Genomic DNA, 55,530 nt, shown 5'->3' with positions numbered 1-55,530 from the left:
TCGCCGTGGACACCTCCCAGCTGCTGTACGCAGCCCTCGTCGTCGCGGTCGGCCTCGAGCGCGTGGCGGAGCTCGTCGTCTCCCGCCGGCACGCCGACTGGGCGTTCCGCCGCGGCGGGGTGGAGTTCGGGCGCGGCCACTTCCCCGCGATGGTGGCGCTGCACACGGCCCTGCTCGTGGGCGCGCTCGTCGAGGTCGTGGTCGCGGACCGGCCGTTCGTGCCGGCCCTGGGCTGGCCCATGCTCGTCCTCGCCCTGGCGTCGCAGGCCCTGCGCTGGTGGTGCATCGCCACCCTCGGGTCGCAGTGGAACACCCGGGTCATCGTGGTGCCCGGCCTGCCGCTCGTCAGCGGCGGCCCCTACCGGGTCCTGCGCCACCCGAACTACGTGGCGGTCGTCGTCGAGGGGTTCGCCCTCCCCCTGGTGCACAGCGCCTGGGTGACGGCCGTGGCGTTCACGGTGCTGAACGCGGCACTGCTGACGGTGCGCATCCGCGTGGAGGAGCGGGCGTTGCACCCGCAGCAGGCCCCCGCATGAGCGGCAGCGGGCCGGTGGACGTGCTCGTCGTGGGCGGCGGGCCGGTGGGCCTCGGCTGTGCACTGTATGCCGCGCGGAACGGCCTTGCGGTGCAGGTCCTGGAACCGCGCAGCGGCCCCGTCGACAAGGCCTGCGGGGAGGGCTTGATGCCCGGTGGGGTGTCGGCCCTGGCCGACCTGGGCGTCGCGCCGGACGGACACCCGTTCCGTGGCATCCGCTACCTCGGCCCGACGGCGAGCGCCGTCGCCGACTTCCGCGCCGGCACCGGTCTCGGGGTCCGGCGCACCGAGCTGCACGACCGCCTCTCGGCGCAGGTCGCCCGCGCAGGGGTCGAGGTGCTGCCCCTCGCCGTCGACCGCCTCGAGCAGTACGCCGACCGCGTCGAGGTGCGCACCCACGGCCCCCACGGCGTCGCGGGGCCGGCCCTCACCGCCCGCCACGTCCTCGCCGCCGACGGCCTGCACTCCCCGACCCGGCGCCTGCTCGGGCTCGACCACCCGGCGGGCGGGCGGCCGCGGTTCGGGCAGCGGCAGCACTTCCGGGTCGCGCCGTGGTCCGACCACGTGGACGTCCTTTGGGGCGCCCACGCCGAGGCGTACGTGACGCCGGTCGCCGACGACGTGGTGGGCGTCGCGGTGCTGAGCGACCGCCGGGCGACGTTCGCCGAGCACCTCGCCGGCTTTCCGCCCCTGATCGAGCGGCTCGCCGGACGTGAGGCCGTCTCCCCCGTCGCCGGCGCCGGGCCGCTGCGGCAGCGCAGCCGCCGCCGCACGGCCGGCCGGGTGCTGCTCGTGGGCGACGCCGCCGGCTACGTCGACGCCCTCACCGGCGAGGGCATCTCCCTCGGCCTCGCCCAGGCCCGCGCCGCGGTGGCCGCGCTCGTGTCCGGACACCCCGCGCAGTACGAGCGCGGGTGGCTCGCGGCCACGTGGCGCTGCTCGGTGCTGACCGGGGCGCTGCGCCAGGCGACCCGTCCGCGCGTGGCCCGCCGGGTGCTGGTCCCGGCCGCCGCGGCCGCGCCGTGGGTGTTCTCGGCCGCCGTCAACGAGCTCGGGCGGGCGGCGTGACCGAGCTCGTGGTCCTGCTCGACGAGCGCGGGAATGCCGTCGGCACGATGCCCAAGGCGGCCGTGCACCACGGCTCGACGCCCCGGCACCTGGCGTTCTCGGCATACCTCTTCGACTCCACGGGGGCCCTGCTCGTCACCCGTCGCGCCCTCGGGAAGGCGACCTTCCCGGGCCTGTGGACCAACACCGTCTGCGGGCACCCCGCCCCCGGCGAACCGCTGCCCCAGGCGGTGGTGCGGCGGGCGCGCGACGAGCTGGGCACCGAGCCGGTGTCCCTGCGCCTGGTCCTCCCCCGGTTCACCTACCGCGCGGAGATGGACGGCGTCGTCGAGGACGAGTGGTGCCCCGTGTATGCCGGTGAGCTCGCCGACCGGTCGCTGGCGCCACTGGCCGACGAGGTCGCCGACACCGAGTGGGTGCCGTGGCGGGTGTTCGCCGACGACGTCCTGACCGGCCGGCGTGAGGTGTCGGTGTGGTGCCGCGAGCAGGTGCGCGAGCTGGGCCGCCTCGGACCCGACCCGGCGGCATGGCCCGAGGCCGACGCCGTGCAGCTGCCTCCAGCCGCGCAGCTGCCCCCGGCCGCGCAGCTGCCCCCGGCCGCGCGGGCCTGACTGCCGTCGCGGCAGCCCCTCGCGGAGGGCGGCAGAGACACTTCCCCGGATAGATCTGTCTGTGACAGACTGACCTCGTGGCAGCAGCGTGGCGACGGTTCCGCAGGCGTCTGGGCACGGAGGTGGCCCGACCCGACTGGGTCCGCGAGCACCCGCGGGCCCCGTGGGCGGCCGTGCTGGCGGTCTGCCTCGGCGCGTTCATGGGCCAGCTCGACGCCAGCATCGTCGCCCTCGCCTTCCCCCGGATGGGGGCGGACTTCGGCGCGCCCCTGGCGCAGGTCCAGTGGGTGTCGCTGGCCTACCTCGGGGTGCTGGCGGTGGCGCTCGTCCCGGTGGGCCGGTGGTCCGACGCCCGGGGCCGCAAGCTGCTGTACGTCTACGGCTTCGGCCTGTTCACCCTGGCCTCGGCCGCCTGCGGTTTCGCCCCGACCCTGGGGTGGCTGGTCGCCGCCCGGGCGGTCCAGGGCCTGGCCGCTGCGCTGCTGCAGGCCAACAGCGTCGCCCTGGTGGTGCGCAGCGTCGACCGCAGCCGCGTCCGCGCCGCCCTGAGCGTGCAGGCCGCCGCCCAGGCCCTGGGGCTCGCCGCCGGCCCGGCCCTCGGCGGTGTGCTCATCGAGGGCCTCGGCTGGCGGTGGGTGTTCTGGGTCAACGTGCCCATCGGCGCCGTGGCCATCGTCACCGGCCTGCTGCTGCTGCCGCGCAGCCGCGACCTGAGCCGGCGGGAGCGCGGCGACCTCAAGGGCGCAGCCCTGCTCGGGGCGAGCACGGTGCTGGCGCTGTGGGTGCTCGCCCAGCTCGCCGAGCCCCACCCGTTGTGGCTCGCCGTGGGCGTCGCCGCCGTGGCGGCCGTCGCGACCACGACCGCGTTCTGGCAGGTGGAGCAGCGGGTGGAGGCACCTCTCGTCTCCCCCACGCGGGTTCGCGAGTCCGGGATCGGTGCCGGGCTCGTCGGCGCCCTCCTCGGCTATCTCGCGCTCTTCGCCCCCCTGGTCCTGTACCCGCAGGTGTTCCACGAATGGGGCACGGGCGTGGGCCGCGGCGGGCTCGTCCTGACCTGCCTGCCCGTCGGCTTCGCCCTGACCGCCCTCTTCGGGGCGCGCGTCGGCCGGGCGATGGACAACGCGACGCGTGTGCGCCTCGGGGCGCTCGTCGCCGCGGCGAGCGCGGTGCTGCAGTGCCTCACCTGGTCCTCCCCCGCGCTCGTCGCCGCCCTGCTGGTCCTGAGCGGGGCGAGCCTGGGCCTGGTCCTCCCGGCCAACAACGCCATGGTCATGACCGCGATCCCGCCCGAGGCGTCGGCCGTGACGGGCGGCATGATCAACGTCGCCCGCGCGCTGGGGACCTCGGTGGGGGTCGCGCTCGCCGCGCTGGGGGTCCGGATCGGCGAGGCGCGCGGATGGCCCGGGGCGCCACTGGCCCTGGGAGCCCTGGCCGCTGTCTGCCTGCTCCTCGCGCTGACGGCCGGGTCCCGGCACCCGGGCACGTCGCCCGGAGCGCCGGACGGCGTGGGAGCCTGACGCCATGACTGCAGCGGGCCCGGACCTGACCGCGACCTTCGCGGACCTCGTGGCCCGCCTGCGCCGCGCCATGCGCCGTGCCGCCCGCGCGAAGCTCCCGACACTGCCGCTCAGCGTCGCCCAGCTCGAGCTGCTCAGCGTGGTGGAGGAGCGCCCCGGGTCGCGGCCCGGTGAGCTCGCGCTGGCGCTGCGCCTGGCCCCGAACTCGGTGAGCACCCTGGCCAACACGCTGGCCACGGCGGGCATGCTGCAGCGCGCCGCCAGCACGGCGGACAAGCGCGCGGTGGAGTACTCGCTCACGCCTGCCGGCGCGGCCCACGTGGCCTCCTGGCGGCAGGTCAACGGCACGGCACTCGCGGCCGCCGTCGAGGCGCTGCCCGTCGCGGACCAGGAGGTCCTGGGGCGCGCCCTGCCGGTGCTCGACCGGCTCGTGGACCTGCTCGAGGAGCAGACCGACCGCACGGACGACCACCGGGACGGGTGACGCGGGCGCCGGGCGTCCGCGACGATACGGGCATGGGGCCGCAGCGTGTGCTCGTCGTGGACGACGAGCCGGGGATCCGGAAGGTGCTGCGCGCCTACCTCGAGCGTGAGGGGTTCCTCGTCGACGAGGCGTCGGACGGCACGTCGGCCCTGACCTTCTTCGAGCACGGTCCGGGCGCCGCCACCGTCGCCGCCACCCCCGTCGCCGTGCTGCTGGACATCGGGCTCCCCGACCTCGACGGGCTCGAGGTGCTGCGCCGCCTACGGGCGGCCGGCGACGTCTACGTCCTGCTGGTGACCGCACGCGCGGAGGAGGTGGACCGGCTGGTCGGGCTCGGGCTCGGTGCCGACGACTACGTCACCAAGCCCTTCAGCCCGCGCGAGGTCGTCGCCAGGGTCCGTGCCGTCCTGCGTCGACCGCGGCTCCCGGCGGACGAGCCCGCCGTCCTGGCGTTCGACGGGCTCACGGTGGACGAGCAGCGCCGGGAGGTGGTGCGGGACGGCGCGCAGGTCCGGCTGTCGGCCCTGGAGTTCGACCTGCTGCTCCTGTTGGCACGGCACCCCCGGCAGGTGTTCTCCCGCAGGCAGGTGCTGGAGCAGGTGTGGGGCCCGGGCCACGTCGGGGACGAGCGTGTCGTCGACGTGCACGTCCGGAGCCTGCGGCACCGCCTCGGTGACGACGCCGACGACCCGCGCTACATCGGCACGGTGCGCGGTGTCGGCTACCGCTTCCTCGGAGGTGCGTCGTGAGGAGCCTGTCCAGCCGGCTGTTCCTGTCCTACGCCGTCGTGGCCCTGGCAGGGGCGGCCACGACCTTCGTCGTCGTCCGCCTCACGGCCTCCGCCCTCTTCGAGAACCGGGTCGCCGGCATGCAGGGCATGGCGCGCGGCTCGGCCCGGGGCGAGCTGCTGAGCAGCTTCGTCTCGGCCGTGGACCTCGCCATGGTGGTGGGGGCGGTGGCCAGCCTCGTGGTCGCGGCAGTGGCGGCCGCGGTGATCGGCAGGCGCCTGCTGCGGCCGGTCGAGCACGTCCGCGACGCCACCCGGCGGATCGCCCGGGGCGACTACGACCACCGCGTGCCGGAACCGTCCGAGCCCGACCTCGTCCCGCTCGCCCGGGACGTCAACGCGCTCGGTGCGGCCCTCGCCGAGACCGAGGCCCGTCGTGTCCGACTGCTCGGGGACATCGCGCACGAGCTGCGCACGCCCCTCACGGTCATGGAGGGCCAGCTGGAGGGGCTCTCCGACGGCGTCTTCACACCGGGCCCGGAGGTGTACGCCGAGCTCGAGGCCGAGGTGGCGCGGATGCGCCGCCTGGCGGCGGACCTCGGCGAGCTGTCGCGCGTGCAGGAGGGGCGCCTCGAGGTGCGTCGGGAGCCCCTCGACCTGCGGTCGGTGGTCGAGGCGGTCACCTCCCGGCTGGAGCAGTCCCTCGCCGCCGCGGACGTCACCGTGTCGACGAACCTGCCCGCAGCGGCGATGGTGGTGCGCGGGGACGAGCAGCGCCTCGTGCAGGTCCTCACCAACCTCGTGGACAACGCGGTGCGTGCCATGCCGGGTGGCGGCTCGCTGCGGATCGAGGCCGCCGAGAGCGGCGGCCGGGCCCTGCTCACGGTCACGGACACCGGCCGGGGCCTGGCGCCCGAGGAGCTCGAGCGCGTCTTCGAGCGGTTCTGGCGCGGCGGTGCCGGGTCCCCGCGCCGCGACGGTGGCACCGGCATCGGGCTGACGATCAGCCGCGGCATCGCCCGGGCCCTGGACGGCGACCTCACGGCCGCCTCGCCCGGGCCCGGGCGTGGCGCCACCTTCACCCTGTCCCTGCCGGCGCCGTCACCGGCACCAGCCGTGGGTCAGCCTGACCAGCGCATGCCCTGACCGCGGCCACCGTTGCCGTTGGCACCGGGGCCGGGGCCCATGGGGGTCCCGTCGGTGGCGCAGGACCCGTCGCGGGCCATGGTCCCTTGGCCCCTCGCCTGCATTCGGCCGTAACCCGCTGCCCCGGTGGGCAGCTGGCCGTTCACCGCCTTGGTGAACGCCGTCAGGTGGTGCTCGGAACCGGCCAGCAGGGCGCTGACCACCCGGTAGGCGCTGTCGCCGGTGGGCACGGCCAGGGACCGCAGGTCGGCGATGTCCCGCTTCTCCAGCTCCACCCCGACCGCGTATGCCGCCTGGTCCGACGCGGTGCCCCGCGCCAGCCACCGGTCGTAGGCGGCCTGGAGGGCCGGCACGGCATACGTTCCGGCGCTCGTGCCCGCCGCAGCCGGGTCCATCCCGCGCCCGCGCATCAGGGCCTCGACGCTGTCGAGGTGCCGCTGCTCGGCGGTCGCGATGCGGACGAACAGCTGCTCGCCGGAGCTGCTCGCGAGCCGGGTGTACAGGTCCCGGGCCATGCGTTCCTCCTCGCGGAGCTGGGTGAGCTGGCCGGCCGACAGGCCGGTCGTGCCGGCCGACTGGCTGGTCGTGCCGGCACCCGCCGCCTGCGCGGTGGTGGAGTGGGTGAACCCGAGGACGGCCGTCCCGGCGAGGGCGACCGAGAGGGCGGTGGTGGTGATCCTGCGGAGCGTCATTGCGCTCGCCTCCTTCGTTCGGTACCTCCAGTGCACCGAACGCGTGTGTGGCATGAAGGAGGTCGTCCGTGAAGTCTTCGTGAAGGGGCGCGTCAGCCGACGCCGGGTCGGGCGCCGCCGATGGAGGGCGCCATCCGGAACCTGGCCACGACGCCGGACGCGGCGGTGAGGACCGCGACGGCAAGGACGGCCGCCCGGATCCCCCACAGGTCCGCGAGCACGCCCGCGAGCAGCGCCCCCACGGCGAAGCCGCCGTCCCGCCACAGCCGGTAGACGCCGACCGACCGCGCCCGCCAGGCCGGGTGGGCGACGTCGCCGATCACGGCCAGCAGCGTGGGGTAGACCATCGCGGTCCCGGCCCCGAGCAGCGCCGTGGCCAGGAGCCACCAGCCGAAGCTGTCGGCCGCCGCCACCAGTCCGAGGGCCAGCGCCTGCACGAGCATGCCGGCCACGATGAAGCCGCGTCGGCCCCAGCGGTCCGACAGCGCCCCGGTGGCGACCTGGCCGAGGCCCCACACGGCCGGGTACGTCGCGGCCAGCCAGCCGATCCGGCCGACCGACAGCCCTGGCCCGGCGAACAGCACGGGGAACAGCCCCCACGCGAGCCCGTCGTTGAGGTTGTTGACCAGCCCGGCCTGGCTCGCCGCGGACAGCGTCCGGTCGTGCCAGCTGGTCCGGGCGAGGACCTCGCGGTCGGAGAGGTACCCGTCGGACGAAGCCCCCTCGGACGTCCTCTGGCCGGGCCGTGCTCCGCCGTCCGCCACGGCAGAGGAGGCCAGCGCCTCGTGCCGGGCGTGGTGGTGCGTCTCGCGCACGGTCAGGCTGGACAGCCCGAGGCCGAGGGCGGCGAAGGCGATGCCCAGGAGGAACGGCTCGGGGCGCAGGCCGGCGTGGGCCGCGATCCAGCCGGTGGCCAGGGCGGTCACAGCCACCGCGCCGTACCCGGCGGCCTCGTTCAGCCCCATGGCCAGCCCGCGGCGGCCGGGGCCGGCGAGGTCGATCTTCATGACGACGGTGGTCGACCACGTCAGGCCCTGGCTGATGCCGAGCAGGACGTTGGCCGCGACCACCCACCACCAGGTGGGGGCCCAGATCAGCAGCAGCGGCACCGGCACGGCCACGAGCCAGCCCGCGACGAGCACGGGCTTGCGGCCGTGGCGGTCGGACCACGCACCGGCGGCGTAGTTGGCCCCGGCCTTGGACAGGCCGAAGGCGACGATGAACGTGAGGGCCGCGGTGTGGGCGTGCAGGCCGAAGACCTGACCGGCCAGGAGCGGCAGCACCGTGCGCTCCTGGCCGAGCATGCCGCCCACGAGGGCGTTGACGGCGACCAGCAGGGTGAACTGGGCCGCGTTGGCGCGCAGCCCGAGCCTGGGTGCCCGCGGCCCGTCCTGCGCTGCCTCGAGGGCGGCGGGGGACGTCACCGGGTCAGGCGAGGGTGAGGAAGAGCTTCTCCATCGTCGCCTGGTCCTCGGCGTTGATGCCGTCGGGCGACGTCAGGCACTCGCGCATGCCCGAGGAGACGATCGCGAAGCCGGCCCGGTCCAGGGCCCGGTTCACGGCAGCCAGCTGCGTGACGACGTCCTTGCAGTCGCGGCCCTCCTCGATGAGGCGGATGACGCCGCCGATCTGGCCCTGCGCGCGGCGCAGGCGGTTGATGACGGGGGTCATGTCGTCGCTGTTGAGCGTGACCATGGTGGGTCTCCTGGGTTGGTGCGGGGGATTCAGTCGGTGAGGGAGGCCAGCGCTGCGGTGAGCCTCTGGCGCGCGTCGTCGGCGACACCGCCGAGCTCGGCATTGTCGGTGAGGGTGACCATGACCTCAGGGTCCATGGCCTCGACGAGGGTGGTCTCGTCGTCGACCGACCGGACGACGACGTTGCACGGCAGCAGCAGGCCGATGGACGGCTCCGCCGAGAGCGCGGCGTGGGCCAGCGGGGGCCGGCACGCGCCGAGGATGACCTGCGGGGCGATGTCGACGTCGATCTTGGCCTTGAGGGTCGCGGCGAGGTCGATCTCGGTCAGCACGCCGAAACCCTGGTCCGCCAGCGCAGCCCGGGTGGCCTCGAGGGTCGGGGCGAAGGCCTGCGTGACGGTTGCGCTCAGTGCGTAGCCCATGTCGGTGCTCCTTGTCGTCGTCGTTCGGTCTGTGGGGCGAGCCGGTCGCGTCAGGCGGTCTGCTGGGCGGCGACCTGGGCGCGGACGTCGTCCATGTCCAGGCCTCGCACGCCGGCGATCACCTGGTCCAGCGCGGACGCGGGCAGGGCGCCGGGCTGGGCGAAGACCAGGATGCCGTCCCGGAAGGCCATCAGGGTGGGGATCGACGTGATGCTCGCCGCGGCGGCGAGGGCCTGCTCGGCCTCGGTGTCGACCTTGCCGAAGACGATGTCGGGGTTCTGCTCCGAGGCGGCCTCGAAGACGGGCGCGAACTGGCGGCACGGGCCACACCAGGCGGCCCAGAAGTCCACGAGGACGATGTCGTTCCCGGTGATGGTGGTCTCGAAGTTGGCACCGGTGAGGGTCTGGGTGCTCATGTCTCTCTCTCCTGTGTCGGAAGTGTGTGGCCGATACCGGCTGGGGTATGTAACCGAGGTCCACGGGAGAACATTCCCGCTCCTCCAGCTCCTTGCGACCCACCGCGTCCGAGGCATTCGACACGCCGGTCTCGATTTGACTGGAATACCCCCGAGGGTACTACGGTTGCGTCTCGTCGGATACCCCACTAGGTATCTTCCCCCTCACCTGAAGGAGTTCTCCGATGTCCGAGGTCGCCCTCGACAACTTCGCCGCCGCGCACGCGGACGGCGCCACCGTCATCGACGTCCGCGAGCCGGGCGAGTACGTCGGGGGCCACGTCCCCGGTGCCGTCCTCGTGCCGATGGGGCAGCTCCCGTCGCGCGTCTCGGAGCTGGACCGCAGCCGGCCGCTGTACGTCATCTGCGCCAGCGGCAACCGCAGCGGCGCCATGACCGACTACCTGCGCCGTGCCGGGTTCGACGCCTGGTCCGTCGCCGGCGGCACCTCCGCCTGGGCCCGCTCGGGGCGCCCCGTCGTCATGGGCACCCGGCCGCAGGTCGCCTGAGACCCAGGCCCCGACCTCCCGACCCTGAACCTCCACACCCCGAAGGACATCCCATGAACACGGACACGACCGTGAGCACCCCGGTCATCGTGCCGATCGACACCCCGACCCTCGGCGACCGCTCCTACCTCGCGCACGACGGCTCGGTGGGCGTCGTCGTGGACCCCCAGCGCGACATCGACCGGGTCCTCGCCCTCGCAGCGGAGGCGGGCGTCACGATCACGCACGTCTTCGAGACGCACATCCACAACGACTACGTCACCGGCGGACTCGCCCTCGCCAGGGCGACTGGCGCGGCATACCACGTCAACGCGGCCGACGACGTCAGCTACGACCGCACGCCCATCAGCGACGGCGACCTCGTCGAGGTCTCCCCCACCCTGCGCGTACGGGCCATCGCCACCCCGGGCCACACCTACACGCACCTGTCCTACGCGCTGGAGTCCGCGCCCGCGCCGGGCGAGGACTTCGACCCGGTCGGGGTGTTCACCGGCGGTTCGCTCCTCTTCGGCGCCACGGGCCGGCCGGACCTGCTCGGCCACGACCACACCGACGCACTGGTCCACCACCAGTTCGCCTCGGCCCACCGGCTCGCGGACGAGCTCCCCGAGCACACCCACGTGCTGCCGACCCACGGCTTCGGCTCGTTCTGCTCGGCCGGCTCCACCGGGGACACGACCGCGTCGACCATCGGCGCCGAGAAGCGGCAGAACCCTGCCCTGACCCAGGCCGAGGAGAAGTGGGTCGCGGACACCCTCGCCGGGCTCGACGCGTACCCCGCCTACTACGTGCACATGGGACCGGCCAACAGCAGCGGCCCCGGCGCACCCGACCTCGACGCGCCTGCGACCGCCGACAAGGAGACCCTCGCGGCCCGCATCCGGGCCGGCGAGTGGGTCGTGGACCTGCGGACGCGCACCGCGTTCGCCGCCGGGCACGTGACGGGGACGCTCAACTTCGGCCTCGACGGCCAGTTCGCGACCTACCTCGGCTGGCTCATCCCCTGGGGCACCTCCCTGACCCTGCTGGGCGACTCGCCCGAGCAGGTCGCCGAGGCCCAGCGGGAGCTGGTGCGCATCGGCATCGACCGGCTCGAGGGTGCGGCCACCGGCGCCCCTGAGGACTGGACCGACGAGGAGCTCGGAAGCTTCGAGCGCGCCGTGTTCGCCGACCTGGCACAGGTCCGCCACCACCGACGCGTCCAGGTCCTCGACGTCCGCCGCGTCAACGAGTTCGACGAGGGCCACATCGAGGGCGCCGTGAACATCCCCCTGCACCAGCTGCTGGAGCGCCTCGACGAGGTCCCTGCCGGCGAGGTGTGGGTGCACTGCGCCGGCGGCTACCGCGCGTCCATCGCAGCCTCCGTGCTCGCGGCCCGCTCGGTGCCGGTGGTCGCCGTGGACGACAGCTTCGGCGAGAACGCCGCGGCCGCAGGCCTCCCGATGGCCTCGGCCGCCTGACCGGGCACCACGCCCCACCACCACTCGTCCCCACCCACGAACCCTCACCACCACCACCCTCGAAGGAGAACCACCATGTGCCGTCCCGTCAACTGCAAGGTCTGCGGCAAGACCACCTGGGCCGGCTGCGGCCAGCACGTCGACCAGGTCATGGCCGGCGTCCCCCGCGCCGACCGCTGCGCCGGACACAGCGACGCCGAGAAGGCCGCCGCGTCCGGCGGCGGCTTCCTGTCCCGCCTGTTCAGCCGCTGACCGCGCTGCGGGGCCGCCCGGCCCCGCAGCCGCTCGGCAGCCCGTACCACCGGGCAGGGCAACCCCCCTCCGCCGCGCCCGGTCGTGCCCACCCGGCTCCCCCCGGCCGGACCCGTGGGCGCACCACGCCGGGGACAGGGGACATCCCCCCACCCCTGTCCCCGGCACCACCACCAAGGAGTCCTGACATGTCACCGCTCGTCCTGCCCGTCGGGCTGCTCATCGGCCTGTCCCTGGGCGCACTGGGTGGCGGCGGCTCGATCCTCACGGTCCCCGCCCTCGTGTACCTGCTGGGACAGGACCCCAGGCAGGCCACCACCAGCTCGCTGCTGATCGTCGGCATCACCTCGCTGATCGCGCTTCTGCCCCACGCCCGCCGCGGCAACGTCAGGTTCGGGCAGGGGCTGGCCTTCGGCGCCCTAGGCACGGCCGGCTCGGTCGCCGGCTCGGCACTGGCGACCCACGTGCGTCCGGCCGTGCTCCTGTCGGCGTTCGCCGTCCTCATGCTGGTCGTCGCGACCCTCATGCTCCGACGGTCACTGCGTCGGAACGCGTTCGACGACGCCGTCGAGGACGCGACGACCGAGCCCATGCTGACCCTGCGCCCCCTCACGTGCGCCTGCCCGCGCGTCGCCAAGGTCGTCGTGACGGCGACGGCCGTCGGCCTGCTCACCGGCTTCTTCGGCGTGGGCGGCGGCTTCGCCCTCGTCCCGGCCCTCGTGCTCGCCCTGGCCTTCCCCATGCCCGTCGCCGTGGGGACCTCGCTGCTCGTCATCGCCGTCAACAGCGCCACGGCGCTCGGTGCCCGTGCCGGCAGCGGGATGTCGCTGGACTGGGGCGTGATCCTCGCCTTCACCGCGGCTGCGGTCGCCGGCAGCCTCGTGGGCGGCCGTGTCGCGGCCCGGGTCGCGCCGCGGCACCTCACCCGCGCGTTCGCCGTGCTCCTGGTCGCCGTCGCGCTGTACACGGCGGCCCGCAGCGTCCCCAGCCTGTTCTGAGCCGGCGGGCCGCCGTCAGGCGCGGGCGCCCTCCACCCCTGCGGCGCGCCCATCCATCCGGCGCCCCACCCATCCCCCGGCTTCCCCATTCCCCGCTGCCATCCAGCCCGCGCTCCCCCCATCCCCCGCTGCCATCCACCCGACCCGACCACCCTTAAGAACCCGACCCCGCGAAGGACCCATGACCTCCACCACGCCGACCACCACCCCCACCTCCGGCCGCCCGACGGCCCTGGACGCCCCCGCGCTGCGCGAGTGGCTCGAGGGCGACGACGCTCCTCGCCTGCTCGACGTGCGCACGCCGGCCGAGTTCACGACGGCCCACATCCCGGGCTCCTACAACGTCCCGCTGGACCTGCTCCGCGAGCACCGTGAGGAGCTGCGACGCCACCTCGACGAGGACGTGGTCCTCATCTGCCGTTCGGGCGCGAGGGCCGGCCAGGCCGAGGGCCTGCTCACCGCGGCCGGGCCCGGCAACGTGCACGTCCTCACGGGCGGCGTCACGGCCTGGGAGTCCGCCGGCGGCCCGCTGACCCGGGGCGCCCGGACGTGGGAGCTCGAGCGACAGGTGCGGCTCGTGGCCGGCGGCATCGTGCTGACCGGCGTCCTCGCCAGCGTCGTGGCGCCCTGGGCCAAGTGGGTCTCGGCCGCGGTCGGCGGCGGACTGGTCGGCGCAGCGCTCACGGACAGCTGCCTGATGGGCATGGCCCTGTCCCGGCTGCCGTACAACCGCCGCAACAGCCCCGACCTGGCCACCGTGCTCGACGCGCTGCGCGACTGAGGTCGTGACGGTGCCCACCACCACCCTGGCCACGGCTAGTGGTGGTGGGCGCCGTCCTCCTGCCCGTCCCCGGAGCCGTTCATCTGCGAGAGCATCGGGACACCGCCCGTGCGCACGAACCGGATCACCAGCACCGCCGCCAGCGCGAGGAAGACGAGGTTGAGCCACGTCGTGTAGTTCCACGAGAACGCCGCCTCGGCCACCGTCGCCGAGCGCTGGTCGGGCACCAGGCCGAGCGCCTGGAACAGGAGCTCCACGGCATACCCGGTGAGGACCATCGCCAGGTAGAACACTCCGGTGATGCGCAGCGCCGCGGCCGTGCCGTAGTAGCGCCGGTAGATGATCAGGATCGGGATGATGATCAGGTCCGCGAAGATGAAGCTGACCACGCCCCCGAAGCTGATGCCGCCGTTCCACAGGACCGCCGCCAGCGGGACGTTCCCGACGGAGCAGACGAAGCTGACCACCGCCACGAGGGGCCCGGCGACGGGACCCCACAGCGACGCCAGGAGCGGGTTGTCGGTGAGGAAGAACGCCTGCAGCCACGAGACGGGTACCCAGGCGGCCACGACCCCTGCCACGAGCAGGCCCAGGACGATGTCACGGATGACGGAGGCCCAGTCCATGACGAAGTAGTGCGACACGGCCGTGAGACCGTCACGGGAGGTCAGCCGGCGCCACCAGGACCCCTCCCCCTGGACGGACATGTCCATGCCCGCGTGGCCCTCCATCGCACCGGCCCGGCCACGCTCGGCCTCCTCACGGGCCCGGTCCACGATGCGGCCCCGCAGCCACAGCCGGAAGCCGACCGCGACCAGGACGATCATGAGCGGGCCACCGACGAACTCGGCCAGGGTGAACTGCCAGCCCATGAACAGCGCGAGGATGATGCCGAGCTCGAGGACGAGGTTCGTGGAGGCGATCTCGAAGGCCATCGCCGACGCCAGCGACGCACCCTTGACGAACAGGGAGCGGGCCAGGGCGACGGCGGCATACGAGCACGAGGACGAGGCGGCGCCGAGTCCCGTCGCCCAGGCGAGGTTGCGGGGCGAGTCGCCCTCCAGGTACCTGCGCACCACCTCACGGCGAACCACCGCCTGCACCACCCCGGACAGGGTGAAGCCCAGGATGAGCGGCCACAGGATCTGCCAGCCCATGCGGGCCGCCATCACCACGGGTTCCACGATCGTGGCGAGGATCCCGCCGTTGCCGCTCATCGTCGCCGTCCTTCACCGTCGTCCAACAGCTCCACGGGTGGGACCGGCGCGCGCGACCGGAGGGGCGTCTGCGCCCAACCTTTTGATCCCTACCCTCACGTAAGGGTAGGGTGCAGTGCATGGGTCCGCACGCCGACGTCGCTCTGCTGCAGATCGGCGACGTGGCCGAGCGGACCGGCCTGAGCCTTCGGACCATCCGTCACTACGAGGAGGTCGGCCTGCTGCCGGGCACGCAGCGTTCGGCGGGCGGTTTCCGGCTCTACACCGAGGAAGCCGTGGCCCGGCTGCTGCTCATCAAGCGGATGAAGCCGCTGGACTTCTCGCTCGAGGAGATGCGCGACCTCATCGAGCTGCGTGACCGCCTGGCCTCGCCGCGCCTGTCCGCCCGGACGCGCGCGGCGCTGCTCGACCGGCTCGCCGCCTACGAGACGCTCGTGACGCACCAGCTGGGTGTCCTGCGCGAGCGGGTCGACAACGCGGAGGCCTTTGCCGCCCAGCTGCGCGCGGAGCTCCGGGCACCGCACGACACCCCGCGTCAGCGCTGACGCCCCACCCCGCCGACGTCCCCTACGTCTCCGAAGTCCCCGACGTCCTCGACGTGCTGGACGTCCACCCCGGACCGACGACGTTCCGCCTCTTCCCCGCCTCTCCGCACACCTCTGGAGCACCTCCGTGCCTGCCACACCCCCCACCCCCGTCCCGGCCCCTGACGACGCACCCCACGTCGTGGCCGAGCCCGTCTTCGCGCACGAGCGGGAGGTCACGTCCGTGCGCGCCGCCCTGCGCTCCCCCGCCCGGCTGCGCACCGAGGTGCTCGGCGGACTGGTCGTCGCCCTGGCCCTCATCCCCGAGGCGATCTCGTTCTCGATCATCGCGGGGGTCGACCCGCGGGTCGGGCTGTTCGCCTCGTTCACGATGGCGGTCTCCATCGCGTTCCTCGGCGGCCGTCCCGCGATGATCTCCGCGGCCACGGGCGCGGTGGCCCTGGTGATCGCGCCGGTGGTGCGGGAGCACGGGCTCGACTACCTGGTGGCGACCGTGCTCCTCGCCGGCGTCATCCAAGTCGCGCTCGGGCTGCTCGGCGTCGCGCGCCTCATGCGCTTCGTGCCGCGCTCGGTGATGGTGGGCTTCGTCAACGCGCTGGCCATCCTCATCTTCCTCGCCCAGCTGCCGCACCTCGTGGGGGTGCCGTGGGCCGTTTATCCGCTGGTCGTGGTGGGCATCGCCGTGATGGTCCTGCTGCCCCGCCTGACGACGGTCGTCCCGGCACCGCTCGTGGCGATCCTGGCCCTCACGGCATTCACGGTCGGCACCTCGCTGGCGGTCCCCACGGTCGGCGACGAGGGTCGGCTCCCCGACAGCCTGCCGAGCCTGGCGCTTCCGCACGTGCCCCTGAACCTGCACACCCTGTCCGTCATCGGTCCGTACGCCCTCGGCATGGCCCTCGTCGGTCTCATGGAGTCGCTCATGACCGCCAAGCTCGTCGACGACGTCACCGACACCCACTCCTCCAAGACCCGTGAGGCCTGGGGACAGGGCGCCGCCAACATCGTCACGGGCTTCTTCGGCGGCATGGGCGGCTGCGCGATGATCGGCCAGACGATGATCAACGTGAAGGGGTCCGGCGCGCGGACGCGGATCTCCACCTTCCTCGCGGGCGCCTTCCTCCTCGTGCTCGTCGTCGGTCTCGGCGACCTCGTGGGCACCATCCCGATGGCGGCCCTGGTCGCCGTGATGGTCATGGTCTCGGTGGGGACGTTCGACTGGCACAGCATCCGGCCGGCCACCCTGCGCCGTATGCCGCGCAGCGAGACCGCGGTCATGGTGTCGACCGTCGTGGTCGTGGTCCTCACCCACAACCTGGCGATCGGGGTGGTCGTCGGCGTCCTCGTGGCGATGGTCCTGTTCGCCCGCCGGGTCGCGCACTTCACCTCGGTCGTCGAGGTCGCGCACCCGGACCCGCAGACCAAGGTGTATGCCGTGGTGGGCGAGCTCTTCTTCGCCTCGAGCAACGACCTGGTCACCCAGTTCGACTACGTCGGCGACCCGGACAACGTCGTGATCGACCTGTCCCGCTCGCACGTGTGGGACGCCTCCTCGGTGGCCACCCTCGACGCCGTCACGAGCAAGTACCGCAGCAAGGGCAAGGACGTCACCATCACCGGTCTGAACGCCTCCAGCCAGGAGCGGCACGACCGCCTCGCGGGCCACGTCGCCGGCGCCCACTGACCCGAGCAGGGCTTCCCTCGCAGCCCCGCGGCCTCCCTTGGCCGCACCACGGCCCCCGCCGGCGTCGTGCCGGCGGGGGCCGTGGCGGTCGGGTTCGCCCCGGTCCGCTCCCGCGGAGTGCGGGAGACGGGAGCCTGGAGGCGGGAGTCGGGAGTCGGTCAGGCGAGCGGCTTGGCCGCCTGGACGAACTCGTTGGTGTAGGTCTTGGACAGGTCGATGGTCTTGCCCTTGACCTTGGGGTTGAACTCGCCCAGGACGGCCAGGCAGGTGGACGGTCCGTCGGCCGGCATCAGCCCGGTGGGGTTGAAGATGCCCTTCTCGCTGTCCAGCGCCTTGACGTACGCGTCCTTGCCGACGCCCTTGTAGTAGTCGGCCGGCATCTGGTCGGCGATCTCGGCGGCCGAGTGACCCTGGATCCAGGCCAGCGTCGAGACGTAGGCGTTGACGAGCTTCTGGACGGTGTCCTTGTGGGCGTCCACCCAGCTCGTCTGCATGTAGAGCGAGGTCGCCGGGTAGGTGCCGCCGAGGGCCGCCTTGGAGCCCTCTGCCGTGCGCATGTCCAGCAGGATGAATGCCGTGCCGTCGCCGACCGCCTGGGACACCGTCGGCTCGGTGGTCATGCCGCAGTCGATCGCCTTCTGCTTCATGGCCGCGATGAAGGTCTGGCCGGCGCCCACGCCGCGACGGGTCTCCTGGCTCGGGTCGACCCCGTTCTTCTTGCTGAGGTACTGGGTCAGGAAGTCGGTCGAGGAGCCGGTGTCGGTGATGCCGAGCTGGCGGCCCTTGAAGTCGGCCGGGCTCTTGACCTTGCCCTTGAGATCGCTGCGGCACAGCTCGACCTCGCCGGGGATCTGCAGCATGGAGACGACGGCCTCGGACGACTTGCCCTGCGCCTGCAGGGCGATGTTGTGGTCGTAGAAGCCACCGACGCCCTGCACCTGGCCGGCGAGCATGTTCTCGGTGGCGTCGCCGCCGGCGGGCTCGTCGACGAGGTTCACGTTGACGCCGGCCTTGTCGTAGTAGCCGAGCTGCTTGGCGAGCATGAACGGCAGGTAGATCTGCTTGCTCATGCCGCCGACCATGATGGTGACGGTCGGTGCCGAGGCGTCCTTGGCGCCTCCTGCCGAGCTGCTGGACGAGCCGGCGGAGCCGCCGGACGTGCTGCCCGAGGCGTTGTTGGCGCAGGCCGCCAGCGAGACGCTGGCCAGGGCTGCCGTGGCGACGGCAGCGAGACGCTTGGTGTTCATGCACTCTCCTTTGAGTTGCAGTACGTGGGTGGTTCGCAGTGATGACGTGGTGCGGTGATGCGTTCGTCGAGGTGTGCCGGCCCTCCCGGCGGCGTCGTCACTCGATGGCCGCTCCCCCGTGCGCCTGCGGCGGGCGCCAGCGCAGCAGCCGGCGCTCGAGGACGGTGATCAGCCCCTCGGCGGTCAGCGCGATGACGGCGACGAGGACCATGCCGGCGAGGACGCCGTTCATGTCGAAGTTGTTCTGCGAGGAGCGGATCAGCAGGCCCAGTCCCTTGTTGGCGCCGAGGATCTCGCCGACGAGGGCGCCGATGAGGGCGAAGCCGAAGCTGATGTGCAGGCTCGCGAGGATCCAGGTGAACGCCGACGGCAGGACGACGTCCCTGGCCACCTGCCAGCGGGTCGCGCCGAGCAGGCGTGCGTTGGCGATGAGGTTGCGGTCGACCTCGCGGGCGCCCTGGAAGGCGTTGAAGAAGACGCCGAAGAACACCAGGACCACGGCCAGGATCACCTTGGACTGGATGCCGAAGCCGAAGGCCACGGTGAAGATCGAGCCGAGGATGATGCGCGGGATCGAGTTGGCCGCCTTGAGGAACGGCGCGAACAGCTCGGAGAGCAGCTGCACCCGACCCAGGGCGATCCCCAGGACGATGCCGAGCACCGAGCCGATGACGAAACCGAGCACCGCCTCCTCAAGGGTCGTCACGACCTGCTCGCCGAGTGAGCCCTGGCTCGTCCCGACGGTCACCCAGTCGCGCAGGTCGGCCCAGACCCCGGACGGCTCGCCCCAGAAGAAGGGGTCGACGACCTTGGCGTGCACGAGCAGCTGCCAGGCGGTGAGCGCGACGACGACGATGGCCGTCCGCGCCCCGGCCAGCACCAGGCGGCGGCGTCGCGCCGCCTGCCGCGGGGACGAGGCGGTCCGCACGGCGGCGTCGGCTGCGGGGGTCCGGGCCTGGTCCGCCCGAAGCGTCTGGGAGAGTGCGCTGTCCGCCGCGCCGGCGCTGTCGTGGGCCGTGTCGATCATGACGCCACCGCCACCGCGCGCGTGGTGCGGGCGTACGCCTCTTCGACCTCGGCCCGCAGCGCCTCCCAGATCTGCTCGTACAGCCGCACGAACCTCGTGTCGAACCGGATCTCCTGCACGACCCGCGGGCGCGGCAGGTCGATCTCGAACTCGGCCTTGACCGTGCCGGGGCCGGCGGTGAGGACGACGACCTTGTCCGCGAGGGCGATCGCCTCCTCCAGGTCGTGCGTGACGAAGACGACGGCCGGGCGGGTCTGGTCCCAGAGCTGGAGCAGCTCGGTCGACATGATCGCCCGCGTCTGCACATCGAGGGCCGAGAACGGCTCGTCCATGAGCAGGATCCGCGGCTGGTTGATGAGCGTCTGCGCGAGGGCCACGCGCTTGCGCATGCCCCCGGAGAGCTGGTGCGGGTACCGGTCCTCGAACCCGCTGAGGCCCACGCGGCGCAGCCAGTCCCGCGACTGGCCGAGCGCCTCCGACCTCGACACCCCGCGGTAGACGGGACCGGCGCTGACGTTGTCCAGCACCGTCCGCCAGGGGAACACCGCGTCCTGCTGGAAGACGAACCCGGTGCCGACGCCGATCCCGCGGACCGGCTCGCCGTGGACGAACGCCTCCCCCCTCGACGGACGCTCGAGGCCGGAGACCAGGGTGAGGGTGGTCGACTTGCCGCAGCCGGTGGGTCCGACGACGGCGCAGAACTGGCCGTCCTCGACCGTCAGCGACAGGTCCTGCAGGGCGGTGTACGTCCCGCCGTCCGATGTCGCGAACTTCTTGGTGACGTTCCGCAGCTCGATGGCCGCCATGGGGAGATCCCTTCTCGTCGTTGAGTTGCGTCACCGTAGGAAGGGGGCCGTGGCAGCCGGAAGCGTTGTGAACGTTGCGACCGATACCCGCGATAGCAATGGTTTTGTGCAATCTGCTCAGCCATGCTGGTCCCGGCGCCACCGAGGACGCCGGGCGCCACCGTCGGCGCCACCGCGAGGACGGGAGAGGTATGCCGCGACTGGGCCGGACGTTGGCGGCGCGCATCCTCGCCGCGGTCCTCGGCATCGTCGTGGTGACCCTGGCCGTGGGCTTCGCCCTGTTCTCCCGCCTCGCTGCGAACCAGGCCGACGCGCAGGCGCGCGAGCAGGCTGCGGGCATCGCCGAGGCCGTGGGCCGCTCCCCCGAGGTCGCCCGGGCGCTGGCCGACGGCGACCCCGGCAACTCGATCCCCGCGCTGGCCGAACGCGTCCGCTCGAGCACCCACGCCTCATACGTCGTGGTCATCGACCGCGCCGGCACCCGCCACTCCCACCCGAACCCCGCCCTCATCGGGCAGCGCGTCGAGGAGCCGGTCGTCGCCCTCGACGGCAGGGTGCACACCGGGATGAACGAGGGCAGCCTCGGCCGGTCGGCGAACGCCAAGGCGCCGGTGGTCGCCGCCGACGGCAGCGTCGTCGGCGAGGTGTCGGTGGGCATCCTCGAGACGCAGGTGAGCGGTCGTCTGCACGCCGAGCTCGCTGACATCGCGCTCTACTGCGCGGTGGCCCTGGCGCTCGGCGTCGGCGCCTCCCTCCTGCTGGCACGCGCCATCAAGCGGGTCACCTTCGGGCTGGAGCCGGCCGAGATCGTCGGGCTCGTCCAAGAGCGCGAGGCGATGCTGCACGGCATCCGCGAGGGTGTGCTCGGCGTGGACGCGGCCGGCGGCATCAACGTCCTCAACGACGAGGCCAGGCGGCTGCTGGGGCTGCAGCACGCGCGCCTGGGGCAACGGGTCGAGGAGCTCCTGCCCGAGGGTCGCGTGCGACGGGTCGTCACCGGTGAGGTCACGGGCTCGGACCTCGTCGCCGTCACCGACGAGCACCTCCTGGTCCTCAACCGCCGGCCGGTCACCGTCGCCGGCCGCGACGCCGGGTCGGTCGTCACCATCAGGGACCGCACCGAGATGGAGGCCCTGCTGCGCCAGCTCGACTCGATGGAGGGACTGTCGACGGCACTGCGGGCGCAGGAGCACGAGTTCTCCAACCGGCTGCACGTGCTCGCGGTGCTCCTCGAGCTCGGGGAGGTCGAGGAGGCGACGCGCTACAGCAGCCAGCTGCAGAGCGAGACGACGTATGCCAGCGAGGAGGTCCGCACCCGCATCGGCTCCCCCGTGGTCGCCGCCCTGCTGCTCGCGAAGGCGACCGTGGCGGCCGAGCGGGACGTCGCCGTGCGCCTCGCCCCCGAGAGCCTGCTGCGAGCCGACCAGGTCGGCGACCTGCCGCTGGTCTCCGTGCTGGGCAACCTCGTCGACAACGCGGTCGACGCGATCGCCGACGACCCCGCGAGCGCCGGCCGCAGTCCGCGGGGGACGGTCACGGTGACGCTGACGACCGACCCGGCCCCCGACGCAGGGGCGGGCGCCGGCGCGCAGCTGCGCCTCGTCGTCGAGGACACCGGCCCCGGCATACCGCCCGAGCAGCTGCGCGAGGTGTTCGTCGACGGGTTCACGACCAAGGACCCGCGCGGCGCCATGCGTCGCGGCGTCGGGCTCGCCCTCGTGCACCGGTTGGTGACCCGCGCGGGCGGCACCATCTTCGCCAGCTCCCCCGCTGGTGCGCGCTTCGAGGTCGTGCTCCCGCTGCGGGTCGCCGAGGTGGCCTCGTGATCCGGGTGCTGGTGGTCGACGACGACTACCACGTGGCGCACGCCCACGCGCTGAGCGTCGCGAAGCTGCCCGGCTTCGAGGTCGTGGGGCAGGCGCACAGCGGCGCGGAGGCGCTGGAGCTGGTGGGCTCGACCGCGCCCGACCTGCTGCTGCTCGACATGTACCTGCCCGACTTCGACGGGCTCGACCTGGTCCGACGGCTCACGGCCTCAGGAGGGCCCGTGCCCGACTTCCTGCTGGTGACCGCCGCCCGGGACATCGAGTCGGTCCGCACGGCGATGCAGCTCGGTGCCGTCTACTACCTCGTCAAGCCGTTCACCTTCGCCGCGCTCCGCGAGCAGCTCGAGGCATACCGCACCTGGGCACAGCACACCCAGGCGGCGCCGGAGGCCGACCAGGAGACGATCGACGCGCTGTACCGCATGCGCTCCACCGCGCCGCGCCGGCCACCGGCCACCCAGTCCCTGCAGCCGACGATGGCCAAGGTGCTCGACATCGTCGCGTCGGCGCCACAGCCGATCGGCGCCAGCGAGGTGGCCGCCATCCTCGGCGCCAGCCGTCCGACGGCCCAGCGGTACCTCGCCACCCTGGTCAGGAAGCGGCTGCTCGACCTCGACCTCGCCTACGGCGGCACCGGGCGCCCCGAGCACCGCTACGTGCGTCGCCGCACCTGAGCGGGTTGTCGGCCGGCGACTCACCCTCGGATCCGATGGTTCGCCTGGGGGAACCGTCCTCCCCCACGCCCCGACGGCGCGGACGCGGGCCGGACGCACGCGAACGAGATTTCCGGGCCACCGTGTCAACCACGACCGCTCGTCGTGCCTGTCCCAGGTGAAGCGCTGCCCCACCGAGGGGCCGCGGTTCGCGGGAGGAGACGCACGGTGATGATCGGCACGAGGTGGTGGCGACGTGGTCCTTCTGGCGGTTCACGGCGTCGCCGGTGCCCGGCATCCTGAGCCTCGACGTCCGTCGCCGCACAGAGGACGTGTCATGAGAGCGAGTGACCGGAGGGAGTACGAGGCGCTGTTCCGCGCCTCGTTCACCTCCGTCGCGCGCACGGTGTTCCTGATCGTGCGTGACCGTGCCGTCGCCGAGGAGCTCACGCAGGACGCCTTCCTCAAGCTCCTGGGCAGGTGGTCGACCGTGTCGGCGTACGAACGGCCCGAGGCCTGGGTGCGGAAGGTCGCCGTCCGCATGGCGCTGCGGCACCTGTCCCGCGAACGCTCGCGGCCCCTCCGGGAGATGCGGGCCTATGCCGTGCCCGCCCCTCCGGCGGACCCCGACCCGGACGTGGCCGCAGCCGTGCGGCAGCTGGCCCCCATGCAGCGCGCCGCCGTCGTCCTGCACTACTTCGAGGACCGGCCCGTGGCCGAGATCGCGGAGGTGCTGCGCGTGTCCGAGTCGACGGTCAAGCAGCACCTGTACCGCGCCCGCGCCCGGCTCGCGCAGGCCCTCGGCGAGGAGGTGGCCAGCGATGTCGGTTGAGGACAGGCTCCGCGCGGGGCTGGCCGTCAATGCCGCGCAGGGGGTCGACCCGGACGTCGAGCAGCTCCTGCTGCAGGTCCTGGAGCGCGGCCGGTGGCGCCGTGGCCGGCGGTGGGCCGCCGTGGCCACGGGCGTCGCCGTCGCGTGCACCGCGGTCGCCCTCGCGGTCGCGGCACGGTGGGGCGCCGATGACGGCCCACCGCGTCCCGCCACCACCCCGTCGGTCCACGTCTCCCCGGGCCGTTATGCCGGCCTGGTCCCTGCCCTGCCAGGCGCTCCCGACGCCTCAGGCCGCTGGACCCTCGACTTCAACGCGCGCGGCGGGCTCACCGTCACCGCCCCACCCGGGTACACCCGCGATCGCGCCGGGACACAGGGTGGGCTCGACGGCGACCGGCTGCGGACCACGCTGTTCCAGCACGACCTGTGCCTGGGGCAGCCGGCCGGCACCTACACCGTCGAACGCCTGGCCGAGCACCTCACCCTCACCCGCCTCCAGGACCCATGTGCAGCGCGGTCAACCCTGCTCGGCGCGACGAGCTGGCTGTCGACGGCCGCCTCGACCTACACCGGCCCGACGATCCCGGACGGTCGCTGGGCCCGCGACATCACGACGGTGCAGGCGCGAGCGCAGGGGTTCCGCGCCAGCCCCGAGTGGCTTGCCGCCAACGGGCTGACGGACGGCAGGAGCCGCCTCTACCTGGACTTCCGCCGTGCGAGGTGGACGGTCGTCGTCGAGGACGACGGCGGGTCCCCCGCGGTGGGTGACCAGGGACCGGTGGTCTACGACGCCCTCGGCCGTTGGGTCCAGGCGGGCTCGCTCGCGATCGAGTGGTCCGTCGCCGGCGACACCCTCACGACACGCAACGTCGTCCGGGTGGACGGCAGGCCCGCCGAGCCGGACGAGCGCTTCGTCCTCGAGAGCGTCTGGACCAGGGTCCCCGGCCGGTGAGGCTTCGACCCGCAGCACCTGTCACCGATCAAGGAGGAGAACCATGAAGGATCACGCCAGCCGGGCCGCCCTCGTCGCCGCGCTCATCGCGGCCGGCACGGTGGCACTGGCCGGGACCACCACTGCAGCAGCCGCGGCGGACACCACGGTGCCGCCCACTGTGTCGCCCACGGACCCGCGGCTCGTGCCCAACCCGGTCGAGAGCTCCGACGAGGGGACTTCGTGGACCTGCCGAGCTGCCGGTCCTGACATCACCTGCGACGGCGACCTCGCCTACGGCTGGAGCGCCGAGCCCGGACCGGACGACTGGTGCGTGCAGCCGCTGTGGAGCGTCGACGGACGGTTCCACCGGACCCAGGCGCGGTGGTACTCCCTCGACCCGGCGTCGGGGCAGTACCTGGAGTACTTCCGGCTCGTCCACGTCGACACCAGTGACGCCCTCGTCGCGTCACCCGACGCGCCCGCGTCCCTCGGCGTCCAGACCCGGCTCCTGATGACCTGGCGCAGCGGCTTCGGCACCCCGGGCGTCCTCGACTCCCGGGTCACCCGGAAGCAGGGCATCGACACCTGGTTCAAGACCGCGCGCGGCGGCGTCTTCACCCTCGACGTGGGGCAGAAGACGACGATCCTCAGCGACGACTTCGACCTCCGCGGCCGTTGGGACGTCGCGGCTGGTGACCCGGGTGTCGAGTTCGCGAAGGTGTGCACCGCACTCGGGCTCTGACCGCCCCCTCGAGGCGGGTCAGCCGAGGGTGGCGGCGTGGTCGGGGACGTAGGTGGTCTGCTCACGCGGGGGCCGCTCGTAGCCCTTGGGCTTCGGGCGCTCGGGCAACGTCAGCGACGGCGCCGGCACCTCGGCATACGGGATGGTGGAGAGCAGGTGCGCCATCATGTTGAGGCGCGCGCGCTTCTTGGAGTCGGACTCCACCACATACCACGGCGCCTCGGGGATGTCGGTGTGCACCATCATCTCGTCCTTGGCGCGGGAGTAGTCCTCCCACCGCGTGATGGACTCGAGGTCCATCGGTGACAGCTTCCACTGCCGCATCGGGTCGCTGAGCCGTGACCTGAACCGGCGCTGCTGCTCGGAGTCGCTGACCGAGAACCAGTACTTGCGCAGCAGGATGCCGTCCTCGACGAGCAGCCGCTCGAAGATCGGGCACTGGTGCAGGAACCTGCGGTGCTCGTGCGGCGTGCAGAAGCCCATGACGCGCTCGACACCCGCGCGGTTGTACCAGGACCGGTCGAAGAAGGTGATCTCCCCCGCCGCGGGCAGGTGCTCGACGTAGCGCTGGAAGTACCACTGGGTCCGCTCGCGCTCGGTCGGCGTGGGCAGTGCGACGATGCGGGCGTTGCGCGGGCTGAGGTACTCCGTGATGCGCTTGATCGTGCCGCCCTTGCCCGCGGCGTCGCGCCCCTCGAACACGACCACGACGCGCTGCCGCTCCGCCTTGACCCACTCCTGCACCTTGACGAGCTCGGCCTGCAGCCGGAACAGCTCGGCCTCGTAGACCTCGATGGGGAGCGAACCGGTCGAGCCTGCGTCCTTGGCCATGCGTCGATGGTAGGCGCGGACCACCGGCCCCCGCGGGCCTTCCGGCGCCGCACCCGTCAGCCGCCGCCGCGTCAGCCGCCGGGCTCCTCCGCGGGGTCCTGCCCGCCGCCGGCGACGGCGTCCTCGCGCGTCCACTGCGCGTCGCACTCCAGGCACCGCCACGCGATCCGCGTCGACGGGGGCTCGCCGTGCCGCCCGGGCGCGGGCAGCCGCACCGTCGTGAGCTTGTCGCCCCCGCAGTGCGGGCAGGTGTTCCGGTGGTCCGTCACGGTCTCATCGTGGCAGAGGCGGCCCGCGAGATCCCGTCGAGCTCGGCGGCGAGGCCACCGGGCACGACCTCGCGCAGCTCGTACCTCGCGCGCACGAGCGGCACCGGCACCGACAACACCCGCGTGAGGTCGATCGGCGTCCCGCTCACGACCGCGTCGCACGCGCCCGCGTCGACCGCCGCGCGGATGGTCGCCTCCAGGTCGCGCACCTGCTCGGCGCCGTACCCCATGGCCGGGAGGATGCCGCGGGCGTTCGGGTACTTCGCGTACGTCGCCGCGATCGACCCCACGGCATACGGCACGGGGTCGACGACCTCCGCCGCACCGGCCGCGCGGGCCCCGACGACGCCCGCCCCCCACGACATCGAGCCGTGGGTCAGGGTCGGCCCGTCCTCCACCACGAGGACGCGCCGTCCGCGGACGGCTGCCTCGTCGTCGACCGTCACGGGGCTCTCGGCCCGCAGGACGGTGGCACGGGGGTTGAGGGCGCGGACCGAGGCCTCGACGGCCTCGACGTCGGCGGGCCGTGCGGAGTCGCACTTGGCGACGAGGACGACGTCGGCCATCCGGACGTTCGCCTCACCGGGGTGGTATGCCGTCTCGTCGCCGGGGCGCAGCGGGTCGGCCAGGACGACGTGCAGGTCGGGGGCGTAGAACGGCAGGTCGTTGTTGCCGCCGTCCCAGAGGACGACGTCCGCCTCGCGCTCCGCCTCCCGCAGGATCCGCTCGTAGTCGACCCCGGCATACACGACGACACCGGCATCGAGGTGCGGCTCGTACTCCTCGCGCTCCTCGATGGTGCAGTCGTACCGGTCGAGGTCGGCATACGTGGCGAAGCGCTGGCACGCCTGGGCGGCGAGGTCGCCGTACGGCATGGGGTGGCGCACGGCCACCACCCGCAGGCCCTGCTCGCGCAGCAGGCGGGCGACGTAGCGGGTCGTCTGGCTCTTGCCGACACCGGTGCGCACGGCCGTCACCGCGACGACCGGCTTGCTGCTGCGCAGCATGGTGCGTCGCGCCCCGTGGAGCCGGAAGTCGGCGCCCGCCGCGATGCACTGCGAGGCCAGGTGCATGACCTGCTCGTGCCGGACGTCGGAGTACGCGAAGACAACGAGGTCGACCCCCTCGCGCTCCAGGAGGTCCTGCAGCTCGGACTCCGCGACGACCGGGATCCCTTGCGGGTACAGGGAACCCGCGAGCTCTGCCGGGTACCGGCGACCCTCGATGTCGGGGATCTGCGTCGCGGTGAAGGCGACGACCTCGACGCCGGGGTCGTCGCGGAAGACGACGTTGAAGTCGTGGAAGTCGCGTCCGGCTGCCCCCAGGAGGACGACGCGGGTGCGGGCTGTGCTGGTGCTGGTCATGACCGTCTCCCCGGCCGGGTTCCTGCCGTGGCCAACGCACCCACCACGGGTGGTCCTGGGGAGGGACCCTCCACCCCGAGTCTCCCACCGGCGCCGGCGGCGCGAACCGACCCGAGGGGGCGATCTTCGTCACGGGGTCTCCCCCGCCCGGCCTCCTGGTGGGACGATCAGAGGGTGGGCGACACGGCCTCGCGTCCGGGGTCCGGGGGTGTCGGCAAGGCACCACCGGGTGGTGCCACGCACGAGCACATCGCGATGGCGGAGCACTGGATCGCGAGCAACTACAGCCCCCTCCCCGTCGTCCTCGCGCACGCCGAGGGCGCCTGGGTCACCGACGTCGAGGGGCGGCGGTACCTCGACGCCCTCGCCGGCTACTCGGCCCTCAACTTCGGCCACCTGCACCCGGCTCTCGTCGCCGCCGCGAGGACCCAGCTCGATCGCCTCACCCTGACCAGCAGGGCGTTCCACAGCGACCGCCTCGGACCGTTCTGCCGGGACCTCGCGACGTTGGCGGGCAAGGACCTCGTGCTGCCGATGAACACCGGCGCCGAGGCCGTCGAGACCGCGATCAAGGCCTCCCGGCGGTGGGGCTACGAGGTCAAGGGCGTCCCCGACGGTCGGGCACGGATCGTCGCCATGCACGGCAACTTCCACGGGCGCACGACGACGATCGTCAGCTTCTCCGACGACCCGGTCGCCCGCGAGCACTACGGCCCGTACACGCCCGGTTTCGACCTCGTGCCGTTCGGGGACCTCGACGCGCTCGAGGCCGCCGTCACGGACGAGACGGTGGCCGTGCTCATCGAGCCGATCCAGGGCGAGGGCGGGGTCGTGCTGCCCCCGGACGGCTGGCTGCGCGGGGTGCGGGAGCTGACGCGGAGCCGTGGCGTCCTCATGGTCGCGGACGAGATCCAGTCCGGGCTCGGGCGCACCGGCACCACGTTCGCGTGCGACCTCGAGGGCGTCGTGCCGGACGTCTACGTGCTGGGCAAGGCCCTCGGCGGCGGCATCGTGCCGCTGTCGGCGGTCGTCGCCGACCGCGACGTCCTGGGAGTGTTCACGCCGGGCAGCCACGGGTCGACGTTCGGCGGCAACCCGCTGGCCGCGGCGGTCGGCCAGGCCGTGGTCGCGCTCCTCGCGACGGGCGAGTTCCAGGAACGGGCCCGGCGGCTCGGTCTGCTGCTCGGCTCGGGCCTGCGCGCCCTCATCGGATCCGGCCTCGACGCCGTGCGGTGCCGCGGCCTGTGGGCCGGGATCGACATCGACCCCTCCCTCATGACCGGGCGCGAGGCCTGCCACCGGCTGCTCGAGCGCGGCGTCCTCGCCAAGGACACGCACGGGTCGACCGTGCGCCTCGCTCCCCCGCTCGTCATCGGCGAGGCGGAGATCGAGGTGCTGCTCGACGCCGTCGCGGGCGTGCTCGGGGACGCCCGGCGGGAGCGGGGCCCCCACGACGGCTGAGGTCAGGGACCCAGCACGAGGTACACGCCGGAGACGACGAGGCCCGCCTCCACCAGCACCGTGAACACCCTCTCGTCCATGCGGTGCACCAGCCGCTTGCCGGTCCACGCGCCGAGCATCGTCGCCGGGGCCAGGACCGCGCCCAGCGCGGCCACCCGGGCGGTCACCAGGTCCCCGGTGCCGTATGCCGCGAGCTTGGCCGCGTGCAGCACCACGGCACCGGCCGCCTCGGTGCCGATGTAGGCGTCCTTGACCAGGCCGTAGGCGAGGAAGAACGGCGCCGTCAGGGGGCCCACGCTGCCGAGGAGCGCCGACCCCGCACCCGAGGCCGCACCCACGGCGACGAAGGCCTTCGCGCTGGGCCGGCGCAGCTGGCGCCGTCGGACGTGGCGCAGGAGGACGACCGTGAGCAGGAAGACGCCGAGCACGCGCTGCAGCCCGGCCGCGGGGGCGGTGGCGAACAGCAGGCCGAAGGCGAGCGCAGTCGGCACCGCACCGAGGGCGAAGTTGCGGACGAGCAGCCAGTCGAGGTGCCGGGAGTTCAGGACGACGCGGGAGCCGTTGGACACCAGCTGCGCCAGCGTGAGCACCGGCACGGCGACGCGCAGCCCGAACAGTGCCGTGAAGACGGGCAGGAGCACGACGCCGCCCCCGAAACCGGCCACGGCCGAGACGACGGCGAGGGCAAAGGCCGCCACGGCGGCGACGGCCAGGCTCACCGGGTCCACGAGGTCACCGGGTGCGCGAGGTCACGGCGCCACGAACCGGCCGTCGGGCGTCGCTGTGTCACAGGGCGGTGCCGGCCAGGTACCCGGCGCCCGCTGCGGCCATCCCGGCGACGAGGCTCCCCGCGACGTTGGCGCCCGCCATCAGGTAGGCGCGGCTCTCGACCAGCCGCATGGTCTCGTAGCTGAACGTCGAGTACGTCGTGAGTGCCCCGCAGAACCCCGTCCCGAGCGCGAGGGTGACGGCGTGCGGCAGCGCGTGGTGGGCCGCCAGGCCGGTGAGCAGGCCGAGCACCAGGGAGCCGACGACGTTGACCGCGAGGGTGCCCCAGGGCAGGACGCTGTCGTGCCGCGCCTGGACGGCGCGGTCGGTGAGGTAGCGCGTGGGCGCCCCCACGGCCGCACCGAGCCAGAGCACGAGCAGGGCGCTCACCGGTCCCCGCCCGATGGGGTGGCCGCCGGCCCGCGGAACCGGTGCACCCGGACGCTGACGTCGTCGACGGTGACGAGTCCCTCGGTGACGAGCTCGTCGATGACGGGCAGGAACGCGTCCACCTTCTCCGGGGTGTCGACGATGACGACGACGACGGGCAGGTCCTCCGACAGCGACAGCAGCCGGGAGGTGTGGATCCGCTGCGAGGTCCCGAACCCCTCGATCCCCCGCAGCACGCTCGCCCCGGCCATCCCGGCGGCGTGCGCGCGGTGCACGATCTCGGTGTAGGTGGGCTTGTGCTGCCAGGTGTCGGACTCACCCAGGTAGATGGTCAGCCGGCGGGCCGGTCCGTGCAGCGTCGTCATCGGTGGACCTCCCGGTCGGTTCGGCGCCCGCGTCGGTGGACGAGGGCGAGGGCTCCGCGCGTGGCGAACGCGCCCAGGGTGACTGCGAGCAGCGCGGCGAGAGCGGTGAGCAGCAGGTAGGCCATCGCGGCCACGGGCGCTCCGTGCCGGAGCAGGCCGAGCGTCTCCACCGTGTACGTGCTGAAGGTCGTGTACCCGCCGAGCACCCCGACGCCCAGGAACGGCCGCAGCAGGGGGTGCGTCCCGCCCACCTCCACGACGAACACCATGAGGACGCCGATGAGCAGGCACCCGGTGACGTTGATGGCGAACGTCGCCCACGGCATACCACCCACCGGTGCCGGGTATGCCGTGGCGACCAGGTAGCGCGCCGTGGCACCGAGCATCCCGCCGAGCGCGATGACGGGCAGGACCCACCGGTGCGAGGACCACTCCCTGCGGCTCGAGGCCACCCGGAGGTCGATGTCGGGGTCGACGGCGGCACCGAGCCCGGGGGGCGACGGCTGGGGCTCGGGCATGGGTCTCCTACCGGGTCGAGGGTGCACAGGACTCCAGCAGGGACTGTTGGCAGCGCGTGCGCTGCGGTTGTCGGCGAGCCCCACCGCCATCGGCTCGGAGTCTAGCGCGCGGTCGAGCGCGGGCCCGACGCCGTCAGAGCTGTTGGCGGACGCCGGGGTCGTGGACGACGTCCCCCACCGGCTCCCCACCACCCTCCGACGTCCCCATGGCAGCCGCGGCCTTGCCGCGGCGCAGCAGCGGCAGCACCGCGCGCCCGCTGGTCCCCTCGAGCTCGAACGCGAGCGCGGCATACAGCGCCAGGGCGGCGAGCACGATCCCGACCCAGCCGGCGGCGGTGAGCCACGTCCGCGACCCCGACCACTCGGCGATGCCGGTCACGGCGAAGCGCGCGGCGCTGAGCGCCATGACGGCGCTCGCCACCACCTTGGCGTGCCCGGCTACCGCGGGTACGAGCATCGCCGTGGCGGCCGCGACCAGGAGCACGCCGAGCCCGGCACTCATCGCGCCGGGGGGCGAGGTGCGCGTCACGAGGGCGACTCCGGCCCAGGTGCCGGCCAGGACGCCCATCCCAGTGGCGGCGACGGGGTCGCGCGCGAGGAAGCCCATCACGCAGGCCACCAGCTGGAGCGGCACGGTGAAGACCAGCACGCCGAGGGCGACGGTCCGGCCCTGGGCGGTCGGCACCCACCCGAGCTGTACGGCGCTGAACGCGAACGTGGCGAGGAAGAGCCCGAGGAAGCCCAGGGGTAGTGGTGTCGCCAAGGGTCGCAGGACGACGCGCGGCGCGGGGAGGCGCGCGGCGTCGGTGTTCACGGGGTCACCATCACCTGGGCGGAGGCCTCCTTGAGGTGGGCGTTGGCCCAGCGCATCTGCCGCAGGGTCTGCGGGTGGCACTTCTCGGCCACCTCGAGCAGCTCCTCCTCCTTGAGCGCTTGGGCGGTCTGCGCGAGCACCTCCCAGTCCAGCGAGACGCCGGCCGCGTCCTTGTGCACCTGGCGCAGGTCCGCGAGCAGCAGCATCGACGCCTCGTGGTGGCGGCCGAGGAGCTCGTCGCCCTTCTGGCGGACCTTGGCGAGGACCGTCACGTCGTCCGGGGGCTCGGGGTCCAGCTCGAGGCCGAAGTCGCGGCCGACCCGGGCGAGCTCGCGGACGTGCTGCTGGGACCACCGCGCGATGTCGCGGGCGACGTGGTGCACCTCGTGGTCGGCCTTGTGCCGGTCCGAGATCCGCAGCAGGTCGGCGGCGAGGTCGCTCTCGGACCGGTGCAGCTCCTCGATGGCCATCGGGATCTTGCTCATCGTGCCGCCTCCGTGGTCGCCATCTGCTCGTGCACGTGCGCCGACGGGCCGCCCGTCGTCGGCGGCACCGACGCCGTGACCGGCCGGGACGCCGTCGTGGTCGGTGCCGCCGCTGGCTCGCCCCCGCCGGCCGAGACGCGCTCGACGGCCGCGGCCGCGGTCTTGAACAGCGGCTGCTTGGAGGCAGGGTCCCAGTCGGTGAGGGTCAGCTCGTTGGCCGCGCGGCCGTGCTGCTGCGGCTCGTGGCCGCCGGGCTCGTCCCAGTAGCCGTAGTGGAACGGGAGGAAGAGCGCCCCGGGCCGGATGCCGCTGATGCGCAGCCGGGCGGTCACCTCACCCCGCGGGGTGGTCACCCTCAGCAGGTCGCCCTCCTCCCAGCCGCGGTCGGCCGCGTCGGAGGCGGAGAGCTCGACCCAGACCTCGGGCGCCGCTGCCTGCAGCTGGGGGGCTCGACGGGTCTTGGTGCGGGTGTGGAAGTGGTAGAGCGTCCGCCCGGTGATCAGCTGGAACGGGAACTCCTGTGAGATGTTCTCGTGCGGCGGCAGGTACTCGGCGGCCTTGATGACCGCCTTGCCGGTGGGGTTGAGCGCCTTGTACTCCTGCGGCTCGACCGGCGCGCCGGTCACCAGGTCGCGGCCGTAGGACTCGCAGTAGTCCGGCGCCGCCCAGAACTGCCCGTCCTCGTAGATCCGCTCGGTGCCGTCGGGATGCTCCTCGTTGCAGGGCCACTGGATGCCGCTGCCGCCACGCAGCTTGTCGTAGGAGAGGCCGGTGTAGTCGCACGGCCGTCCGCGGGTGCACTCCTTCCACGCCTCGAACGCCTCCTCGGGGGTCGACCACTTCACCAGCGGCCGGCCGTCCTTGTCCTGCAGGCCCAGCCGGTGCGCGAAGTCGACGAAGATGTCGAGGTCGGGCCGGGCCTCGCCCGGCGGGTCGACAGCCTTCTCCGACAGGTGCACCGTGCGGTCGACGTTGGTGAAGGTGCCGGTCTTCTCCCCCCAGGTCGCCGCGGGCAGGACCACGTCGGCGAGCTGCGCGGTCTCGGACAGGAAGATGTCCTGCACGACCAGGAACAGCCGCTCCTGGGACAGGATCGAGCGGATGCGCCGGAGCTCGGGCAGGGAGACCGCCGGGTTGGTGCCGCTGACGTAGAGGAACCGGATCGAGCCGTCCTCGGCGTACCGCAGGATCTGCATGAGGTGGGTCGGCGCGGAGTAGTGCGGGATCTGCATCGGGTCGATGTTCCAGACCTTCGCCAGGTCCTTGATGTGCTCGTCGTTGCTCCAGTTCCGGAACGCCGGCAGGTCGCCGTCGGCCCCACACTCGCGCGTGTTCTGCGCGGTCGGCTGCCCGTTCATCTGCAGGACTCCGCAACCGGGCTTGCCCAGCATTCCGCGCAGGATGTGGATGTTGTTGACCTGCACGGCGGCCGCGGTCGCCTGGTGCGACTGGTAGAAGCCCTGCAGCACCGACGAGAGCAGCCGCTCGGCGGTGCCGATGACCTGCGCCGCCCGGCGGACGTCGGCCGCCGGGACGTCGCAGATCTCCTCGGCCAGCTCGGGCGTGTAGTCGGTGAGCTGCTTGGTCAGCTCGTCGTAGCCGAGCGCGTGCTCTTGCACGTACGCCTCGTCGACCCAGCCGTTCTCGACGAGCTCGTGGAGCAGGGCGTTCATGAGCACGACGTTCGTGCCCGGCCGCGGCGCGAGGTGTATGCCGTGGGCGCCGGCAGCCTCGGCCACCGGGGTCAGCCGCGGGTCGACGCAGACGATGGCCGGCGGGTTGGGGCCGGCCAGCCGGTCGAGGATCCGGGTCCACAGGACCACTTGCGTCTCGGCCATGTTGTGCCCGTAGAGGCAGATCACGTCGGCGGAGTCGATGTCGGTGTACGACCCGGGCTGCCCGTCGCAGCCGAACGACTCCTTCAGCGCCTCGGCCGCGGTGGCGGTGCACAGGCGGGTGTTGCCGTCCATGTGGTTGGTGCCGATGCCGCCGTGCCCGATGAGCGCGAGCGTGTAGTACTCCTCGAGGAAGAGCTGGCCGGTCGTGTAGAACCCGATGGAGCTGGGGCCGTGCTCGTCGAGCAGCTCCCTGGCCCGGCCCGCCACCGCGGACATGGCGGTCTCCCAGTCGGTCTCGACGAGCTCGCCGTCGCGGCGGACGAGCGGTCTCGTGAGCCGGTCCGGCGAGTTGTTCGCCTGCCACCCGAAGGCGTCCTTGGGATCGAGCCGGCCGTGGTTGACCCGGTCCACCTCGCGGCCGCGGACGCCGACGATCCGGTCGTCCTTGACGGCGATGTCCATCCCGTCGCCGTTGGAGTGCAGGATCGAGGCGGTCTGCACCCAGCGGTCGACGTCAGCGGGCTCGAGGCCCTCCTCCAGGTGGGTGTCGACGCGCGTCGGCCACCGCTCCCCCGCGGCATACGGCGTGCGTGTCCCCCACGGTTCGGCAATGCGGTCGCTCATGCCCCCTTCGTGCCCGCCATCGTCCGTGGGCAAACGCAACCGCCCCATCAGGATGCGCGCGCAGCGGAGTCCGGGAGGTCAGAGGGCCAGGAGGCCCTTCACCACGGTGGCCAGGGCGCCGGCCATGGCAAGCAGCACGACGAGGCGGCGGGCCTGCTCGGCCGGGACCCGGCGCGAGACCAGCTCCCCCGCGGCCAGCCCGACCGCCAGCGCGCCCAGCGACAGGAGGATCGCGGAGGCGCCGAGGTGGGGGCGACCCTTGGACAGCAACGAGGCCGTGTTCACCAGGGCCGCGTAGAGCTGGAACGTGGCGACGAAGCGGCGGTGCTCCCACCGGGTGCTCACGGCATACAGGACGATGGCGGGTCCGCCGACTCCGGCGGTGACGTTCATGAAGCCGCTGGCGGCGCCGGCGGTGACGGCACCCGCCGTGCCGTGCAGGATCCGGGCCCGGGCACTGAGCTGTACCAGGGCCAGGGCGACGAGCACGATCGAGCCGATCACCAGCAGCAGCACCGGACCGGGCACCGTGCGGGCGACGTACGCACCGACGGGGATGGCCAGCAGGGCGGGCACGACCAGCAGGAGGCCGCGGCCCCAGTCGACGTCACGCCAGGTGCGGGCCAGCACCACCACGCAGACGACCAGGCTGAGCAGGTTCGCCAGGATGACGCCGTCGAACGGGCCCGCCACCAGCACCAGCAGCGGGGCCGCCACGAGGGCGAAGCCGACACCGGTGACCCGCTGGGTCACCGCCCCGAGGGCGACGCCCATCGGCAGGAAGAGCAGCTCGGTGGTCACCGCCCACGCTCACAGACCGAGCGAGAGGTACCGCACGTCCTGGAACTCCTCCAGCCCGGCGGACGCACCCTCGCGACCCAGCCCGGACTGCTTCACGCCGCCCATGGGTGCGAAGCAGACCGACGGGAGGGCGTTGTTCGCGCCGATGATGCCGGCCTGGAGCCGCTCGGCCGTGCGCCAGACCCGCCCCACGTCGCGCGACCACAGGTAGCCGGCCAGGCCCATCTCGGTGGCGTTGGCCCGCGCGACAGCCTCGTCGTCGTCGCGGAACCGGAAGACCGCGGCGGCGGGCCCGAACACCTCGCTGCACGACAGGTCGGCGTCGTCCGGGACGTCGGCGAGCAGCGCGGGCGCGACGAACGTGCCCTGCGACGGCAGCTCGAACTCACGGGTCAGCCGGGTGGCACCCGCCTCCAGCGCCGCGTCGACCATGCCCTGCACCGCGTCGACACGGCTCTGGTCGATGACGGGCCCGAGGTCGGGCAGCGGGTCGGCCAGGCCGTCCCCGACCGTCATCGCGTCGATCGCCTCGGTGAGCCGTCCGGTGAACTCGTCGAACACGCGCTCGTGCACGACGAACCGGTTCGCCGCGATGCAGGACTGCCCCGTGTTCCTGAACTTCGCGAGCATCGCCCCCTCGACGGCGGCGTCGAGGTCGGCGTCCTCGAAGACGATGAAGGCGGCGTCCCCACCGAGCTCGAGCAGGGGTCGCACGACCCGGCGGGCGGCAGAGGCCATGATCTCGCTGCCGACCTGGGTCGAGCCGGTGAAGCTCACGGCGCGCACGGCCCCGTGGTCCAGGAGCGCCTGCGTGACCTCCCTCGCCGGTCCGTGCACGAGGTTGACCACCCCGGCCGGGACGCCGGCGTCGACGAGGCACCGGACGAGCTCGGTCACCGCGAGCGGCGCCTTCTCCGAGACGCGGGCGACGACGGTGCAGCCGGCGGCCAGGGCCGGTGCGAGCTTGCGGGCCTGGATCGAGCACGGGAAGTTCCACGGGGTGAGCGAGGCGACGACACCCACCGGCTGGCGCAGGGTCAGGTGGCGTCGGTCGCGTGCCTCGTGCGGGATCACCGACCCCTCGGGGCGGCGGGCCTCCTCGGCGAACCACCGGAAGTACTCGGCGGAGAAGGCGACCTCGCCCACGGCCTCGGGCAGCCGCTTGCCCGCCTCGAGCGCGAGCAGGCGGCCGATCTCGTCGACGCGCGAGGTCATCAGGTCGGCGGCGTCGCGCAGGACATCGGCGCGGTTGCGCGCAGGACGTTCGACCCAGTCGTGCAGGGCGGCGGCAGCGGCGTCGGCGGCCCGGACGGCGTCGGCGGCGCTGCCCCACGCGACCTGTCCGACGACACGGCCGTCGGCCGGGTTCGTCACCTGCGCCTGCTGGTCGTGGGCTTCCCACCGTCCGTCGACGAGGGACTGGGCGAGGTCTGTCACGGCGAATCTCCTTGGTGGGACGGGGCTCTGGGCGAGGTCGCCAACCGCGTGGGTGCGCGGTCGACGGGTCTGCGGGTCGGCGGGTGAGCGGGTCTGCGGGTCGGCGGGTCAGCGGGTCAGGACGTCAGCGGCGCAGGATGTCGGGCCGGGACCGGCCGCCGACCTGCAGCGCCGGCCACTCGGGGTCGTGGACGAGCAGCTCCGGACCCCGGGCCGTGACGAGGGCGGTGTCCTCGACCTTGACCCCCTCGGCGCTCGGGTTCCAGGCGAGGACCATCCCCTCCCCCAGCACCAGCTCGGACCCGGCGTGCGCGGGGAACTCCCGGGGCACGAAGCCGGACAGTCCGCCCTGGTGGTGGCGGTGCCACTCCAGCGGGTCGAAGCCGTTGCGCCCGTATGCCGTGGTGCCCGCGCGGACGACGTCGCCGAGACGCGCGCCCGGCACGCTGGCGTCGAGGAAGGCCTGCTCGACGTCGAGCAGCCGGCCGTAGGCGTCCTCCGTCGCCGGCGGGACGGGTCCGAAGGACACGATGCGGGTGACGCTGGCCACCACCCCGGACCGCCGCGCGCAGCAGACCAGCATGGCGAGCGGTCCCAGCTCCCGGGCGGTGGGCAGGGGGTGACGGTGCCGCGCGCCGCGGTCTGCACCACCCACCATGAGGACGATCGGGTCCATCGCGTCGGCCATGAGCTCGGCCGCGAAGACGCCGGCGGCGGCGTACTCGCTCATGCCCGGCTCCAGCGCGAGGGCGGCACGGGTCGCGGCCGCCGCGGCGTCGCGGCCGACCCCGGCGAGCAGCCGCCCCTGCCGCAGGGACGGCGTCAGCCGCAGCGCCCGGACAGCCGGCCCCACGTCGACCGCACCGTCCGCCGGCCGGTCGCTGCCGGTGCCGGCGCCCCGCGGCAGCCGGCTGTCACGCGACTCCCACCACGGCACGACGGCCCACTCGACGGGCAGGTTCGCCAGCTCGGTCTCCTGCAGCCTCGGGGCCTCGATGGCGTTCGTGACCACGGTGATGCTCGGCACGTCACCCGACACGTCGACGACCACGTCGAGGCAGGCCGTGTCGAGGGTGAGCGGCACGTGCACCCGCGCCTCGAGGAGCCAGGCCAGCGTCGCCGGCTCGCGCAGGACCAGCACGTCGACACCGGCGCCCCCTGCGACGTCCGCCAAGGCGTCCAGCCGCTCCCGCAGGTCGTCCCGGCGCTGGGCGAGGTCGTCCCGACCGGGAGCCGTCACGTGGTCGGTGCGGACCTGACCCGCGGTGGCGCCGTCCGTGGCACGCGCCGCGACGTCGTCAGCCGTACGCTCCGCGACGTCCGGCGCGACGCGGTCAGCCACGGCGCACGACCCGTCCCGCCACCGGCTGGGTGCCCGTGGCCGCGGCCGTGTCACCCGCGAGCTCGACCCGCGTGGCGGTGCCGTCGAAGCCGACGAGGTCGAGCGCGGCCTCCCTCGCCGGTCCGTAGGCGTGCAGGGTCCAGGGTCGGCCGACCAGGTCGTCGGTGTTGCGCACCCCCTCGTCCACCTCGACGCGGGGCAGCACGGCACCGCTGCGGACGAGCACCGGCATGGAGTCGAGCGGCACCTGCGCCTCGTGGAAGCCCGGGCCCCGGTAGGTCGTCCCGTCCAGGAGGTCGTACCACTCCCCCTCGGGCACGTAGAACCGGCGGCGGACCGGGGCTGAACCGTCGTCGAACACGGGCACCACGAGCAGGTCCGCCCCGAGGAGGAAGGCGTCGTCGACCGACTGCGCGACCGGGTCGTCGGGGAACTCCAGCGCGAGCGGTCGCATCACCGGCCACCCGTGCTCGGCTGACTCGTGCGCGACCTGCCACAGGGTCGGCAGCAGCTCGTACCGCAGCCGCACCCACCGTCGGGCGGCCTCCAGGGCCTCGTCGCCGAACGCCCACGGCTCGCGCGGCCGGAGCCCGTGCGCCCGCATCAGCGGGGACAGCGCGCCCAGCTGGGTCCAGCGCACGTAGAGGCCGGGGGTCAGCTCCGGGCCGAAGAAGCCGCCGATGTCGTGGCTCCAGAACCCCGGCGCGCTCACGGCATACGACAACCCGCCGCGCACGGTCGCCTGCATGCCGGCCACGGTGGACTCGGCGTCGCCGCCCCACTGCCCCGGGTAGCGCTGGGACCCGGCCCACCCGCTGCGCCCCCACACGAGGGGGGACCGACCGGTGTAGCGCGCTATCGCGTCGCTGACGGCGCCGTTGTAGCGCAACGGGTAGGTGTTGTGGGCGTGCACCGCTGGGGTGCCGTCGAACAGTGCCACGTCGTCGGGCAGCGCCTCGCCGAAGTCGGTCTTGAAGACGGCGACCCCGTCGTCGAGGAACGCCTCGTGCATCCCCTGCCACCACGCGACCGCGTCGGGGTTGGTGAAGTCGACCAGGGCCCGCATGCGCCCGTCCGGCGTCGGGGTCTTGCGGATCCCGGCGAGGGTGCCGTCGGGGTGACGGACGAGGTAGCCCTTGTCCTTGGCCTCCTCGAAGCGCGGGCTGGCCGGGTCGAGGTACGGCAGCTCCCACACGGAGAGGCGGATCCCCCGCTCCCGCAACGCCTCCACGAACTCGCGACGGTTGCCGAACCGGCTCTCGTTCCAGATGAAGTCGCAGTTGAGGCGGTCGACGACGAGCCAGTCGGGGTCGAGGTGCAGGACGTCGAGGGGCACGTGGTGCCCACGCATCGTGGCGGCGACCTCGAGCATCTCCTCGCGCGAGTGGTAGCGGCAGCGCCCCATCCAGTAGCCGAAGGCCCACAGCGGCGGCACCGGCGGCCGGCCGGTGAGTGCGGTGTAGGCGGTGAGCCGTTCCTTGGGTCCGTCGCCGGCCACGAGGTAGAGGTCGACGGCGTCGTCCGCGACGGTCAGGCCGAGGACCGAGGGACGCTCGTGCCCCACGTCCGCGGTGACCACGGCCCCGGTGTTGACGAACCCCGTGTACCCGGCGGTCGAGTGCCAGACCGGGACGGGTTTGTATGCCATGCCCGTACCGGTGCCGCACGCGTCCTCGCTGCGCAGGACGAGCCGCTGGCCGTTCTTCACGAGACGGCCGAACTGCTCGCCGAAGCCGAGCACGTCCTCGTCCGGCGCGAGCTCGAGGTTCACCGAGAGGCCGCCCTCGTCCGCCAGGGCGGTCGGCGCCATCATCAGGCCGGCCACCTGGCGCAGGCGGTGCGCGGACCGCAGGAGGGTCCGGCCGGTGTGCGGGTCCTCCAGCGCCAGGGTGAACGGAGCCCGTCCCACCCGGAGCCGGGCGCCGGCGGTGGCCACGACCACCGCGTCGTCGGTCTCCTCGACGTCGAGGGCGACCGGCGCCGGCGCCGGGTCCGTGACGATGCCGAGCCACGTGCCGTCGTCGGCCAGGACCGACGCCCCGGCCGGGGCCAGGGTCAGCCGCAGCACGCTCGGCGCGGGCGCCGACACGCGCAGCTCGTAGGCCGTGGCGTCCGTGGGCGGCAGGTCCAGCTCGGGCAGGTTGGGCATCGTCGTCTCGACGCCCTGGGCCGCGGGCGGCTCGCCGGTCAGCCAGCCGGGCATGATCCCGAGCTGGACGCCGGGCAGGGCGTCGACGGACAGCACCACGGACTCGCCGTCGCGGCGCACCCCGGCGACACGTCGCAGGAGGAGCGGGTGGGTCACGGTCCTATCCCTTCACGGAGCCGGCGGTGATCCCGGCCACGAAGTAGCGCTGGAGGAAGACGTAGGCGACCACGAGCGGGGCCGAGGCCACGATCACGCCGGTGAACAGCAGGGGGTAGTTCGTCAGGAACTCGCCCTGGAAGTTCAGCAGCGCCAGGGGCAGCGTCGTCTTCGCCGGGTCGTGGATGAACAGCAGGGGGTAGAGCAGGTCGTTCCACTGGATGACGAACAGGAAGATCGCCGTGGCGGCCAGCGACGGCAGCGACACCGGCAGGGCGATCGACCGGTAGGTCCGCCAGGGTCCGGCGCCGTCGATCGACCCGGCCTCGAACAGCTCCTTGGGCAGCGTGCGCATGAAGCCGGTCATGATGAACACGGCGACCGGCAGGGTGGCGACCACCTCGATGAGGATCAGCCCGAGCCGGCTGTCCAGCAGCCCGAGGCTCTGGAACAGCACGTACTGCGGGATCATGTTCGACTGCGCCGGGACGGCCATGCCGAGGACGAGGAAGCCGTACACGAGCAGGCCGCGCCAGCCGGGGATCCGCGCCAGCCCGTAGGCGGCGAGGCTGCCGACGGCGAGGGTGATGACGACTGCGGACAGCGTCACGACGGTGCTGTTGACGAAGGCCGTGGCCATGCTCGCGTCGGTGAGGACCGCCGTGTAGTTCGACGGCGACAGCGACGAGGGTGGTGAGAAGGGCGAGTCGAACAGCTGCTTGGTCGACTTGAACGAGCCGCTGAGCACCACGAACAACGGGACGATGATGAGCAGCGAGTACACCGCGAGGACCGCGCGGCGACCGAGGGTTCCAGCCATGACGTGCTCCTCTCACATGCCGTGCTGGGTGAGCCGGACGGCCCGCCGCTGCAGGAAGCTGACCAGGGCGATGATGACCATGAACACCACGGACTCCGCTGCGGCGTAACCGAACTTGGAGTTGGTGAAGGTCGTGTAGATCCGGGTGGACAGGATGTCCAGGGACCCCTTGGGCGGGTTGCCGCCCAGGCCGAGGATGAGGTCGAACGCCTTGAACGACTGGATCGTCGTGTACGCGACCACGATGGCCGTGGCGGGCGCGATCAACGGCCACGTGACGTACCGGAACCGGCTCCAGGCGCCCGCGCCGTCCAGCGCTGCCGACTCGTACAGCTCCTCGGGGATCTGCTGCAGGCCCGCGACGAAGATCACCATGAGCTGCCCGGCGTGCGCCCAGACCTGTGCCAGCGCGACCCAGTAGATCGCCTGGGAGGCGTTGCCGAGGAACGAGCTCTTCAGCCCGTCGAGCCCGATACCCCCGAGCACCTGGTTGATGAGCCCGAAGTTCGGGTCGTACATGAATTTCCAGACGAAGGCCACCGACACCGAGGACAGGATGGCCGGGAGGAAGAACAGAGCCCTGAGCGCGGTCGACGACCGCGAGTTCCGTTGCAGCAGCAGGGCGAGCAACAGCGACAGGGCCGTCTGGGCGATGACCACGACGAGGAGGAACTTGACGTTGTTGGTCAGGGCGCCGCGGAACAGGTCGTCCCCGGTGGCGATCCGGCTGAAGTTGCCACCCCCGACGTTGTTGAACTGCGGACTGATGCCGTCCCAGTCGGTGACGGAGTACTGGAACGCCTGGAGCGTGGGGCCGGCGAAGAAGACGACGTAGAGCACCACGGCCGGGAGCGGGAAGAGCCACAGGGCGGGGTGCACCTTGGTGGCACGGCTGCCCGAGCGGCGGACGGCGGGTATGCCGCGCCGTCCCCGTTGCCGCTGGCCAGGATCTGCGGGGGCCGGTCGTGCCCTCTGCGAGACGCTCATGTCGGCTCCTAGCTCTTGCGCTGCTGGTCCACGACGCGCTGGGCGTCGGCCGCCGCCTGCTCGGGCTTCTTTCCGCCGACGACCGCGACGCAGGCGCCCTCGACCGCCGAGCGGATGTCGAGGTTGTTGAACTGGAACCGCGGCGCGAGCAGCGTCTTCTTCGTCAACCACGGCGACAGGGCCTTGAGGTCGGGGTTGGTGTACTCGACCCCGTTGACGGTGACGTGCTGGCTGGTCCCGTTGGCGTACTGCCCTGCGACCTCCGGCGTCGAGAGGTACTCCAGCCACGCGACCGCGGCACCCTGGTGCTTGGACTTGCTGTTCACGCCGAGGATGAACGTCGCGTTGTAGATGCCCTCGTACTTGGCCTTGTCGGCGGACGTCGTGATGGGCGACAGCAGGTCCATCGCGAACTTCGCGCCGAGCGCCCGCACGGCCGCGATGTGGTACGAGCCGGTGGCCAGCATGGCGGCCTTGCCGGTGGCGAAGATCTGCTGGCACGGCTCGACCGCGGTGCCGGTGCTGTTGGGCTGGAAGTACGGCTTGAGCTGGACGTACTGCTTGAGCGTCGTGAGGAACCACTCGTCGGTGCACTTGAGCTCGCCGGACTCGATCTTTGCGCACATGTCGTCGCTCGGTGCGTTGTTCATGACCATCGAGTTGAAGAGCTGGCCGGCGTTGCCCGGGTCACCGCCCGGCCACGCGATCGGGGTGACGCCCTGGGACTTGAGCTTGTCGCACAGGGCGAGGAAGGAGTCCCAGTCCTTCGGCGGGGTGCTGCCACCGGCCTTGGCCAGGAGGTCCTGGTTGGTCACCGGCATGTTGAAGACGACCTGGTAGGGGAAGCCGAGCTGGGTGCCGTTCGACGTCCCCGCCTTGATGAGGTCCGGGCTGAAGTTCTTGGCCCAGGACTGGCCGGAGAGGTCGGTGTAGACGCCGGCCTTGGCCATGTCGACGAACTGCGCGCCACGGAACGCCGTGAACACGTCACCGACGGAACCGCCGCGGATGCGCTGCAGGGCCGAGGACTGGTAGTCGTTCGACGGGGAGATGTCCTGGCGCACGGTGATGCCCGAGTGGGCGGACTGGAACGACGCGATCAGCTTGTCGAAGACCTGCTTGTCCTCGGCCCGCCAGTGCGCGAACGAGATGTCGCCGGTCGCCGACGCGCCGCCTTTGGGGGCGGTCGCCGACGAGCTCGACCCCGAGGTGCTGCCCGGCCCGGCGCAGGCGGCCGCCGCGAGGCCGACGCCGCTCAGCCCGAGCAGCTGCAGGACGGTGCGGCGGTTGAGGTGCTCTGCCTTGACGGTGTTGCTCATGACTGCTCCTTGGTGGGGGTGGCGGAGAACTCGATGACGGGGATGCCGAGCTCGTCGGCGGCGGTGCGCAGGGCCGGCCGGACGTCCGTCCAGGCCAGCACCGTGTGGTGGGGGAAGCCGTGGCCCACCAGGGCTCCCACGAACTCGTCGGCGGGGGTGTCGAGCCGGACGGCTGCGGTGTTGCCCTGGAACCGGTTGGGCTCGGGGAGGGACTCCCCGGCCGCGACGAGCAGGCGCAGGCCTCCCGCCGGGTCCTCCGTGAGCCGCGCCATGACGACCGGCCCGGTCCGCAGCGGGAAGTTGCCGGCCACGCCGAGCTTGCGGTTGCAGTGGACCGACTGGGTGGCCGCCGACGGGTCTGCGGCCAGGGACGTCGCGGCCGCGCCGCAGTGCCACAGCCGGACGACGTTGGCGTCGGCGTCGAGGTCGACGGTGTCGACGAGGTAGGTGGTCCCCGACCCGAGGGCCTCCAGCAGCGACATGGTCACCGCGCCGTAGACGTCACGCTCGCACGCCGTCGGCGTGCCGGCGTCGGCCAGCCGTGACAGCGACGAGCAGGGGCACGCCCCGAGCTCGGTGGGGAACTCGGGCCAGCACCTGATGGCCATCGCGGACAGGTCCGCGTCGTCCCGCCAGCCCCGCATCGCGCTCGTGACACAGGCGGCGGTCCCGGCCTGCGCCCGGGCGACGGAGGCCAGCGACGGCTGGGCGGCCAGCGCCGCGGCATACTCCTGCTCGCCCTCGGCCTCCGGCACGGCAGCGACCTTCGCGAACATGTCCTCGACCGTGATCTGCTCGACCGCGATGCCGAACAGCTTCTCCAGCAGGTCGGGGTCGTACTGGCTCGGCGTGAACCCGGGTGGCGCGTCGCCGACGAGCCCGAGGGTCCGCCCGCGCAGGGAGTCGAGCGCCTCGCGCACCGCCCCGGCGTCGTCGGCGCGCTCCCCGACTGTGGTCGGCAGGTCGGGCACGACCGGCAGCCGCCCGGCCAGGGCGGCACCCAGGGCCGCACGGACACCGGCCTCTCCCGGGTCCCCGTAGAGCAGGTGCGGAACACGCCCCGCGTGGACGACCAGCGCGTGGCCGAAGAGGTTGGCGCCACAGAGGCTGTTGAGCCACAGCGGGTCCCCGACCGGGCCGGGCTCCCGGAACGACCAGAGGAGCACGGGCGTCTCCAGGTCGGCATACAGGCGCAGCGCCGGGCTCGCGTCGGAGAAGGAGGCGCACACGTTCACGACGAGGTCCGCCTCGGCCAGCGGCAGGGCCGCGGCGCGCTCGAGGTCCGCGGGGGTCATGACGAGGTCCGTGGGCCCGGTGACGTCGGCGCCCAGCTCCTCGAGCAGGGCTCGGGCCTCCGCGGCGCGCTGCGCGGCGACGTCGACGGCGAACGTCGGGCGCGCGGTGGGGACCACGACCACGCGGGGCCGGCGCTGCGCGGTGGCCGCGGTCATCGCGTCACCAGCGAGTCGACGAGCTCGCCCAGCTGCTGCAGCCGCGGCACCGACACCTCGCGCAGGTCGCGCTCGACGTCGTCGCTGCCGATCACCGAGGCCCACACCGCACGCCCGGCCAGGAAGCCCGAGGCTCCCGACTCGCACGCCAGCCGGACCGCGCGCGGGAAGAGCTCGGCGGGCACGCCCGACGACAGCACCACCCAGGGCGAGGAGACGGCGTCCGTGATCTCGGCGCAGCGCCGGCGGATCTCGCCCTCGTCACCCTGCCCCTTGAGCGGCACCTCGGCCTTGTAGAGGTCGGCGCCGAGGCCGCCCAGCTCGCTGGCGACGTCCACGACGCACTGGTCCCAGTCCCAGTCACGGCCGTCACGAGGGGCCTTGGCGACGGGCTCGATGATGCTCACGAGCCCCGCGGAACGGCACCGCTCGACGAACCGGCGGACCATGTCGATGCGCACCTGCGGGTCGGTGTCGGGGCGGTGGATCACCAGCAGCTTCATGGCGACCGCGCCCTGCTCACGCACCGCCGCAGGGTCGACGGCCTCGTCGATGACGACGTCGGTGACGTACTCGCCGTTGCCCGCGATGAACTCGTCGGCCGCGGCGATGAGGCCGCACCCCGGCGCCACCGCACCTGCGTCGACGACGGCGTCGAAGGCGAACTGCTTGTCGACGAGGACGGCCGACGCGTAGGGGGTGAGGATGCGGGTGGCCTCGACCTTGAAGCGCCTCAGCTGCTCGTCGCCGACGGGCCCGTCCTGGTGCTCGGCGAACATCCCGCGCATGGCCTCGCGCTGGTCGACGGCCAGCATGGCGAAGGCGCCGCTGGGGCGGGCGATGGACGACAACGTGTATGCCGTCGGGGCAGGTTGGCTCACGGGGGTCTCCTTGGGCGGGGCGAGTCGCGTGCGGTCAGGCAGGTCGAGCGGTGCGGGCGCGCAGTCGCGCGGTGACGTCGTCGTGGGTGGGGATGGCGGACCTGCCGTCGAGACCGAGGCAGGAGAGCGCGGCGACGTGGTTGGCGTACTCCAGGGCGTCGTCCAGGGGCAGGTCGCGGACGTGGGCGGCCACCAGCGCCCCGTGGAAGACGTCGCCGGCGCCGAGGGTGCTCACCACGTCGACGGGGACGCCCGCGGCGCGGGCCCTCTCCCCCGTCGCGTCGGCGGCCAGGGAGCCGCGGCTGCCGTCGGTCGCGACGACCCGTCGCGCACCCTCACGCAGTGCGGCCTCCAGCAGGGCCTCGTCGCCGGTCCCGTCGCCGTGGGTGCGGCGGAGGGCCTCGAGGGTGGGGACGTAGAGGTCGACCCCGGCGGGGGTGAAGTCGGGGATCGGGTTCCCCGCGTCCACCGAGACCTTGGGGCGGGCGGTCGCCGTGAGGTCGAGCAGCTGCGCGACCGCGGCCCACCCGACGTGGTCGGCGTGCACCCACTGCGCGCCGCGGACGAGCTCCGCGCCCCGGGCGGTGTCGACCCCGGGGCCCGGGCGGTTGCAGATGGCGCGCGTCCCACGCAGCGCGTCGACGACGATCACGCTGGCAGCCGAGCGTGCCCCGGCGGCCCGGGTGACACCGGAGACGTCGACGCCCTCGGCGGCCAGGTCCTCGAGGATCCGCCGGCCGTCCTCGTCGTCGCCGACGGTGCCGACGAAGGCCGCCTCGACGCCGAGGCGGGCGGCGGCGACCGCGGCAGTGGCGGCCGGTCCTCCGCCGGCGAAGACGAGGTCCTCGGCCACGACGCGCTCGTCCGGCCCGGGGTAGCCGCTGACGAGGACGATCGAGTCCATGGTCGCCGCCCCGACGAAGACGACCGGAGGGGCCGAGGGGCTGGGAAGTGCGGTGTGCGGCATGCCATCTCCTGGAGGCGGGACGTCCACGCTGACGTCGTGCTGCGGTTGTTGCTAGACTAACAACGAGTGTTGGAAAGTCAACATCCAATGTGATCTATTCTTCAACCAAGGCCGATCCGGCCGGGGCCGGTCTTCACTGGGCCCAGCGCGGCACACCGTGCGCCGAACGGGGAAAGGGTGGGCATGGGCCAGGAGGCGATGCGCTACGACAGCGCACCCGAGCGCAGGCGCGTCATCATGGAGCGCCTCCGCGAGACGGGCTTCGTGTCGGTGACGAGCCTGACCCGCGACCTGGGCGTCTCGGACATGACCGTCCGGCGCGACCTGCGCAAGCTGGAGAAGCAGGGGTCGGTCCGGGTGGTCCACGGCGGGGTCAGCGCATTGCACGGCCCGATGCACAACCCCGCGTTCGTCAGCCGGTCCCGGATGGACGAGGGGGCGAAGAAGGCGATCGCCGAGGCGGCGCTCGCCCTGGTGGCCGACACCGACACCATCGCGATCGACGCCGGCACCACGACCTACGCGCTCGCCCAAGTCCTCCCCCACGACTTCGACGGCACGGTGGTGACCCACTCGGTCCCCGTCATCCAGCTGCTGCTCAACCGCGGCGCCGGCAAGGTCGTCGGCCTGGGCGGCGAGCTGCTGCACGAGAGCCAGGCGTTCACGGGGCAGATGACGGTCGACGCGGCACGGGGCCTGCGCGTGTCCACCCTCTTCCTCGGCGCCGCAGCCGTGGACGAGCGCGGCGTGTACGTCGCCACGGACAAGGAGCGCCCGACCAAGCTCGCGCTCATCGACGTCGCCGACCGGGTGGTCCTGCTCGCCGACCACACCAAGTTCGCCATCTCGGCGCCGGTCCTGCTCTGCCCGCACGACCGGATCACGACCCTCGTCACCGACGCGGAGCCCGAGCCCGCCGCAGCAGCCCACCTGCGCAGCACGGGCACGCAGATCATCGTCGCCGGCTGACCCGCGACCGGCGTCACTCCCCTGCGGCCGACCTCGCCAGCACCTTCTCGAAGACGAGCTCGAGCCCGTCCTCGTCGTCCCACTGCTCGCCGACGTGGACGAACCCCGCGCGGCGGACGACGGCCAACGACGCCTCGTTGTCGGGGCTGACCGTGGCGCGGACGACGGCCACGTCCTGGGACGCCCTCGCCTCCTCGACGAGGGCAGCCAGCACCTCGTGCGCGTAGCCGTGGCCGCGGTGCTCGGGGATGATGGTGTAGCCGACCTCGACCATTCCGGTCGCGTCGGGCCGGCCGTGAAAACCGGCGTGCCCGACCACCACACCGCCCGGCTCGCGCACCGCCGCGCGGACGAGCCAGGGCGCATCCGGCGAGCAGCTGCGCACCTGGCCCAGCCGGATCCGCCACAGCCACTTCTCCTGGAGGAAGAACGGCGGCAACGGCCGCCCGTGCACGTCACCGGCCGTGGCCAGGTCGTCCTCGAGCATCGCCTCCATGGCCGCTGCCGGCACGAGCTCCAACGTGATCACGGGCCGATCATGGCAGCCGCCGGTCGCCGGGTCACCCGCTTTTGCGACGGCGGTCCGCGGGACGGCGCAACGGGCCGTGGTCTGCAGATGGACAACATGGTTGACCATTTCCAAACAGTCAACTAAGTTGTCCAATGGGCCGGGGGGATCCGCTCTTGGCCGTTCCGCACCCACCCTCTGGAGACTCCTCGTGACCACCACGTCCTCCCCCCTCGACGTCCGGCTGGCCGACGCCCGTCCGGTCGTCACCCCCGCCGCGACCATGCGCACCTACGCCTCCCCTTCCGGGCCAGCACCGGCGTCGATCGCCGTCTGGCGCACCGAGATGGCCGCCGGAGCGGCGGGCCCGCTGCACACTGTCAGCGAGGACCAGGTCCTCGTCCTGGTGCAGGGCAGCCTCTCCGCCACCGTCGGCGACGAGCAGCTCGACCTCCGGGCCGACGACGCCGTCGTCCTTCCCGCAGGAGCCGATCGCCGGCTGACGGCCGGCCCCGACGGTGCCACCGCCGTCGTCTCGTCCGTGCCGGGCGCAACCGCCCGCGTCGGCGACGGGGACCCCGTCCCCGTGCCGTGGGCGCGATAGGCCGGCCATGACCGCCACCGCATCCCTCACCCCGGCGGCTGCCGCACCACCCCGCACGGCTCGGACGGACAGCACCGCCCTGTTCGTCCTGTGCGCCGTCCAGCTGCTGCTCGTCGTCGACGTCAGCGTCGTCAACATCGGCCTCGGCGCGCTCCGCCGCGACCTGGGGGTCTCGACCGAGGCGACACCGTGGGTCGTCGCGGCATACTCCCTCACCTACGGCGGCCTGCTCCTCCTCGGCGGCCGGGCCGGGGACCTGATGGGGCGTCGCCGGGCCCTGCAGCTCGGCGTGCTCGTGTTCGGCCTGGCCAGCCTGCTGGCCGGCCTGGCCCCCAGCACCGCCATGGTCCTGGCTGCCCGGGCGGGCCAGGGGGTCGGCTCGGCGCTCGCCGCACCGGCAGTGCTCGCGCTGCTCGCGACCACGTTCCCCCAACCGGCGCGGCGGGCTCGCGCCATGGCGCTGTATGCCGCCATGTCCGGTGCCGGCGCTGCGCTGGGCCTGGTCGGTGGCGGCCTGCTGGTCCAGGCGGTGTCCTGGCGAGCGGTGTTCCTCATCAACATCCCCGTGGTGGCGGGGTCCTCGCCCTCGCGCCGCGCGTGCTGCCCGAGACACCGCGTCGCGCCCACGGGCTAGCGGTGCCGAGCGCGGTGTCCGTCACCGGCGCCGCCACCGCGCTGTCCCTGGCCCTGTCGCGGGCCGCGACCAGCGGCTGGGGCGACGCCCTGGTGACCGGTTCCCTCGCCGCCGCGGCCCTGCTGGCGGTACTGCTGGTGCTGGCCGAGCGGCGGGCCGAGCGCCCGCTCGTCCCGACCACCCTGCTGACCGACGGGCGGCGGGTCCGGGCCTTCCTGCTCGCGTTCGTCGTCGGCGCCACGCTGCTCGCACTGCTGTTCCTGACGACCCAGCTGCGACAGGGGGTCCACGGGACGGGGGCCGTCCTCACCGGGCTGGGGTTCCTGCCGTTCAGCGCCGCCATGGTGACGACGTCCCAGCTGGTCGGCCGCGGGCCGGCCCGCTGGCGGTCCACCGGGGGCACCGTGGCCGGTCTGCTGCTCGCCGCCGTGGGCGCCGCCTGGCTCGCGGCGCAGGGACCCCACACCGGTTACCTCGCCGGCACGTTCGGACCACTGGTCCTCGCCGGCACCGGAATCGGCCTGGTGTTCGTGCCGCTCACGCTGGCCGCCACCGCAGGGGTCGACCCGCGCGACACCGGCGTGGCGGTGGCCTACTCAGCACCAGCCAGGTCCTCGGCGGTGCGCTCGGGGTCGCGGCAGCGACCGTGCTCGCCCAACCCGAGGGACCATCGGCCGCACAGGCCGTGGCCGGCTACGACCGGGCCTTCACCTGGCTGGCGGTCACCCTCGCCGTGGCCGGGCTGTCTGCCGCGATCCGGCGTCGCTGAGGTCGGACGACGCCGACCGCGCGAGGGAAGGGCGAGGGGCGGACCACCGGTCCGCCCCTCGTCCTGTCACCAGCCAGGCCTCACGGGAGGCAGCTCGCCTCCGTTCTCGGCCCTGACGATCCGCTCGAGGCTGGTCACCAGCGTCTCGACGTCGGCGGCAGACACGTGCTCCTCCCACCGGCGCTGCATCTCGGCCTGGATGCGCACCGACGTCCTCACCGCGGCCCGTCCGCGCCGGGTGAGGCGGACGGGCCGGTTGCGGCTGTCACGAGGGTCGACGCACTGCTCCACGTAGCCCGAGTCCAGGAGCTGCTGCAGCACCTTGGCCGCGCCCTGCTTCGTGATGCCGAGACCCACGGCGAGCTCGCTGGCCGTGGCCTCGCCCCGCGCCACTGCGTTGAGGGCGTAGCCGTGGGTGGGCCGCAGCTCGGGGTACCCGGCCGCCGCGAGCTGCTCGTGCAGCTGCTCCAGACTGGTCCGCAGCGCCATCGACAACAGCCGTACCAACGGCAGACCCTCCACCGGCATCCCCTCTCGGACGAGCTCTTGCCCACCATCTTCAGTCAACTTGGTTGACCAAAGCAAGGCGGCTCGCCGGCGCGCGCAGGCCCCGGTCCTGTGCGGCACGGGTGCCGGTGCGTCCAGGGATGGTGGTTCGGCGTCCGGGGAATGCGGCCACGGGATGGGTCTCGAGCCTCCCCGCGGTCAGCCCTGGGGCGTCGGAAGCTCCACGGCGGCACCGGACACGGTGACGCGCGGGTCGTCCGGGCGCACGTCGACGAGCAGCTCGCTAGGGCGGCCCATGTCGACCCCCTGCACCACCCGGACGGTCCGGGGCGCCGGGACGTGGCCGAGCGACAGGAGGTAGCCACCGAGGGCTGCCGCCGCGGAGCCGGTCGCCGGGTCCTCCACCACACCGCCCACGGGGAACGGGTTGCGCGAGTGGAAGGTGTCCTCGTCCTCCCGCCAGACGAGCTGCACGGTGGTCCACCCCTCCGCAGTCATGAGGTCCTTGAGCCGGGTGAAGTCGTAGTCCAGCTCCGCCAGCCGCTGCCTGCTCGCCAGGGCGAGCACGAGGTGCTCGTTCCCGGCATACGACAGGAGCGGGGGCAGGACGTCGGCGAGGTCCGCCGCGGACAGCCGCAGCGCGGCCAGCGCCTCGCCCAGCGCCGCGTCGGGGACGGGTCGCGTCCGGGTCGGCACGCTGGTCAGGCTGGCGCGCAGCACGCCGTCCACCACCGCGGTGGCCACCTCGATCTCGCCGGCGGGCGTGTCGAAGACCGTGGTCCCGACCCCGCCCCGCTCGGCAAGGGCCACAGCCGTGGCGATGGTGGCGTGGCCGCAGAAGGCCACCTCGTCCAGGGCGCTGAAGAAGCGCAGCCCGAGGTGTGGCCGGGTCCTGCCCTCGCGCAGCACGAAGGCGGTCTCGGAGTAGCCCACCTCGGCGGCGGTGCGCAGCATCTCCTCGTCCGACAGGCGGTCGGCGTGCAGGACGATTCCGGCCGGGTTGCCCCCGGCGGGGTCGGTGGTGAAGGCGGTGTAGCGAAGGACGTCGGTCATGAGGGCGTGCTCCTTGGCTGTTCGGAGGGTTGCGGCTGGTGGTGCGTGACCCGCAGGTAGTAGCCCGCGGGGTCGAGGAGACGGAAGTCGGCCAGCCCCCACGGCCGGTCCTGGAGGCCTTCCTCGAGCGGCCAGCCGCTGGACTCCACGGCGGCCAGCTCGGCACGGACGTCGTCGACCTCCAGGACTATCTCGGTCCCGGCGGGAGGACGGCGGCCCTCCAGGTGCGCGATGCCCCCGCGCTCGGCGGCCCCGATGCGGACCGTGTCGCGGCTCAGCGCGACGTACCCGGGCGAGTCGGCGCGCTCGTCCCGGTCCAGGCGGAAGCGCAGGACGCGGGTGTAGAAGTCGACGAGTGCGTCGAGGTCGTCGCTGAAGATCTCGATGCGCAGGGTCACGGCCATCTCGAGTCCTTTCCACGGGTCGACGACAGGTCTCCCGGTCGTGCAGCGGTGGCGTCCCGGGCCGGCTTCCCCGTCGGGCCGGGACGCCCCGCACCCACGACGCTAGGAGCCCGCGGTGTCGCCGGGCTGTCCGTCCGCTGTCGTCTCAGCCGCCCACGGGGTCCGCGGCCGGACGGGTGACCGGCGCCGGGACCCTCTCGTGCGGCGCCACAGGTCTGCGCGCGGCGGTACGCAGCGCCGCCGCCTCCGCCGCCCACGTCGCCGCCGCGTCCACCTCGCCCGCCGCCCGGGCGGTGCGGGCCAGGCCCTCGAGCGCCAGGGCGGTGAGGCGCGGCTCGCCGGTCGAGCGGCCCAGGGCCAGCGCCTGCTCGTAGCCGTCCCGGGCCAGGGTCGACGCACCGGCGACGTCGTCGCACCCGGCGAGCCCCACGAGGGCGAGCCCCTGCATGACCGGGGTGCGCAGCTCGGCGAACCCCGCCACCGCCGAACGGAAGTGCAGCCGAGCCCGCTCCACGTCGCCGTCGGCGTGGGCCAGCAGGCCCCGGCCGTACTCCCAGAGGACGGCCCCTGCGCCGTCACCCACCTGGCGGGACGCCGCGGCGGCGCGGTCGAACAGCCGCGCGGCCTCGTCGCGGTGGCCGAGGTCGAGCTGGGTGATGCCGAGCTCCGCGAGCGCCCACTGCGCCGTGTTCCACAGCCCCGCGGAGCCGGCCGCGTCGATCGCCTCCTCGAGCACGCGGGCCGCGTCCTCGTGCCGACCGAACTGCCGCAGGCCCCAGCCGAGGTGGTAGAGGACCGCGGACTCGCCCCACGGGTCGTCCAGCGCGCGGAAGGCCGCGGCCGCGGCCCGGCCGATCGGGACGGCCTCCTCGTCACCGCGCGTGAACGCGGTCTCCATGCGTACGAAGCCGATGACCGCCCCACCCCACGCGTCGCCTTCCGCGGCGAACTGCGCGCCGGCCTCCTCGAGCAGAGCCGCGTGGCGTCCGTCGTCCCCGCCCGACACACCCTCGACGGCGAGCAGCACCTTCGACAGCGCGGCCCGCGACCTGTCACCCGCCTCCTCGAAGACGGCCAGGCTGTCGGCCGCAGCCCGGGCACACGAGGCGCTGGGGTGGACCAGGCAGGCCCGGGGCCGCTCGACCAGCGAGATCGCCTGCAGCGCAAGGGCTCTGGCTTTCGATGACCCACTCGGGTCCGCCAGGAGCGGCCGCAGCACCTCGCGCCCCTCGAGGTCGCGTCCGAGGTGCCAGAACAGCCCCAGCGAGCCCGCCATCTCGAGGGCGACGTCCCGGTCGCCCGCGGGGCCGCTCCACCAGGCCAGGGCGGCCCGGATGTTGGGCTGCTCCTCACGCAGGACCCGCAACGCCTCCCGCTGACCGCCCCGGCGCAGCAGCCACTCGCACCGGACCGCGAGCGCCTGGTAGTGCCGGGCGTGCCTGGCCGCGAGCAGCCCGGCGTCGCCGCTCGCCCCGAGCCGCTCGGCGGCATACTCGCGCAGCGTCTCCAGCATCCGGTACCGGGTGGTCACCCCGCGCTCGACGACCACCATCGAGCGGTGCACGAGCCGGCCGACCACGTCGAGCACCTCGGCCGACGGGAGGTCGTCACCGCCGAGCACGGCCTCGGCCGCCTCGAGGGTCCACCCGCCGTGGAACACCGCGAGCCGGTCGAAGACCCGGCGCTCGGCCTCGGTGAGCAGGTCGTAGCTCCAGTCCACCGTCGCGCGCAGGGTCCGCTGCCGGGCCTCGGCCGTCCGGCTGCCCGACGTGAGCAGGTCGAACCGGTGCCCCAGCCGGGCCGCGATCTCCGACGGCGACAGGGTGGTCACCCGCGCGGCGGCCAGCTCGAGGGCAAGGGGCATGCCGTCCAGGGCACAGGCGATCGACGCCACGGCCGCGAGGTCGGTGTCGGAGGACACCGCCGCGGGCGCGACGGACCGGGCCCGCTCGGCGAAGAGCTGGGCAGCGGGGAAGGAGAGCACCTCCGCCGGCGCCGCGCCCGTCGGCGGCACCTCGAGCGGACCGACCGTGACCTGGACCTCCTCGCGCAGGGCGAGCGCCTCCCGGCTGGTGGCCAGCACCGTCACGTGCGGGCAGGTGGCGAGGACCTCGTCGACGAGGGCGGCGACGGCATCCACCACGTGCTCGCAGTTGTCGAGGAGCACCAGGGCCCTGCGCCCGGACAGGAACGCTGCCAGCCTGCTCCGCACACCGCCGTCGGGGGCGGCGCCGTCGAGTGGCACGCCGAGCGCCTCCGCCACGGCCCACGGCACCTGGTCCGCGGACGCCACGGCCGCCAGCCGCACCCCGTGCACACCGTCGGCGAAGCTGTCGGACACCCGTGCGGCCAGGGCGAGGGCGAGCGAGGTCTTGCCCGCCCCACCGGGCCCGACGAGCGTCAGCAGCCGGGCCTCGCCGACGAGCTCGACCAGCGCCCCGAGCTGGTCGTCCCGGCCCAGGAGGGGTCGCGGGACAGCCGCGGACAGGGTGGTGGCGCACAGCGGGGAGGTCTCCGCGACACGGACCCGGGGCGCCGCGACGGCCGGCGGCGCGAGGTCGGCCTGTTCCCCCAGCGACGGGTCCTGGCGCAGCACGCGCTCGTGCAGCGACCTCAGGGTGAGCGAGGGTTCGAGCCCCAGCGACTCGTCCAGCACGGTGCGGGTGCGGTGGTACGCCTCGAGCGCGTCCGCCTGCCGGCCTGCGCGGTAGAGGGCGACCATGAGCAGACCCACCAGCGACTCCAGCGTCGGGTCCGTCGCCACCCACGGCTCGAGGTCGGCGACGACCTCGGGCGCCCGGCCCAGGCCGAGCGCGACCTGGGCCCGCTCGGTGAGGGCCGCCAGCCGCAGCTCGGTGAGGCGGCCCGCCTCGACGGCCGCCCACGGCTCGGTGCCGAAGTCGGCCAGGGCCTCACCGCGCCAGAGCGCCAGGGCGTCGTCGTACGCCGCGAGGTGTGCCTCCGTCGGGTGCAGCACCCCGGAGAGGGCTGCACGGGCGCGCGCGACCCCGGACGAGAAGGCGATCGCGTCGACCTGCTGTGGCTCCACGTCAGCGCGGTACCCGGTGCCGTGCCGCACGACGACGTCCCGCAGCCCGAGCGCGCCGAGGGCACGCCGGAGCTTGGAGACCCGGATCTGCAGCGCGTTGACCGGGTCCACCGGCAGCGACGACCCCGACC

58 protein-coding genes (1 of these 58 only partly in view) are annotated in these 55,530 nt (G+C 73.4%); 24 read left to right on the top strand and 34 right to left on the bottom strand.

The window, feature by feature from the left end:
* The first annotated feature begins 5 nt into the window (after positions 1-5).
* The 7 genes from RKE38_RS16745 to RKE38_RS16715 all read left to right on the top strand — a co-directional run bounded on the left by RKE38_RS16745 (position 6) and on the right by RKE38_RS16715 (position 6,088).
* The gene (locus RKE38_RS16745) at positions 6-536 is read left to right on the top strand and encodes an isoprenylcysteine carboxyl methyltransferase family protein (RefSeq protein ID WP_316008603.1); all 531 of its coding nucleotides are present in this window, start codon (positions 6-8) and stop codon (positions 534-536) included.
* Positions 533-1,603: an NAD(P)/FAD-dependent oxidoreductase gene (locus RKE38_RS16740; protein ID WP_316008602.1), complete on the top strand. Its 1,071-nt coding sequence runs from the start codon at positions 533-535 to the stop codon at positions 1,601-1,603. Before RKE38_RS16745 ends, RKE38_RS16740 begins: the two co-directional genes overlap by 4 nt.
* Positions 1,600-2,214 (top strand): isopentenyl-diphosphate Delta-isomerase, encoded by a 615-nt coding sequence (gene idi / locus RKE38_RS16735; protein ID WP_316008601.1) that lies wholly within the window; start codon positions 1,600-1,602, stop codon positions 2,212-2,214. Before RKE38_RS16740 ends, idi begins: the two co-directional genes overlap by 4 nt.
* A gap of 77 nt (positions 2,215-2,291) precedes the next feature.
* Positions 2,292-3,731, top strand: coding sequence for an MFS transporter (locus tag RKE38_RS16730; protein ID WP_316008600.1), 1,440 nt, complete (start codon positions 2,292-2,294; stop codon positions 3,729-3,731).
* A 4-nt stretch (positions 3,732-3,735) separates the two neighbouring features.
* Positions 3,736-4,215 (top strand): MarR family winged helix-turn-helix transcriptional regulator, encoded by a 480-nt coding sequence (locus tag RKE38_RS16725; RefSeq protein WP_316008599.1) that lies wholly within the window; start codon positions 3,736-3,738, stop codon positions 4,213-4,215.
* Positions 4,216-4,247: 32 nt separating this feature from the next.
* Entirely contained in the window at positions 4,248-4,964 is a 717-nt protein-coding gene (locus RKE38_RS16720) for a response regulator transcription factor (RefSeq protein WP_316008598.1), read from the top strand.
* Entirely contained in the window at positions 4,961-6,088 is a 1,128-nt protein-coding gene (locus RKE38_RS16715) for a sensor histidine kinase (protein WP_316008597.1), read from the top strand. Before RKE38_RS16720 ends, RKE38_RS16715 begins: the two co-directional genes overlap by 4 nt.
* Here RKE38_RS16715 and RKE38_RS16710 read toward each other — a convergent pair.
* From RKE38_RS16710 to trxA, 5 genes are all read right to left on the bottom strand, one after another.
* Positions 6,064-6,780: a DUF2202 domain-containing protein gene (locus RKE38_RS16710; RefSeq protein ID WP_316008596.1), complete on the bottom strand. Its 717-nt coding sequence runs from the start codon at positions 6,778-6,780 to the stop codon at positions 6,064-6,066. The genes RKE38_RS16715 and RKE38_RS16710 overlap by 25 nt on opposite strands.
* Positions 6,781-6,872: 92 nt before the next feature.
* Positions 6,873-8,204, bottom strand: a complete 1,332-nt coding sequence (locus tag RKE38_RS16705; protein ID WP_316008595.1) for an MFS transporter — start codon at positions 8,202-8,204, stop codon at positions 6,873-6,875.
* Between the two features lie 4 nt (positions 8,205-8,208).
* A complete protein-coding gene (locus RKE38_RS16700) occupies positions 8,209-8,475 on the bottom strand; it encodes a metal-sensitive transcriptional regulator (RefSeq protein WP_310156491.1) in 267 nt (88 codons plus the stop codon).
* Between the two features lie 29 nt (positions 8,476-8,504).
* Positions 8,505-8,897, bottom strand: a complete 393-nt coding sequence (locus tag RKE38_RS16695; protein WP_316008594.1) for a DUF302 domain-containing protein — start codon at positions 8,895-8,897, stop codon at positions 8,505-8,507.
* 50 nt (positions 8,898-8,947) lie between these two features.
* Positions 8,948-9,313: a thioredoxin gene (gene trxA, locus RKE38_RS16690; RefSeq protein ID WP_316008593.1), complete on the bottom strand. Its 366-nt coding sequence runs from the start codon at positions 9,311-9,313 to the stop codon at positions 8,948-8,950.
* 224 nt (positions 9,314-9,537) lie between these two features.
* Here trxA and RKE38_RS16685 point away from each other — a divergent pair, with 224 nt between their 5' ends.
* From RKE38_RS16685 to RKE38_RS16665, 5 genes are all read left to right on the top strand, one after another.
* Positions 9,538-9,861, top strand: a complete 324-nt coding sequence (locus RKE38_RS16685; protein ID WP_316008592.1) for a rhodanese-like domain-containing protein — start codon at positions 9,538-9,540, stop codon at positions 9,859-9,861.
* A 53-nt stretch (positions 9,862-9,914) separates the two neighbouring features.
* The gene (locus RKE38_RS16680) at positions 9,915-11,321 is read left to right on the top strand and encodes an MBL fold metallo-hydrolase (protein ID WP_316008591.1); all 1,407 of its coding nucleotides are present in this window, start codon (positions 9,915-9,917) and stop codon (positions 11,319-11,321) included.
* 75 nt (positions 11,322-11,396) lie between these two features.
* Complete coding sequence (locus RKE38_RS16675) at positions 11,397-11,573, top strand: hypothetical protein (RefSeq protein ID WP_310156482.1); 177 nt, start codon at positions 11,397-11,399, stop codon at positions 11,571-11,573.
* A gap of 188 nt (positions 11,574-11,761) precedes the next feature.
* Positions 11,762-12,571, top strand: coding sequence for a sulfite exporter TauE/SafE family protein (locus RKE38_RS16670; protein ID WP_316008590.1), 810 nt, complete (start codon positions 11,762-11,764; stop codon positions 12,569-12,571).
* Between the two features lie 181 nt (positions 12,572-12,752).
* Positions 12,753-13,352 carry a rhodanese-like domain-containing protein gene (locus tag RKE38_RS16665; RefSeq protein WP_316008589.1) on the top strand — a complete coding sequence of 200 codons (600 nt, stop codon included), beginning with the start codon at positions 12,753-12,755 and terminating at the stop codon, positions 13,350-13,352.
* A 35-nt stretch (positions 13,353-13,387) separates the two neighbouring features.
* Here the strand turns inward: RKE38_RS16665 and RKE38_RS16660 are convergent, their stop codons facing one another.
* Entirely contained in the window at positions 13,388-14,569 is a 1,182-nt protein-coding gene (locus RKE38_RS16660; protein ID WP_316008588.1) for a permease, read from the bottom strand.
* Between the two features lie 119 nt (positions 14,570-14,688).
* Here RKE38_RS16660 and RKE38_RS16655 point away from each other — a divergent pair, with 119 nt between their 5' ends.
* Positions 14,689-15,114, top strand: a complete 426-nt coding sequence (locus tag RKE38_RS16655; RefSeq protein ID WP_316008587.1) for a MerR family transcriptional regulator — start codon at positions 14,689-14,691, stop codon at positions 15,112-15,114.
* A gap of 127 nt (positions 15,115-15,241) precedes the next feature.
* A complete protein-coding gene (locus RKE38_RS16650; RefSeq protein WP_410055476.1) occupies positions 15,242-16,798 on the top strand; it encodes a SulP family inorganic anion transporter in 1,557 nt (518 codons plus the stop codon).
* Between the two features lie 158 nt (positions 16,799-16,956).
* Here RKE38_RS16650 and RKE38_RS16645 read toward each other — a convergent pair whose 3' ends face one another.
* From RKE38_RS16645 to RKE38_RS16635, 3 genes are all read right to left on the bottom strand, one after another.
* A complete protein-coding gene (locus RKE38_RS16645) occupies positions 16,957-18,045 on the bottom strand; it encodes an ABC transporter substrate-binding protein (RefSeq protein WP_316008586.1) in 1,089 nt (362 codons plus the stop codon).
* 97 nt (positions 18,046-18,142) lie between these two features.
* Positions 18,143-19,072 carry an ABC transporter permease gene (locus RKE38_RS16640; RefSeq protein ID WP_316008585.1) on the bottom strand — a complete coding sequence of 310 codons (930 nt, stop codon included), beginning with the start codon at positions 19,070-19,072 and terminating at the stop codon, positions 18,143-18,145.
* Positions 19,069-19,878: an ABC transporter ATP-binding protein gene (locus RKE38_RS16635; RefSeq protein WP_316008584.1), complete on the bottom strand. Its 810-nt coding sequence runs from the start codon at positions 19,876-19,878 to the stop codon at positions 19,069-19,071. The genes RKE38_RS16640 and RKE38_RS16635 overlap by 4 nt, the downstream gene beginning before the upstream one ends.
* A 191-nt stretch (positions 19,879-20,069) precedes the next feature.
* On the opposite strand from RKE38_RS16635, the gene RKE38_RS16630 reads away from it, so the two are divergent.
* From RKE38_RS16630 to RKE38_RS16610, 5 genes are all read left to right on the top strand, one after another.
* On the top strand, positions 20,070-21,704 hold the full coding sequence (locus tag RKE38_RS16630) for a sensor histidine kinase (RefSeq protein WP_316008583.1): 1,635 nt from the start codon (positions 20,070-20,072) through the stop codon (positions 21,702-21,704).
* Positions 21,701-22,378 (top strand): response regulator transcription factor, encoded by a 678-nt coding sequence (locus tag RKE38_RS16625; protein WP_316008582.1) that lies wholly within the window; start codon positions 21,701-21,703, stop codon positions 22,376-22,378. The genes RKE38_RS16630 and RKE38_RS16625 overlap by 4 nt, the downstream gene beginning before the upstream one ends.
* A gap of 316 nt (positions 22,379-22,694) precedes the next feature.
* A complete protein-coding gene (locus RKE38_RS16620; RefSeq protein ID WP_316008581.1) occupies positions 22,695-23,189 on the top strand; it encodes an RNA polymerase sigma factor in 495 nt (164 codons plus the stop codon).
* Positions 23,179-24,141: a hypothetical protein gene (locus RKE38_RS16615; RefSeq protein WP_316008580.1), complete on the top strand. Its 963-nt coding sequence runs from the start codon at positions 23,179-23,181 to the stop codon at positions 24,139-24,141. Before RKE38_RS16620 ends, RKE38_RS16615 begins: the two co-directional genes overlap by 11 nt.
* A 43-nt stretch (positions 24,142-24,184) precedes the next feature.
* The gene (locus RKE38_RS16610; RefSeq protein ID WP_316008579.1) at positions 24,185-24,865 is read left to right on the top strand and encodes a hypothetical protein; all 681 of its coding nucleotides are present in this window, start codon (positions 24,185-24,187) and stop codon (positions 24,863-24,865) included.
* 18 nt (positions 24,866-24,883) lie between these two features.
* Here the strand turns inward: RKE38_RS16610 and ppk2 are convergent, their stop codons facing one another.
* The 3 genes from ppk2 to RKE38_RS16595 form a co-directional block, all read right to left on the bottom strand.
* A complete protein-coding gene (gene ppk2 / locus RKE38_RS16605; protein ID WP_316008578.1) occupies positions 24,884-25,696 on the bottom strand; it encodes a polyphosphate kinase 2 in 813 nt (270 codons plus the stop codon).
* A gap of 71 nt (positions 25,697-25,767) precedes the next feature.
* Positions 25,768-25,965, bottom strand: a complete 198-nt coding sequence (locus RKE38_RS16600; RefSeq protein ID WP_316008577.1) for a hypothetical protein — start codon at positions 25,963-25,965, stop codon at positions 25,768-25,770.
* Positions 25,962-27,329 (bottom strand): cyclic 2,3-diphosphoglycerate synthase, encoded by a 1,368-nt coding sequence (locus RKE38_RS16595; protein WP_316008576.1) that lies wholly within the window; start codon positions 27,327-27,329, stop codon positions 25,962-25,964. The genes RKE38_RS16600 and RKE38_RS16595 overlap by 4 nt, the downstream gene beginning before the upstream one ends.
* A 174-nt stretch (positions 27,330-27,503) precedes the next feature.
* On the opposite strand from RKE38_RS16595, the gene rocD reads away from it, so the two are divergent.
* Positions 27,504-28,790, top strand: coding sequence for an ornithine--oxo-acid transaminase (gene rocD, locus RKE38_RS16590; RefSeq protein ID WP_410055475.1), 1,287 nt, complete (start codon positions 27,504-27,506; stop codon positions 28,788-28,790).
* A 2-nt stretch (positions 28,791-28,792) separates the two neighbouring features.
* On the opposite strand, the gene RKE38_RS16585 is transcribed toward rocD, so the two are convergent.
* The 17 genes from RKE38_RS16585 to RKE38_RS16505 form a co-directional block, all read right to left on the bottom strand.
* Positions 28,793-29,518: a sulfite exporter TauE/SafE family protein gene (locus RKE38_RS16585; protein ID WP_316008575.1), complete on the bottom strand. Its 726-nt coding sequence runs from the start codon at positions 29,516-29,518 to the stop codon at positions 28,793-28,795.
* Positions 29,519-29,576: 58 nt separating this feature from the next.
* Entirely contained in the window at positions 29,577-29,948 is a 372-nt protein-coding gene (gene crcB / locus RKE38_RS16580) for a fluoride efflux transporter CrcB (protein WP_316008574.1), read from the bottom strand.
* Entirely contained in the window at positions 29,945-30,313 is a 369-nt protein-coding gene (locus RKE38_RS16575; protein WP_316008573.1) for a DUF190 domain-containing protein, read from the bottom strand. The genes crcB (RKE38_RS16580) and RKE38_RS16575 overlap by 4 nt, the downstream gene beginning before the upstream one ends.
* Positions 30,310-30,831: a fluoride efflux transporter CrcB gene (gene crcB / locus RKE38_RS16570; RefSeq protein WP_316008572.1), complete on the bottom strand. Its 522-nt coding sequence runs from the start codon at positions 30,829-30,831 to the stop codon at positions 30,310-30,312. The genes RKE38_RS16575 and crcB (RKE38_RS16570) overlap by 4 nt, the downstream gene beginning before the upstream one ends.
* A 133-nt stretch (positions 30,832-30,964) precedes the next feature.
* Positions 30,965-31,645, bottom strand: coding sequence for a hypothetical protein (locus RKE38_RS16565; protein ID WP_316008571.1), 681 nt, complete (start codon positions 31,643-31,645; stop codon positions 30,965-30,967).
* Positions 31,642-32,130: a hypothetical protein gene (locus tag RKE38_RS16560; RefSeq protein WP_316008570.1), complete on the bottom strand. Its 489-nt coding sequence runs from the start codon at positions 32,128-32,130 to the stop codon at positions 31,642-31,644. The genes RKE38_RS16565 and RKE38_RS16560 overlap by 4 nt, the downstream gene beginning before the upstream one ends.
* Positions 32,127-34,592, bottom strand: coding sequence for a nitrate reductase (locus RKE38_RS16555; protein ID WP_316008569.1), 2,466 nt, complete (start codon positions 34,590-34,592; stop codon positions 32,127-32,129). The genes RKE38_RS16560 and RKE38_RS16555 overlap by 4 nt, the downstream gene beginning before the upstream one ends.
* Positions 34,593-34,670: 78 nt before the next feature.
* Complete coding sequence (locus RKE38_RS16550; RefSeq protein ID WP_316008568.1) at positions 34,671-35,393, bottom strand: TSUP family transporter; 723 nt, start codon at positions 35,391-35,393, stop codon at positions 34,671-34,673.
* 9 nt (positions 35,394-35,402) lie between these two features.
* On the bottom strand, positions 35,403-36,830 hold the full coding sequence (locus RKE38_RS16545) for an NAD-dependent succinate-semialdehyde dehydrogenase (protein ID WP_316008567.1): 1,428 nt from the start codon (positions 36,828-36,830) through the stop codon (positions 35,403-35,405).
* A gap of 124 nt (positions 36,831-36,954) precedes the next feature.
* On the bottom strand, positions 36,955-38,172 hold the full coding sequence (locus RKE38_RS16540) for a M24 family metallopeptidase (protein WP_316008566.1): 1,218 nt from the start codon (positions 38,170-38,172) through the stop codon (positions 36,955-36,957).
* Positions 38,165-40,477 carry a TIM-barrel domain-containing protein gene (locus RKE38_RS16535; protein ID WP_316008565.1) on the bottom strand — a complete coding sequence of 771 codons (2,313 nt, stop codon included), beginning with the start codon at positions 40,475-40,477 and terminating at the stop codon, positions 38,165-38,167. The genes RKE38_RS16540 and RKE38_RS16535 overlap by 8 nt, the downstream gene beginning before the upstream one ends.
* Positions 40,478-40,481: 4 nt before the next feature.
* Positions 40,482-41,297 (bottom strand): carbohydrate ABC transporter permease, encoded by an 816-nt coding sequence (locus RKE38_RS16530; protein WP_316008564.1) that lies wholly within the window; start codon positions 41,295-41,297, stop codon positions 40,482-40,484.
* 12 nt (positions 41,298-41,309) lie between these two features.
* Positions 41,310-42,284, bottom strand: coding sequence for a sugar ABC transporter permease (locus RKE38_RS16525; RefSeq protein ID WP_316008563.1), 975 nt, complete (start codon positions 42,282-42,284; stop codon positions 41,310-41,312).
* A gap of 8 nt (positions 42,285-42,292) precedes the next feature.
* A complete protein-coding gene (locus RKE38_RS16520; protein ID WP_316008562.1) occupies positions 42,293-43,603 on the bottom strand; it encodes an ABC transporter substrate-binding protein in 1,311 nt (436 codons plus the stop codon).
* Positions 43,600-45,054: a hypothetical protein gene (locus RKE38_RS16515; RefSeq protein WP_316008561.1), complete on the bottom strand. Its 1,455-nt coding sequence runs from the start codon at positions 45,052-45,054 to the stop codon at positions 43,600-43,602. The genes RKE38_RS16520 and RKE38_RS16515 overlap by 4 nt, the downstream gene beginning before the upstream one ends.
* The gene (locus tag RKE38_RS16510) at positions 45,051-45,935 is read right to left on the bottom strand and encodes an aldolase (RefSeq protein ID WP_316008560.1); all 885 of its coding nucleotides are present in this window, start codon (positions 45,933-45,935) and stop codon (positions 45,051-45,053) included. The genes RKE38_RS16515 and RKE38_RS16510 overlap by 4 nt, the downstream gene beginning before the upstream one ends.
* A 34-nt stretch (positions 45,936-45,969) precedes the next feature.
* Positions 45,970-46,902, bottom strand: a complete 933-nt coding sequence (locus tag RKE38_RS16505; RefSeq protein ID WP_316008559.1) for a carbohydrate kinase family protein — start codon at positions 46,900-46,902, stop codon at positions 45,970-45,972.
* A gap of 183 nt (positions 46,903-47,085) precedes the next feature.
* Between RKE38_RS16505 and RKE38_RS16500 the strand changes: the two genes are divergently transcribed.
* On the top strand, positions 47,086-47,871 hold the full coding sequence (locus RKE38_RS16500; RefSeq protein ID WP_316008558.1) for a DeoR/GlpR family DNA-binding transcription regulator: 786 nt from the start codon (positions 47,086-47,088) through the stop codon (positions 47,869-47,871).
* Positions 47,872-47,884: 13 nt separating this feature from the next.
* On the opposite strand, the gene RKE38_RS16495 is transcribed toward RKE38_RS16500, so the two are convergent.
* The gene (locus RKE38_RS16495; protein WP_316008557.1) at positions 47,885-48,400 is read right to left on the bottom strand and encodes a GNAT family N-acetyltransferase; all 516 of its coding nucleotides are present in this window, start codon (positions 48,398-48,400) and stop codon (positions 47,885-47,887) included.
* Between the two features lie 190 nt (positions 48,401-48,590).
* On the opposite strand from RKE38_RS16495, the gene RKE38_RS16490 reads away from it, so the two are divergent.
* From RKE38_RS16490 to RKE38_RS16480, 3 genes are all read left to right on the top strand, one after another.
* Positions 48,591-48,983, top strand: coding sequence for a cupin domain-containing protein (locus RKE38_RS16490; RefSeq protein WP_316008556.1), 393 nt, complete (start codon positions 48,591-48,593; stop codon positions 48,981-48,983).
* Positions 48,984-48,990: 7 nt separating this feature from the next.
* A complete protein-coding gene (locus RKE38_RS16485; RefSeq protein ID WP_316008555.1) occupies positions 48,991-49,617 on the top strand; it encodes an MFS transporter in 627 nt (208 codons plus the stop codon).
* Positions 49,618-50,263: 646 nt separating this feature from the next.
* Positions 50,264-50,386, top strand: coding sequence for a hypothetical protein (locus RKE38_RS16480; protein ID WP_316008554.1), 123 nt, complete (start codon positions 50,264-50,266; stop codon positions 50,384-50,386).
* Between the two features lie 66 nt (positions 50,387-50,452).
* Here the strand turns inward: RKE38_RS16480 and RKE38_RS16475 are convergent, their stop codons facing one another.
* From RKE38_RS16475 to RKE38_RS16460, 4 genes are all read right to left on the bottom strand, one after another.
* Complete coding sequence (locus RKE38_RS16475) at positions 50,453-50,908, bottom strand: MarR family winged helix-turn-helix transcriptional regulator (RefSeq protein ID WP_316008553.1); 456 nt, start codon at positions 50,906-50,908, stop codon at positions 50,453-50,455.
* A gap of 183 nt (positions 50,909-51,091) precedes the next feature.
* Positions 51,092-51,946 (bottom strand): PhzF family phenazine biosynthesis isomerase, encoded by an 855-nt coding sequence (locus tag RKE38_RS16470; protein WP_316008552.1) that lies wholly within the window; start codon positions 51,944-51,946, stop codon positions 51,092-51,094.
* Complete coding sequence (locus RKE38_RS16465; protein WP_316008551.1) at positions 51,943-52,350, bottom strand: VOC family protein; 408 nt, start codon at positions 52,348-52,350, stop codon at positions 51,943-51,945. Before RKE38_RS16465 ends, RKE38_RS16470 begins: the two co-directional genes overlap by 4 nt.
* A 145-nt stretch (positions 52,351-52,495) precedes the next feature.
* On the bottom strand, positions 52,496-55,530 hold the 3' portion of the coding sequence (locus tag RKE38_RS16460) for a BTAD domain-containing putative transcriptional regulator (protein WP_316008550.1). It continues 175 nt past the right edge of the window; the window shows 3,035 of its 3,210 coding nt (coding positions 176-3,210); its start codon lies off the right edge, out of view — the gene reads right to left on this strand; it ends in the stop codon at positions 52,496-52,498.

Origin of the sequence: Phycicoccus sp. M110.8, assembly GCF_032464895.1 — a bacterium.
In the GTDB taxonomy this organism is placed as follows: domain Bacteria; phylum Actinomycetota; class Actinomycetes; order Actinomycetales; family Dermatophilaceae; genus Pedococcus.
The sequence above is the reverse complement of the archived record's forward strand: the minus strand, read 5'-3'. Positions and strand labels throughout refer to the sequence as shown.

Excerpts from the sequence above, each read along its gene's own strand:
- RKE38_RS16740 (WP_316008602.1), top strand. The coding sequence starts at position 533 with ATGAGCGGCAGCGGGCCGGTGGACGTGCTCGTCGTGGGCGGCGGGCCG.
- RKE38_RS16725 (WP_316008599.1), top strand. The coding sequence starts at position 3,736 with ATGACTGCAGCGGGCCCGGACCTGACCGCGACCTTCGCGGACCTCGTG.
- RKE38_RS16720 (WP_316008598.1), top strand. The coding sequence starts at position 4,248 with ATGGGGCCGCAGCGTGTGCTCGTCGTGGACGACGAGCCGGGGATCCGG.
- RKE38_RS16710 (WP_316008596.1), bottom strand. The coding sequence starts at position 6,780 with ATGACGCTCCGCAGGATCACCACCACCGCCCTCTCGGTCGCCCTCGCC.
- RKE38_RS16700 (WP_310156491.1), bottom strand. The coding sequence starts at position 8,475 with ATGGTCACGCTCAACAGCGACGACATGACCCCCGTCATCAACCGCCTG.
- RKE38_RS16695 (WP_316008594.1), bottom strand. The coding sequence starts at position 8,897 with ATGGGCTACGCACTGAGCGCAACCGTCACGCAGGCCTTCGCCCCGACC.
- trxA (WP_316008593.1), bottom strand. The coding sequence starts at position 9,313 with ATGAGCACCCAGACCCTCACCGGTGCCAACTTCGAGACCACCATCACC.
- RKE38_RS16685 (WP_316008592.1), top strand. The coding sequence starts at position 9,538 with ATGTCCGAGGTCGCCCTCGACAACTTCGCCGCCGCGCACGCGGACGGC.
- RKE38_RS16680 (WP_316008591.1), top strand. The coding sequence starts at position 9,915 with ATGAACACGGACACGACCGTGAGCACCCCGGTCATCGTGCCGATCGAC.
- RKE38_RS16675 (WP_310156482.1), top strand. The coding sequence starts at position 11,397 with ATGTGCCGTCCCGTCAACTGCAAGGTCTGCGGCAAGACCACCTGGGCC.
- RKE38_RS16670 (WP_316008590.1), top strand. The coding sequence starts at position 11,762 with ATGTCACCGCTCGTCCTGCCCGTCGGGCTGCTCATCGGCCTGTCCCTG.
- RKE38_RS16665 (WP_316008589.1), top strand. The coding sequence starts at position 12,753 with ATGACCTCCACCACGCCGACCACCACCCCCACCTCCGGCCGCCCGACG.
- RKE38_RS16660 (WP_316008588.1), bottom strand. The coding sequence starts at position 14,569 with ATGAGCGGCAACGGCGGGATCCTCGCCACGATCGTGGAACCCGTGGTG.
- RKE38_RS16655 (WP_316008587.1), top strand. The coding sequence starts at position 14,689 with ATGGGTCCGCACGCCGACGTCGCTCTGCTGCAGATCGGCGACGTGGCC.
- RKE38_RS16645 (WP_316008586.1), bottom strand. The coding sequence starts at position 18,045 with ATGAACACCAAGCGTCTCGCTGCCGTCGCCACGGCAGCCCTGGCCAGC.
- RKE38_RS16640 (WP_316008585.1), bottom strand. The coding sequence starts at position 19,072 with ATGATCGACACGGCCCACGACAGCGCCGGCGCGGCGGACAGCGCACTC.
- RKE38_RS16635 (WP_316008584.1), bottom strand. The coding sequence starts at position 19,878 with ATGGCGGCCATCGAGCTGCGGAACGTCACCAAGAAGTTCGCGACATCG.
- RKE38_RS16630 (WP_316008583.1), top strand. The coding sequence starts at position 20,070 with ATGCCGCGACTGGGCCGGACGTTGGCGGCGCGCATCCTCGCCGCGGTC.
- RKE38_RS16620 (WP_316008581.1), top strand. The coding sequence starts at position 22,695 with ATGAGAGCGAGTGACCGGAGGGAGTACGAGGCGCTGTTCCGCGCCTCG.
- RKE38_RS16615 (WP_316008580.1), top strand. The coding sequence starts at position 23,179 with ATGTCGGTTGAGGACAGGCTCCGCGCGGGGCTGGCCGTCAATGCCGCG.
- RKE38_RS16610 (WP_316008579.1), top strand. The coding sequence starts at position 24,185 with ATGAAGGATCACGCCAGCCGGGCCGCCCTCGTCGCCGCGCTCATCGCG.
- ppk2 (WP_316008578.1), bottom strand. The coding sequence starts at position 25,696 with ATGGCCAAGGACGCAGGCTCGACCGGTTCGCTCCCCATCGAGGTCTAC.
- RKE38_RS16595 (WP_316008576.1), bottom strand. The coding sequence starts at position 27,329 with ATGACCAGCACCAGCACAGCCCGCACCCGCGTCGTCCTCCTGGGGGCA.
- RKE38_RS16575 (WP_316008573.1), bottom strand. The coding sequence starts at position 30,313 with ATGACGACGCTGCACGGACCGGCCCGCCGGCTGACCATCTACCTGGGT.
- crcB (WP_316008572.1), bottom strand. The coding sequence starts at position 30,831 with ATGCCCGAGCCCCAGCCGTCGCCCCCCGGGCTCGGTGCCGCCGTCGAC.
- RKE38_RS16560 (WP_316008570.1), bottom strand. The coding sequence starts at position 32,130 with ATGAGCAAGATCCCGATGGCCATCGAGGAGCTGCACCGGTCCGAGAGC.
- RKE38_RS16555 (WP_316008569.1), bottom strand. The coding sequence starts at position 34,592 with ATGAGCGACCGCATTGCCGAACCGTGGGGGACACGCACGCCGTATGCC.
- RKE38_RS16530 (WP_316008564.1), bottom strand. The coding sequence starts at position 41,297 with ATGGCTGGAACCCTCGGTCGCCGCGCGGTCCTCGCGGTGTACTCGCTG.
- RKE38_RS16525 (WP_316008563.1), bottom strand. The coding sequence starts at position 42,284 with ATGAGCGTCTCGCAGAGGGCACGACCGGCCCCCGCAGATCCTGGCCAG.
- RKE38_RS16520 (WP_316008562.1), bottom strand. The coding sequence starts at position 43,603 with ATGAGCAACACCGTCAAGGCAGAGCACCTCAACCGCCGCACCGTCCTG.
- RKE38_RS16515 (WP_316008561.1), bottom strand. The coding sequence starts at position 45,054 with ATGACCGCGGCCACCGCGCAGCGCCGGCCCCGCGTGGTCGTGGTCCCC.
- RKE38_RS16505 (WP_316008559.1), bottom strand. The coding sequence starts at position 46,902 with ATGCCGCACACCGCACTTCCCAGCCCCTCGGCCCCTCCGGTCGTCTTC.
- RKE38_RS16500 (WP_316008558.1), top strand. The coding sequence starts at position 47,086 with ATGGGCCAGGAGGCGATGCGCTACGACAGCGCACCCGAGCGCAGGCGC.
- RKE38_RS16485 (WP_316008555.1), top strand. The coding sequence starts at position 48,991 with ATGACCGCCACCGCATCCCTCACCCCGGCGGCTGCCGCACCACCCCGC.
- RKE38_RS16470 (WP_316008552.1), bottom strand. The coding sequence starts at position 51,946 with ATGACCGACGTCCTTCGCTACACCGCCTTCACCACCGACCCCGCCGGG.
- RKE38_RS16465 (WP_316008551.1), bottom strand. The coding sequence starts at position 52,350 with ATGGCCGTGACCCTGCGCATCGAGATCTTCAGCGACGACCTCGACGCA.